Source organism: Liquorilactobacillus sp. (assembly GCF_047719775.1).
Classification (GTDB): Bacteria; Bacillota; Bacilli; order Lactobacillales; family Lactobacillaceae; genus Liquorilactobacillus.
In genome coordinates, this window is record NZ_JBDNTS010000015.1 from 1 (window position 1) to 57671 (window position 57671).

Annotated in this window: 57 protein-coding genes and 2 pseudogenes; 52 read left to right on the forward strand and 7 right to left on the reverse strand. The window is 35.3% G+C overall.

What is annotated here, in order from left to right; all coding sequences use genetic code 11:
* Positions 1-266: 266 nt before the first annotated feature.
* From ABF682_RS08570 to ABF682_RS08605, 8 genes are all read left to right on the forward strand, one after another.
* Positions 267-1688 carry a polysaccharide biosynthesis C-terminal domain-containing protein gene (locus tag ABF682_RS08570; RefSeq protein ID WP_415619537.1) on the forward strand — a complete coding sequence of 474 codons (1422 nt, stop codon included), beginning with the start codon at positions 267-269 and terminating at the stop codon, positions 1686-1688.
* A gap of 43 nt (positions 1689-1731) precedes the next feature.
* Positions 1732-2730: a beta-1,6-galactofuranosyltransferase gene (locus ABF682_RS08575; protein WP_415619538.1), complete on the forward strand. Its 999-nt coding sequence runs from the start codon at positions 1732-1734 to the stop codon at positions 2728-2730.
* Between the two features lie 174 nt (positions 2731-2904).
* Positions 2905-3774 carry a glucose-1-phosphate thymidylyltransferase RfbA gene (gene rfbA, locus ABF682_RS08580; protein WP_289978269.1) on the forward strand — a complete coding sequence of 290 codons (870 nt, stop codon included), beginning with the start codon at positions 2905-2907 and terminating at the stop codon, positions 3772-3774.
* A 2-nt stretch (positions 3775-3776) separates the two neighbouring features.
* On the forward strand, positions 3777-4358 hold the full coding sequence (rfbC, locus tag ABF682_RS08585; RefSeq protein WP_415619539.1) for a dTDP-4-dehydrorhamnose 3,5-epimerase: 582 nt from the start codon (positions 3777-3779) through the stop codon (positions 4356-4358).
* 11 nt (positions 4359-4369) lie between these two features.
* Positions 4370-5398 carry a dTDP-glucose 4,6-dehydratase gene (gene rfbB / locus ABF682_RS08590; protein ID WP_415619540.1) on the forward strand — a complete coding sequence of 343 codons (1029 nt, stop codon included), beginning with the start codon at positions 4370-4372 and terminating at the stop codon, positions 5396-5398.
* A gap of 57 nt (positions 5399-5455) precedes the next feature.
* The gene (locus tag ABF682_RS08595; protein ID WP_415619541.1) at positions 5456-6388 is read left to right on the forward strand and encodes a glycosyltransferase; all 933 of its coding nucleotides are present in this window, start codon (positions 5456-5458) and stop codon (positions 6386-6388) included.
* Between the two features lie 118 nt (positions 6389-6506).
* Positions 6507-7349 (forward strand): dTDP-4-dehydrorhamnose reductase, encoded by an 843-nt coding sequence (rfbD, locus tag ABF682_RS08600; protein WP_415619542.1) that lies wholly within the window; start codon positions 6507-6509, stop codon positions 7347-7349.
* Between the two features lie 160 nt (positions 7350-7509).
* Complete coding sequence (locus ABF682_RS08605) at positions 7510-8697, forward strand: MFS transporter (protein WP_289978282.1); 1188 nt, start codon at positions 7510-7512, stop codon at positions 8695-8697.
* Between the two features lie 202 nt (positions 8698-8899).
* Here the strand turns inward: ABF682_RS08605 and ABF682_RS08610 are convergent, their stop codons facing one another.
* Together ABF682_RS08610 and ABF682_RS08615 are read right to left on the reverse strand one after the other, a co-directional pair.
* A complete protein-coding gene (locus tag ABF682_RS08610; protein ID WP_415619543.1) occupies positions 8900-10138 on the reverse strand; it encodes a zinc-binding dehydrogenase in 1239 nt (412 codons plus the stop codon).
* A gap of 111 nt (positions 10139-10249) precedes the next feature.
* A complete protein-coding gene (locus ABF682_RS08615; protein ID WP_415619544.1) occupies positions 10250-11227 on the reverse strand; it encodes a sugar-binding transcriptional regulator in 978 nt (325 codons plus the stop codon).
* Between the two features lie 174 nt (positions 11228-11401).
* Here ABF682_RS08615 and ABF682_RS08620 point away from each other — a divergent pair, with 174 nt between their 5' ends.
* Genes ABF682_RS08620 through ABF682_RS08645 form a run of 6 tightly spaced genes read left to right on the forward strand, consistent with a single transcriptional unit; the run spans position 11402 to position 14964 of the window.
* A complete protein-coding gene (locus tag ABF682_RS08620; protein WP_415619545.1) occupies positions 11402-12199 on the forward strand; it encodes an SDR family oxidoreductase in 798 nt (265 codons plus the stop codon).
* 13 nt (positions 12200-12212) lie between these two features.
* Positions 12213-12629, forward strand: a complete 417-nt coding sequence (locus ABF682_RS08625; RefSeq protein WP_415619546.1) for a PTS sugar transporter subunit IIA — start codon at positions 12213-12215, stop codon at positions 12627-12629.
* Positions 12629-13120 (forward strand): mannose/fructose/sorbose PTS transporter subunit IIB, encoded by a 492-nt coding sequence (locus ABF682_RS08630; RefSeq protein ID WP_415619547.1) that lies wholly within the window; start codon positions 12629-12631, stop codon positions 13118-13120. Before ABF682_RS08625 ends, ABF682_RS08630 begins: the two co-directional genes overlap by 1 nt.
* Positions 13120-13941, forward strand: coding sequence for a PTS mannose/fructose/sorbose transporter subunit IIC (locus ABF682_RS08635; RefSeq protein WP_354669248.1), 822 nt, complete (start codon positions 13120-13122; stop codon positions 13939-13941). The genes ABF682_RS08630 and ABF682_RS08635 overlap by 1 nt, the downstream gene beginning before the upstream one ends.
* Before the next feature lie 7 nt (positions 13942-13948).
* Positions 13949-14785, forward strand: coding sequence for a PTS system mannose/fructose/sorbose family transporter subunit IID (locus tag ABF682_RS08640; protein ID WP_289978296.1), 837 nt, complete (start codon positions 13949-13951; stop codon positions 14783-14785).
* A gap of 23 nt (positions 14786-14808) precedes the next feature.
* Entirely contained in the window at positions 14809-14964 is a 156-nt protein-coding gene (locus ABF682_RS08645; RefSeq protein WP_415619548.1) for a hypothetical protein, read from the forward strand.
* A 91-nt stretch (positions 14965-15055) separates the two neighbouring features.
* Here the strand turns inward: ABF682_RS08645 and tnpA are convergent.
* Positions 15056-15490: pseudogene (gene tnpA / locus ABF682_RS08650) on the reverse strand (IS200/IS605 family transposase).
* A gap of 85 nt (positions 15491-15575) precedes the next feature.
* Between tnpA and ABF682_RS08655 the strand changes: the two are divergent.
* The 5 genes from ABF682_RS08655 (at position 15576) to pflA (ending at position 20472) form a co-directional block, all read left to right on the forward strand.
* Entirely contained in the window at positions 15576-15902 is a 327-nt protein-coding gene (locus ABF682_RS08655) for a helix-turn-helix domain-containing protein (RefSeq protein WP_415619549.1), read from the forward strand.
* A gap of 68 nt (positions 15903-15970) precedes the next feature.
* Positions 15971-16651: an RNA-guided endonuclease TnpB family protein gene (locus ABF682_RS08660; RefSeq protein WP_415619550.1), complete on the forward strand. Its 681-nt coding sequence runs from the start codon at positions 15971-15973 to the stop codon at positions 16649-16651.
* 103 nt (positions 16652-16754) lie between these two features.
* Positions 16755-16850, forward strand: a complete 96-nt coding sequence (locus ABF682_RS08665) for a zinc ribbon domain-containing protein (protein ID WP_354669247.1) — start codon at positions 16755-16757, stop codon at positions 16848-16850.
* Between the two features lie 446 nt (positions 16851-17296).
* A complete protein-coding gene (gene pflB / locus ABF682_RS08670) occupies positions 17297-19555 on the forward strand; it encodes a formate C-acetyltransferase (protein WP_289978300.1) in 2259 nt (752 codons plus the stop codon).
* Between the two features lie 119 nt (positions 19556-19674).
* Entirely contained in the window at positions 19675-20472 is a 798-nt protein-coding gene (gene pflA / locus ABF682_RS08675) for a pyruvate formate-lyase-activating protein (protein ID WP_415619551.1), read from the forward strand.
* 326 nt (positions 20473-20798) lie between these two features.
* On the opposite strand, the gene ABF682_RS08680 is transcribed toward pflA, so the two are convergent.
* Positions 20799-21392: a DJ-1/PfpI family protein gene (locus ABF682_RS08680; protein ID WP_415619552.1), complete on the reverse strand. Its 594-nt coding sequence runs from the start codon at positions 21390-21392 to the stop codon at positions 20799-20801.
* 626 nt (positions 21393-22018) lie between these two features.
* Here ABF682_RS08680 and agaB point away from each other — a divergent pair.
* The 6 genes from agaB (at position 22019) to ABF682_RS08710 (ending at position 26751) form a co-directional block, all read left to right on the forward strand.
* Complete coding sequence (agaB, locus tag ABF682_RS08685) at positions 22019-22501, forward strand: PTS galactosamine transporter subunit IIB (RefSeq protein ID WP_415619553.1); 483 nt, start codon at positions 22019-22021, stop codon at positions 22499-22501.
* The gene (gene agaC / locus ABF682_RS08690; RefSeq protein WP_289978307.1) at positions 22502-23311 is read left to right on the forward strand and encodes a PTS galactosamine transporter subunit IIC; all 810 of its coding nucleotides are present in this window, start codon (positions 22502-22504) and stop codon (positions 23309-23311) included.
* Positions 23301-24110 (forward strand): PTS galactosamine transporter subunit IID, encoded by an 810-nt coding sequence (gene agaD, locus ABF682_RS08695; protein ID WP_289978310.1) that lies wholly within the window; start codon positions 23301-23303, stop codon positions 24108-24110. The genes agaC and agaD overlap by 11 nt, the downstream gene beginning before the upstream one ends.
* A 2-nt stretch (positions 24111-24112) precedes the next feature.
* On the forward strand, positions 24113-24538 hold the full coding sequence (locus ABF682_RS08700) for a PTS sugar transporter subunit IIA (protein WP_289978314.1): 426 nt from the start codon (positions 24113-24115) through the stop codon (positions 24536-24538).
* Positions 24539-24811: 273 nt separating this feature from the next.
* Entirely contained in the window at positions 24812-25780 is a 969-nt protein-coding gene (locus ABF682_RS08705; RefSeq protein ID WP_289978317.1) for a LysR family transcriptional regulator, read from the forward strand.
* 44 nt (positions 25781-25824) lie between these two features.
* Complete coding sequence (locus tag ABF682_RS08710) at positions 25825-26751, forward strand: manganese-dependent inorganic pyrophosphatase (RefSeq protein ID WP_415619554.1); 927 nt, start codon at positions 25825-25827, stop codon at positions 26749-26751.
* A 69-nt stretch (positions 26752-26820) separates the two neighbouring features.
* Here ABF682_RS08710 and ABF682_RS08715 read toward each other — a convergent pair whose 3' ends face one another.
* A complete protein-coding gene (locus ABF682_RS08715; RefSeq protein ID WP_415619555.1) occupies positions 26821-27420 on the reverse strand; it encodes a TetR/AcrR family transcriptional regulator in 600 nt (199 codons plus the stop codon).
* A 155-nt stretch (positions 27421-27575) separates the two neighbouring features.
* Here ABF682_RS08715 and ABF682_RS08720 point away from each other — a divergent pair, with 155 nt between their 5' ends.
* The 27 genes and pseudogenes from ABF682_RS08720 to ABF682_RS08850 all read left to right on the forward strand — a co-directional run bounded on the left by ABF682_RS08720 (position 27576) and on the right by ABF682_RS08850 (position 56398).
* Positions 27576-28991, forward strand: a complete 1416-nt coding sequence (locus tag ABF682_RS08720; RefSeq protein ID WP_415619556.1) for a DHA2 family efflux MFS transporter permease subunit — start codon at positions 27576-27578, stop codon at positions 28989-28991.
* Positions 28992-29142: 151 nt separating this feature from the next.
* Complete coding sequence (locus ABF682_RS08725) at positions 29143-29904, forward strand: DeoR/GlpR family DNA-binding transcription regulator (RefSeq protein WP_289978328.1); 762 nt, start codon at positions 29143-29145, stop codon at positions 29902-29904.
* Positions 29905-30083: 179 nt separating this feature from the next.
* Entirely contained in the window at positions 30084-30413 is a 330-nt protein-coding gene (locus tag ABF682_RS08730; RefSeq protein ID WP_289978329.1) for an ASCH domain-containing protein, read from the forward strand.
* Positions 30414-30880: 467 nt separating this feature from the next.
* Positions 30881-31447, forward strand: coding sequence for a hypothetical protein (locus ABF682_RS08735; protein ID WP_415619557.1), 567 nt, complete (start codon positions 30881-30883; stop codon positions 31445-31447).
* Positions 31448-31599: 152 nt separating this feature from the next.
* The gene (locus ABF682_RS08740) at positions 31600-32910 is read left to right on the forward strand and encodes a glycosyltransferase family 2 protein (RefSeq protein ID WP_415619558.1); all 1311 of its coding nucleotides are present in this window, start codon (positions 31600-31602) and stop codon (positions 32908-32910) included.
* Between the two features lie 8 nt (positions 32911-32918).
* Positions 32919-34043 carry a glycosyl hydrolase family 8 gene (locus ABF682_RS08745; protein WP_415619559.1) on the forward strand — a complete coding sequence of 375 codons (1125 nt, stop codon included), beginning with the start codon at positions 32919-32921 and terminating at the stop codon, positions 34041-34043.
* A gap of 528 nt (positions 34044-34571) precedes the next feature.
* Positions 34572-36752, forward strand: coding sequence for a dynamin family protein (locus tag ABF682_RS08750; protein ID WP_415619560.1), 2181 nt, complete (start codon positions 34572-34574; stop codon positions 36750-36752).
* 64 nt (positions 36753-36816) lie between these two features.
* Positions 36817-37275, forward strand: coding sequence for a GNAT family N-acetyltransferase (locus ABF682_RS08755; RefSeq protein ID WP_289978331.1), 459 nt, complete (start codon positions 36817-36819; stop codon positions 37273-37275).
* A 454-nt stretch (positions 37276-37729) separates the two neighbouring features.
* Positions 37730-38419, forward strand: coding sequence for a response regulator transcription factor (locus tag ABF682_RS08760; RefSeq protein WP_289978334.1), 690 nt, complete (start codon positions 37730-37732; stop codon positions 38417-38419).
* A 31-nt stretch (positions 38420-38450) separates the two neighbouring features.
* Positions 38451-39818 carry a sensor histidine kinase gene (locus ABF682_RS08765; RefSeq protein ID WP_415619561.1) on the forward strand — a complete coding sequence of 456 codons (1368 nt, stop codon included), beginning with the start codon at positions 38451-38453 and terminating at the stop codon, positions 39816-39818.
* 221 nt (positions 39819-40039) lie between these two features.
* Entirely contained in the window at positions 40040-40603 is a 564-nt protein-coding gene (locus tag ABF682_RS08770; protein WP_415619562.1) for a hypothetical protein, read from the forward strand.
* A gap of 28 nt (positions 40604-40631) precedes the next feature.
* Entirely contained in the window at positions 40632-41573 is a 942-nt protein-coding gene (locus ABF682_RS08775; protein ID WP_415619563.1) for a glycosyltransferase family 2 protein, read from the forward strand.
* Positions 41574-41630: 57 nt separating this feature from the next.
* The gene (locus ABF682_RS08780; RefSeq protein WP_415619564.1) at positions 41631-42293 is read left to right on the forward strand and encodes a VTT domain-containing protein; all 663 of its coding nucleotides are present in this window, start codon (positions 41631-41633) and stop codon (positions 42291-42293) included.
* Positions 42280-42930, forward strand: a complete 651-nt coding sequence (locus ABF682_RS08785; RefSeq protein WP_415619565.1) for a phosphatase PAP2 family protein — start codon at positions 42280-42282, stop codon at positions 42928-42930. Before ABF682_RS08780 ends, ABF682_RS08785 begins: the two co-directional genes overlap by 14 nt.
* Positions 42931-43001: 71 nt before the next feature.
* On the forward strand, positions 43002-44981 hold the full coding sequence (locus ABF682_RS08790) for a hypothetical protein (RefSeq protein ID WP_415619566.1): 1980 nt from the start codon (positions 43002-43004) through the stop codon (positions 44979-44981).
* A gap of 206 nt (positions 44982-45187) precedes the next feature.
* Positions 45188-45727: a biotin transporter BioY gene (locus ABF682_RS08795; RefSeq protein ID WP_415619567.1), complete on the forward strand. Its 540-nt coding sequence runs from the start codon at positions 45188-45190 to the stop codon at positions 45725-45727.
* 92 nt (positions 45728-45819) lie between these two features.
* On the forward strand, positions 45820-46986 hold the full coding sequence (locus ABF682_RS08800) for a pyridoxal phosphate-dependent aminotransferase (RefSeq protein ID WP_289978345.1): 1167 nt from the start codon (positions 45820-45822) through the stop codon (positions 46984-46986).
* A gap of 265 nt (positions 46987-47251) precedes the next feature.
* Positions 47252-50872, forward strand: a complete 3621-nt coding sequence (locus ABF682_RS08805) for a lectin-like domain-containing protein (protein ID WP_415619568.1) — start codon at positions 47252-47254, stop codon at positions 50870-50872.
* A gap of 249 nt (positions 50873-51121) precedes the next feature.
* Positions 51122-51898, forward strand: coding sequence for a glutamate racemase (murI, locus tag ABF682_RS08810; protein ID WP_415619569.1), 777 nt, complete (start codon positions 51122-51124; stop codon positions 51896-51898).
* Between the two features lie 443 nt (positions 51899-52341).
* Positions 52342-52548, forward strand: a complete 207-nt coding sequence (locus ABF682_RS08815; protein ID WP_415619570.1) for a hypothetical protein — start codon at positions 52342-52344, stop codon at positions 52546-52548.
* 36 nt (positions 52549-52584) lie between these two features.
* The gene (locus tag ABF682_RS08820) at positions 52585-53136 is read left to right on the forward strand and encodes a helix-turn-helix domain-containing protein (RefSeq protein WP_415619571.1); all 552 of its coding nucleotides are present in this window, start codon (positions 52585-52587) and stop codon (positions 53134-53136) included.
* Positions 53136-53555, forward strand: coding sequence for a protein-export chaperone SecB (locus tag ABF682_RS08825; RefSeq protein WP_415619572.1), 420 nt, complete (start codon positions 53136-53138; stop codon positions 53553-53555). Before ABF682_RS08820 ends, ABF682_RS08825 begins: the two co-directional genes overlap by 1 nt.
* A 58-nt stretch (positions 53556-53613) precedes the next feature.
* Positions 53614-53910: a hypothetical protein gene (locus ABF682_RS08830; RefSeq protein ID WP_289978358.1), complete on the forward strand. Its 297-nt coding sequence runs from the start codon at positions 53614-53616 to the stop codon at positions 53908-53910.
* 521 nt (positions 53911-54431) lie between these two features.
* A pseudogene (locus tag ABF682_RS08835) lies at positions 54432-54799 on the forward strand (type II toxin-antitoxin system RelE/ParE family toxin).
* Complete coding sequence (locus tag ABF682_RS08840; RefSeq protein WP_415619573.1) at positions 54792-55079, forward strand: helix-turn-helix domain-containing protein; 288 nt, start codon at positions 54792-54794, stop codon at positions 55077-55079. Before ABF682_RS08835 ends, ABF682_RS08840 begins: the two are co-directional and overlap by 8 nt.
* A 469-nt stretch (positions 55080-55548) precedes the next feature.
* Positions 55549-55806 carry a helix-turn-helix domain-containing protein gene (locus tag ABF682_RS08845; RefSeq protein WP_415619586.1) on the forward strand — a complete coding sequence of 86 codons (258 nt, stop codon included), beginning with the start codon at positions 55549-55551 and terminating at the stop codon, positions 55804-55806.
* Positions 55807-56143: 337 nt separating this feature from the next.
* Positions 56144-56398, forward strand: a complete 255-nt coding sequence (locus ABF682_RS08850) for a HigA family addiction module antitoxin (protein WP_289978365.1) — start codon at positions 56144-56146, stop codon at positions 56396-56398.
* 97 nt (positions 56399-56495) lie between these two features.
* Here the strand turns inward: ABF682_RS08850 and ABF682_RS08855 are convergent, their stop codons facing one another.
* Positions 56496-56843: a type II toxin-antitoxin system PemK/MazF family toxin gene (locus ABF682_RS08855; RefSeq protein ID WP_415619574.1), complete on the reverse strand. Its 348-nt coding sequence runs from the start codon at positions 56841-56843 to the stop codon at positions 56496-56498.
* The gene (locus ABF682_RS08860; RefSeq protein WP_415619575.1) at positions 56843-57106 is read right to left on the reverse strand and encodes a type II toxin-antitoxin system PrlF family antitoxin; all 264 of its coding nucleotides are present in this window, start codon (positions 57104-57106) and stop codon (positions 56843-56845) included. The genes ABF682_RS08855 and ABF682_RS08860 overlap by 1 nt, the downstream gene beginning before the upstream one ends.
* Between the last annotated feature and the right edge of the window lie 565 nt (positions 57107-57671).

Sequence of the window (57671 nt, forward strand, 5' to 3'; positions counted from 1 at the left end):
ATTATACTAAATCAGAGTCTCTATTTAACTTGTACACTTTTTATTCTAGGCCCAATTATCGAAAAAATAAAGTATGAAGAATTTCTTTTGATTGTTCTCAATTTGTAACGCTTGTTTGAGGTTTGTGAAATAATCAGTTATAATTATTCTCGGTTTAGTTTTTAAGGACTATATAAAGTAATCGGTTAAAAAAAAATTTTGTTAAATTATAAGCAATGTATTCACATAATTAGAAATACATTGGTGAAAATATTAAGGAGCAAGTTATGAAAGTTATTCGCAACTACTTGTATAATGCTGGATACCAGCTATTACTAGTAATTTTACCCTTAGTTACAGCAACATATATTAGTCGAGTTTTAACTAAGACAGGTGTTGGGATTAATGCATATACCAATTCAATTATTACGTATTTTATTTTGTTTGGAAGTTTAGGAATTAATTTGTATGGTAATCGGCAAATTGCTTATCAGCGAGAGAATAAATTAGAAATGTCAAGAACTTTTTGGGAAATTACAATTTTACGTGTTGTGACGGTGGTCTTAGCATATCTTGCTTTTTTTATTTATCTTCCTTTTAGTAACTATCCAACACTAATGATTTTTCAATCAATTAATTTATTAGCAGTTGTTTTGGATATATCATGGCTTTATATGGGACTAGAAGATTTTAAAAAGACGGTTACGAGAAATACTTTAGTAAAAATTATTTCTCTAATAGCAATTTTTGCTTTTGTAAAAAATAAGAATGATTTAGGAATTTATATTATTATTCTTGGTTTAGGGGCTTTGCTGGGGAACTTGACACTTTGGCCTTTTCTCAAAGAAATTATTGTTAAAGTACCACTGAAAAAGTTGCATCCGCTGAAACATATTAGACCTTCTGTTATGCTTTTTGTTCCTCAGATTGCTGTTAGCGTTTACGTAGTCTTGAATAAGACAATGCTGGGTAAAATGACAAGTACAGTCAACTCAGGTTATTATAACAACGCAGATACAATTATTAAAACAGTTTTAGCTTTGGCAACAGCCACTGGAACTGTGATGTTGCCGCATGTTGCAAATGCTTTTGCGAATGGTCAGAAAGAAAAAATAAATCGAATGTTATACGATTCATTTGATTTCATTTCTTTTTTAACGTTTGCGATGATGTTTGGTCTCGCTGGTCTCTCATTACACTTAGGTCCTTATTTTTATGGAACTGGGTTTGGACCCGTAGGGGGGGCAATGTTATTAGAAACACCAGTAATTGTCCTAATTGGGTGGAGCAATGCAATTGGGACGCAATATTTGCTGCCAACGAATCATACGCGAGAATATACAACTTCAGTTATTGTGGGAGCTATTGTAAATATTATTTTGAATTTTCCTTTAATTTATTTTTGGGGATTGTCAGGAGCTATGATTGCAACTGTCTTTTCCGAAGTATGTGTAACGGGGTATCAATTATGGACAATCAGAAAGCTTGTTAGTTATCGCAAGTTATTTCAAAATGTAGGGAAATATCTGGTTGCTGGGATTGTAATGTTTATTCCCGTTTTTAAAATCAATAACACTGTACACACAAGCGTATTTTCAATTTTTGCAGAAGTTGTTTTGGGGTCAATTATCTATTTTGGTATGACTTTACTTTTGCAACCTACAATTGTGGACAAGGCGAAAGAAGTTTTTTGGAAAAAAAATAAATAGCAGTTAATTTTAAAAACTAGCTTTAATTTTGAGGAGAATTTTAATGGTGAATTATGTTGTTACTTCAAACGATCCTGGGAAAATGGGTGGTGGTAAAGCAAAAGAAGATATCATTAAGTATTTGAAACAAGAAAACTATGAATCATTCAAAGTCAATCCTTATCAGAAAAATAAATTGGCAAAGCTTTGGTATACTCATTTTCATTTAATGAATTTTTTTAAGAAGAATGATATTCATGATGTGATAATGCAGTATCCAATTCCCTCGCAATATATGGTCGGAAAATTTGTTCATCGCTTGAAATTGGAAAAAAAGGGAAGATTAATAATCTGGATTCATGATATTCAAAGTTTGCAAAATGGTCGTGATCAAGAGACTACCAGTTGGGAAATTGATTTGTTTAATCAGGCAAATATACTTGTTGTACATAATGAAAAAATGCGTATTTGGCTAGTCAATCAAAAAGTCACTGTGCCAATGATTGTATTAGGAATTTTTGATTATGATAATCCACAAGCTATTCAGAAATTGCATTCTTATGAGAAAACTATTTGTTTTGCTGGGGCACTTTTTAAGTCAACTTTTCTGACCAAAGTAAAGACAAAAAATAAACTTTACACTTTTGGACCTGATATGCCAAAGCAACATTCGAAAAATATCATTTACGGGGGTCAATACTCCCCAGAAGAATTATCAAGGCACTTGACACAAAATTTTGGTTTAATTTGGGATGGACCTGAAGTTACAACTTGTGCAGGTACCTATGGGCACTATCTATTATTTAATAACCCTCATAAAACCTCGTTGTATATTAGCTCAGGAATACCAATAATTATTTGGAAGCAGGCAGCTTTAGCCGATTTTGTTATTAATAACAAAATTGGAATTACTATTAATAATTTATCTGAGTTGGATAATGCTCTTGATAAAGTTACTCCTTATGATTACCAGTTAATGAAGGCTAATGTTGATGAGATAGCCAAAAAAATACGTGCAGGATATTATACAAAACAAGTTGTTGAGAAAATTAAAGAAATTTAATTTTTAGATATAATTATGACTTTTTTATATTGATATTTGATTGAATATGCATCTAACTTTGATTTGCAAGAAAGTTGCATAGGTGGAACTACTAAGATGTACTTTAAAATTTTAGTTTATGTTACAATCTATACTGGAAATTAAAAAATAATATTTATTTTTTGGAGGACAGACATGAAGGGAATAATATTAGCCGGTGGGTCAGGTACACGCTTATATCCATTGACACGTGCGACATCAAAACAATTGATGCCAATTTATGATAAGCCGATGATCTACTATCCAATGTCAACATTGATGTTAGCGGGAATTAAGGATATCTTGATTATCTCAACGCCACAAGATGAGTCGAGATTCGAAGAATTATTTGGAGACGGACATGAAATTGGGCTACATATTGAGTATAAAGTTCAGCCAAAGCCGGAAGGATTAGCGCAGGCTTTCATTTTAGGAGCGGATTTTATCGGTGACGATAGTGTTTGCCTTGTTTTGGGAGATAATATCTATTATGGTGGCGGTCTCTCTAAGATGCTGCAGCGTGCTGCTGAAAAGGAACACGGCGCAACGGTCTTTGGTTATCATGTAAATGATCCAGAGCGTTTTGGTGTGGTTGACTTCGATAAGGACATGAATGCTTTATCAATTGAGGAAAAGCCGACACATCCGAAGTCACATTATGCGGTCACGGGTTTGTATTTCTATGACAATGATGTCGTCGAAATTGCGAAGAATATTAAACCGTCACCACGCGGAGAGCTGGAAATCACTGATGTCAATAAAGAATATCTTTCACGTGGAGCGCTGTCAGTTGAATTGATGGGTCGCGGTTTTGCCTGGTTAGACACAGGAACACATGAATCATTACTTGAGGCATCATCATTTATTGCAACGATTGAGAAGCGGCAAAATCAAAAGGTCGCATGCTTAGAAGAAATTGCATATCGCATGGGTTACATCAATAAAGAACAGCTAGCGGTATTGGCCCAACCATTGAAGAAGAATCAATATGGTCAATATTTACTAAGATTAGTAAGTGAGGGTTAAAGATGGGAAAGCTTAAGATTACAGAAACAAAGTTACAAGATGTCAAAATAGTTGAACCAGCGGTGTTTGGTGATAACCGAGGATTCTTTACTGAAAGTTATTCAGATGAAGACTTCAAAGCTGCAGGGATAGACTTCAACTTTATTCAAGATAATCACTCATTGTCAAGTCAAGCTGGTGTCTTGCGTGGTTTGCATTTTCAACGTGGTAAAGCTGCTCAAACGAAGTTAATACGGGTTGTCACAGGTGCGGTACTTGATGTGATTGTTGATGTTCGCAAGGGCAGTCCAACTTATGGCGAATCGGAAGGTTATATTCTTTCGGAGAGTAATCATCGTCAGTTACTTGTGCCTCGTGGCTTTGCACATGGTTTTGTGACTTTGACGAATAACGTTAATTTCTTATACAAGTGTGATAACTATTATAATGCACAAGCAGATGGTGGAATTGCTTTTGACGATCCAACCTTGGCAATTAACTGGCCAATTGATCTTGAAAATGCCATTCTCTCAGAAAAAGATAAGAAACACCCAACATTCAAGGAATTTGAAGCAAATAATCCGTTTGTCTACGGCGAGATATAGGGGGATTGGTCATGAAAAATATTATTGTGACAGGTGGAGCAGGTTTTATTGGTTCTAACTTTGTACATTACGTTGTTGATAACCATCCAGATATACATGTGATAGTTTTAGATAAGCTGACGTATGCAGGCAATCGGGAAAATCTGGCTGGATTACCAGCTGAGCGTGTTGAATTAGTTGTGGGAGATATCGTAGATGCACCATTGGTTAACTCATTGGTTCAAAAAGCAGATGCAGTGGTGCATTATGCAGCTGAATCGCATAACGATAATTCGTTGAAGGATCCCACACCATTTATTCAGACCAATTTGATTGGAACATATACATTGATTGAAGCTTGTCGTAAGTATCATGTCCGTTACCATCATGTTTCAACGGATGAAGTCTATGGTGATCTTCCGTTACGTGCAGACTTACCAGGTCATGGAGAAGGTATTGGTGAGAAGTTCACACCAGAGATGCCATATCGGCCATCAAGTCCTTATTCCTCAACTAAAGCAGGCTCAGATTTATTGGTCAGAGCTTGGGTCAGATCATTTGGATTACAAGCAACGATCTCAAATTGCTCGAATAACTACGGCCCATATCAGTACATTGAGAAATTCATCCCGCGCCAGATTACTAATGTTTTGAGTGGAATCAAGCCCAAATTATATGGAACTGGCAAGAATGTCCGTGACTGGATTCATACGAATGACCATTCATCGGCAGTCTGGACAATCCTGACAAAAGGGAAAATCGGTGAGACTTATCTGATTGGTGCAGATGGTGAACAAGATAATAAGGCTGTCATGGAAATGATTCTTGAATTGATGGGGCACGCAAAAGATGACTATGAACACGTAGCAGATCGTCCTGGGCATGATTTGCGTTACGCGATTGATTCAACAAAATTACGGACAGAATTAGGATGGAAGCCACAGTTCACAGATTTTCGTGAAGGATTAGCCGAGACAATCAAGTGGTACACGGAGAATGAAGATTGGTGGAAGTCAGTGAAGGCAAAAGTTGAAGAAAACTACGCAAAGAATGGGCAATAAATAATTTTTAAAACCAGATATGCATATAAATTTGTTGCTTAATTGGGGATGAATTGTTTGATAAAAAAAATGGGGATTATTTTATTAAATTATTTGAATTACGAGGATACTATTGAGTGTCTTAATTCGCTTAAGGCACAAACTGTTAAAAATATCTCGATTGTGATTGTTGATAATGGATCGAATAATAGCTCAGTTAGGAAAATAAAAAAAGAAATCGGTAATTCTGACAATATTTTTTTAATACAAAGTGACAAGAACTTAGGCTTTGCTAGGGGAAATAATCTAGGAATTAATTTTTTGAAAAACAAATTATATATCGATAATATTTTGTTATGTAATAATGATTTAGTATTTTCGGATTCTACATTTTTGGACAAGCTCCAAAGGCAATCTATTGCAGCAGATGTCGGGGCTGTGGGAACTTCAATTATAGGGAAGCTTTTTAAAAATCAAAATCCTGCTTTTTGGGATTTTTCAAAAAAAAGTATTATTTCAGAAATACAAAGTTTAGAACCTCAAGAGCCAAGCTTTAAACAAAAAGTAAAGAATGAATTACTTAAAAGCTCGTTCTTTTTTTCATTAAAAAATTTCAAAATAAAGTATCAGGAAAACTTGTTAATTAAAAAAAATGAGAAGGATAATTTGCTTACTTCATGTGAAAGCAAACAAATTTTGAGTAAGAAAAATTTGCTTCATGGATCTGCAATTCTACTGACATCAAATTATTTTCGGGTTTTCCCATATTTATATCCAAAAACATTTCTTTATGGAGAGGAAATGGTTCTGAAAATATTGTTTGAAAAAGCAAAACTAAAAATGCTATTTATACCAGATATTTCTATTGACCATAAAGAAGATAAATCTTCTGATTTAAGTTTTGAGGGAAAAAATGAAGAGTTAGGACATCTTTACAGAAAGCAAAGCGATGAGTTAATTTTGGAATTGTTCGACAAAGAATTAAAGGATATTCAAGCAGAGTTCTATTAGATAATTCAGAAACTAATTAATGATTTATTTTTTAAAAATACTTGGAGCTTTTATTGCCTAATTTTTGAATTTGATTATGTTGTGTTATGTACTTTAAAATAAGTAAGAAGGTGACAAAGTGATACTAGTTACAGGTGGAAGTGGACAACTTGGTTCGGAATTACGGCACTTGTTTGATGAAAAGAAAGTCGAGTATCTTGCACCGAGTTCGAAAGAATTGAATATTACTGATGAGCAGAGTGTCTTGCAATATGTTCAGAAACTTAGGCCTACAGTAATTTATCATTGTGCGGCTTATACAGCGGTAGATGCCGCTGAAGATGAGGGCAAAGAATTAAATTACTTGGTTAATAAAATTGGTACTGAAAATATTGCTAAGGCGGCTGCAAAGGTTGCGGCGACTATTATATACATTAGTACCGATTATGTTTTTGATGGTAATTTAACTGCTGGAGAATATAAGGTTGACGCACAAACTAACCCGCTGAATGAGTATGGTAAGGCAAAACTTGCCGGTGAGAAAGCAATTCAAAATTTTGCAAGCAAATACTATATTATCAGAACATCATGGGTGTTTGGTAAATATGGTAAGAATTTTGTTTTTACGATGCAGCGACTTGCAAAGCTGCATCCAAAGATAACAGTTGTAGCTGACCAATTTGGAAGACCTACTTGGACGAGAACACTTGCAGAATTTATGACGTATACAGTTGAAAATCACGCTGATTACGGGGTTTATCACCTCTCAAACGATAATGCCTGCACGTGGTATGATTTTGCAAGTGAAATCTTAAAGAATGACAAAGTTGAAGTGGAGCCACTAACAAGTGTACAATTTCCACAAAAGGCAACGAGACCTGCTCATTCGATTATGGATTTGAGCAAGGCAAAAGCTACAGGATTTGAAATTCCAACATGGCAAGAAGCACTTGCTAGAATGCTACAAAGTGTTGATAAATAAAAAGATTCAAAAAGAGTGACTTAGCGCTCCTTTTTGGTAGGTGAATAAAAAATGCATGACTGGTTAGCAAAGAAAAAGTATATCACATATGTTGTAACACTCTAATGAATATAAAAAAGAGAAGGTTTTAATAATCTTCTAAATCATTGGAGTGTAAAAATTGAAAATTAAATATCATAAAAATATCAAATATAGTTACTATTACAGCTTTTTTTCTTTCTTTGGAGTAACCGGACTTTGGGTAATTTATCTGCAACATGCAGGGCTGACATTGTTTGAAGTCGGATTATGTGAAAGTATTTTTCACATTGGAAGTTTTTTGTTCGAAGTGCCAAGTGGACTACTAGCTGATCGCTTTTCTTACAAAACAGTCCTAATTGCAGGTAGGCTCATGTCAATTCTATCAGCTGTGATAATGCTACTTGCACAATCATTTTGGCTTTTTGCATTTAGTTTTATATTAAGTGCATTTTCGTATAACCTGCAATCAGGAACGATTGATGCGATGATGTATGATTCACTAATTGAGAGCAAGCAAACTTCGGATTTTCCAAAGATTATTAGTAAAACAGAGATTATTTTTGAAGTTGCAGATACAATAGGTGTTGTTATCGCAGGGTTCCTTGTACATTGGCATTTTGAACTAACCTATGTAATTGCGATTTTGGTTGGATTCTTGGCACTTATTTCAGTGTTGTTTTTGAAAGAGCCACTGAAAACTGCACAGATTCAAATCGATACTGAGAAAGAAGCAGAACTGACAATTAGTGAATTGATTAGGTCTTCGTGGCGCATTTTGAAGAAAGAGAAGTTCTTGCGTAACTTGATGATCTATCAGGCTATGATTGATTTGATTTGTACAAGTTACTATTATTACTACCAATCTGTTATGAAGAGTAATAATTTTTCTGGAGTCATGATTTCTGGAATTATGGTCATTTCTTCAGTTATAGCTGTACTCGCTATTAGTGTAACGCCAAGGATTACAAATCGTTTTAGCCAGCTTAATATTCTACGTTTTCTAATAGTACCAATCCTTGGGTTGATTCCATTAATCTTTTTTAGAAATGGGATAATTATGCTTTTATTATTCATGCTCCTCAAGGCATTAAGTGCGATCGTTGGTCCATTGTTTAGTAATTACTATAACAAATTAATTGAGTCAAAACAGAGAGCAACGTTGTTGAGTGTTGCAAGTGTAATTTTTTCAGCGTTTATGATCGTTCTATTTCCAGTTGTTGGATGGATGATTGATCAGGTTGGTTTTGCAATTGCATTTGGAATTATAGGAATTGTAATGGGTGTACTAGTGTGTAGTAAGAATATTATCCAGGCAATAAATAAATAACAAATATAAAAATGAAACGAGAAGTTATAGATGCGTATATCAGCGCATTATAGCTCCTCGTTTTTTTATTTTAAATTTACAATCGGACGGAGAAGTTTAATTTAATGGAAAATATTTTTCTAAAATAAATACTGGGATTGGACAAAGTTTGACTTTTGATCCAGTTCCCAGTAAAAAAAGATATTGTTTGTTTTATAGCATTTTAGATGGAAATGTCAGGCATATTTGAAAGAATCCATTGTTCTGCTTCTGGAGACCAAATTCCACCATGTTTAACTAAAATTTTACCAAGTTCAGAATTTGCATCAACTTTGGCCAGTTCAATTCTGTCGAATTTTTTTCCGGGATAGGTAAGCTTTTTCCCGCCGCCAATATCTGGCTGTGCCAAAGTTGTCTCAGCAGCAGAGTCGAGTCCTAAAACATGTGTGATTACTTTTGCAACATCTAATTTTCCACTGGCTATTATTTGAGCAGCCTTTGCTTCATTTTCTGCATTTCCTCCAGATGTTCCTGTAACATGTGTGAAGTTATAGTGAACATCATAAAAATTCAGTGTTGCATTAAAGTCCTTGTTCATCGGGCCAGCAAATTGATTCAAGCAACCGTCTGGAGCCAATAATTTGCCTGCTAGAGTAACAATTGGAGAGACGCTGATCATTGAGAAGACATCATCGTAGCCAGCCCCATTAACTGCTGAAGATAATAACTCTTGTTGTTCACTGATAGATAAATTGTTTACGTTCAAAAAAATCATTTCGACTTCATCTGAAGGGTACAAGTGTTTAGCACGATCTAATTTTTCTTGATTAATATCAGTTATTACTAAAGTTTTTGGCTTGATATCTGAATGAATTGCATAATCGATAGCAAGTAGCCCCATTGGACCGGTGCCACCAAGCATCAACATATTTCCACGTTCTTTAATTCCCATTTTGTGGTTGTAAGTATGTGGAATCAAATGGAATTGTGCATCAAATGCAGCAATTACACAACTTAAAGGTTCACACAAGGAGCCTTCATAGTATGCTTGTCCATGGAAAGTAATCAGGCAATTCAAATCCATTACTTCTTTAGGAATTACGACAACGGTTGCATCCCCGCCAATATATGGATATGAATATCCTGGAACAAAGGGAGTATCATCGCGTGCTAGGTTTGGCTGGACAACATAGTCTTCACCTGCACTGAATTTCTGCTGTAAATTTTTACCGACCTTCAATAATTTGCCAGAAAATTCATGGCCAATCAAAACTGGGTTCTTAGCAAGGTTATTCGGAGTCTTTTTGTGATTTTCCCCCTCCTTGACTAATTTCCATGAAGACATACACATAGTATCACTTACGACCGTTGCCAAGATTTCATCTTCAGTGATAGCCGGTAATTCGAATTCTTCAATCCTTAAATCTTCTTTTCCGTATAATCTAAGTCCAATGCTTTTCATATTTGTATTCCACCCTTCATTTTTGTGAAATAAAGAAGTTATTATAATATGGCTTCCAACAAAATCATGATATCACTAAATTTCAGGGCTATTATTAAATAATATTAAAACTCACGTTTGTGATAAAACTATTTTTTTAATTATTTTTGCGACCTCGTCAGTTGTTACAAGATAGTCAAGCAGCTGTGCATTCAAACAACCAATTAGAGCCTCAACTTTTTTCTCTCCAGCAGCTATGCCCACAACATTTTTTATCTTTCGTAATTTTGACAAACTCGCCCCAACAAGGTTTGGATAAATTTCCTGGCACTCATCACCATTGATTGAAAAGGATTGTGAGAGAACATCTCCCACCATTGATTTTTGATATATTTTTCCAGAACCATTTCTTTTGTAGAATTCGCGCCAATTATAGTTATCTGTCATTTTTGCACTACCTATCCCAACCAATGCAATGTCAACTTTATCCCACATCTGAACTGAATTACGATTTGTTGCTGTTGCTAAAATCTCTCTCATTGCTGATTCTGAATTAATAAAAACAGGAGAATCTAAGTAAAACATGTTGGAGTGTGGAATTTTTTCGCACATCTGATGTACTAAATGGTTTGCCTGACATGAAATATCAAGTTGTCCCATGGGGCTTCCAATCAGAGGGACAACTGAGACATTTGAAATTTGTTTTTCAAGTGAAAAATTCGAAACAGTGTTTTTTAATGTTTCACCCCAGGAAAGTCCGATAACACTACCGTTTTTGATTAGTTCATTTATAAGATTATTTGCAGATATTGATACGCTCTCTAGGTCGTCGTTATACGAACTGTTTTTTTCTGTGGATGAGACAATGGCTTTTTTTAAATGAAAGTTTTGGCATAGAAAGTCTTCCAATTCGACTGTTTCCCTTTCTAACGGATTATTAATTGTAACTTTTACGATACCCATATCTTTAGCTCTCTTTAGTAGTCGGCTTATTTCTGTCCTATGAATATGCAAAAGATCGGAAATATTTTTTTGTGAAAGTCCTTGGTTGTAGTACAGATTAGAGATTCTGAGCAACCGTTCGATTTGTTTTTTATCTGAATATGTCATTATAAATCACTCCTTTTGAACATTTTATCACAAATGTGAGTAATTTAAAAAAGCGTTTACATATTTTAGGGGCGGTCTTAAGATATTGGTTGTAAAGGAATTAGAAAATTATTATGACTTCCAACAAGTCAAAAAACAGTTTTTTCACAAATGATAGAAGGAGGATTTAATATTATGGATTGGTTGAATTTGAAAGATAAAGTTTATATTGTAACTGGAGGATCATCTGGGATTGGGAAAGCAATAGTGAAAGAATTACTCAATGATGGAGCAAAAGTGGTGAATGCAGATTTAAAAAAAATGGATTATGTGCATGATAATCTTCATTTTATAAAAACTGATGTGACATCTTTGGCACAGATAGAAAATACAGTTAAAGAAACACTGGATACTTTTAAAGACATCGATGGTGTCATTAATAACGCAGGAATAAATTTACCAAAACTCTTGGTGGATTTGGACGATCCTAAGGGAGAATATGAGTTAAATGAAGAGACATTCAATAAGATTTTTTCAATTAATGTAAAAAGTGTTTTACTCATGTCGCAAGCGGTCGCACGAGTACTAGCCAAGAAAAAAAGTGGAGTGATAATTAACATGTCCTCTGAAGCAAGCTTGGAAGGCTCCCAAGGGCAAGGTATTTATGCAGGAACAAAAGCGGCGATAAATGGGTTAAGCCGTTCATGGGCAAAGGAACTTGGAAAATACAATGTTCGAGTTGTTGGGGTCGCCCCAGGAATTATGGAGGCAACAGGTCTGCGCACTGAAGGTTATGAAAAAGCATTGGCATATACACGCGGAATTACTGTTGAAAAATTGAGAGAAGGCTATCAAAGTACAAGTACAACACCACTGGGTCGAAGTGGAAAATTGAGTGAAGTTGCAACCTTTGTAGCGTTCTTACTGTCTGACAAGGCAAGTTATATCACTGGTGTAACAGTCAACGTAGCCGGTGGAAAATCAAGAGGGTAGAAGGAGGAAGACCATGAAAGTTATTTTAATTGGTCATTATAATACAGCAATTAGTATGCAAAAAGCTGTTGAGATGATAGTTGGAGAAACTGAAGATTTTTATCCAATAACTTTTTTACCAAATGAAGGTCTAGATAGTTTGAAAGCTAAAATTGATGATTTATTGGAAAAGTTTGATAAGAATGAAGAAATTTTAGCAATTGCTGATCTCTATTCGGGTACACCATATAACGCAGTCGCAACAAGGTCTCTGGAAAACAAAATTACTGATGTTATTTCAGGGATGTCACTTCCAATATGTCTAGAAGTTGCAATGAATAAAAAGACAATGAGCGTAAAGGAGCTGGTAAATCTGATTTTACAAAATAGTAAAGACTACACAAGGGTATTGAGTAAGTCTTTAACAGAACAAGATGAGGAGGAATTCTAATGATAATAACATTGGCGAGGATAGATGATCGACTTATTCATGGACAAGTGACAACGGTATGGTCAAAAAAGTCAAAAGCTGACAGGATTATTATCGTTGATGCAGATGTGTATCAAGATGACATTCGTAAGACTTTATTAAAGCAAGCGTGTCCACCAGGGATGAAAGTCAATATTGTAAACGTCGCAAAAGCAATAGCAGTTTACAACAATCCTAAATATGCAGATGAAAAAGTATTCTATCTATTCACAAAACCGAGCGAAGTTTTGAACTTGGTTAAAGGAGGAGTTTCTTTAAATAATTTGAATATTGGTGGAATGCAGTTTAGAGAAGGGAAAACGCAAGTCACTAAATCTATTTCTGTTGATAGTGCAGATGTTGCGGCATTCAAAGAACTGAATAGTCTGGGTGTGCATTTAGATTTGCAGGTCGTTGAATCAGATCCGCATACAAATTTCATGGACAAAATTGCAGAAAAATTTAAGGAGTGATATTTATGTCTGTTATACAAATCATATTGGTCTTTATATGGTCATCTATTACGGGAGCAGGCAGTGTTTTGGATGAATTTCAAACACACAGACCCTTAATAGCTTGTAGTGTCATGGGAATTATTTTAGGTGATCCAGCAAAGGGCTTAATCCTAGGTGGGACACTTGAACTGATTGCATTAGGCTGGATGAATATCGGAGCAGCACAGTCCCCAGATTCAGCACTTGCCAGTACAATTGCTACTATTTTAGTAATTATCGGCGGGCAAGATATTCAAAAGGGGATTGCAATTGCATTGCCCGTAGCTGCCGCAGGTCAAGTATTAACTGTTTTTGCCAGAACAATTACCGTTATTTTTCAACATGCAGCCGTTAAGATGGCTGAAGAGGCAAAGTTTAATAAGATCATTGCACTGCATTTCTCTGCATTATTTGTTCAGGCTTTAAGGGTATCAATTCCAACCACTATAGTTGCAATATTTGTGAGCCCAGACATGGTAAAAACGATGTTGAATGCTTTACCGGCAGTTGTTACCGGCGGTTTGACCGTTGCGGGTGGCTTCATTGTGGTTGTAGGTTATGCAATGATTCTTAACATGATGAGTGTAAAATATCTGATGCCATTCTTCTATTTAGGTTTTGTTTTAGGAGGATACTTGAAGCTGAGTCTATTAGCATTTGGTGTTGTTGGGCTGGTATTTGCAATAATTTATGTCCAATTGAATCCAAAGTTTTCACTGCCAAATTTAAAAAACAATGCGAATGGAAGTAAGAATCTTAACCAAGAATCTGAATTAGCAGATGATGAGTTGGAGGACTAGGAAGGGGATGACTACGGTGAAAGATGAAAAAACAGACTTAACAAAAAAAGATATCATGCAAACGTTTATTTTTGAGAATTTTCAACAAGCATCTTTTAATTATGAGACAATTCATGGTCTGGCATTTTGTGTTGACATGATTCCAACAATCAGGAGAGTTTATAAGACAAAGGATGAACAGGTCAAGGCACTCAAGCGACATTTAGTATTCTTCAATACAACACCAGCGGTATGCGGACCTATCGTTGGTGTGACAATGGCTTTAGAAAAAGGAAAAGCAAGTGGAGAAGATATTGACGAAAGTACGATTCAAAGTTTGAAAGTCGGGTTAATGGGACCCTTAGCAGGTGTAGGAGATCCATTAATGTGGGGAACTCTACGACCTATTTTAGCAGCGTTGGGTGCGTCTTTAGCGCTATCGGGTTCGTGGTTTGGTCCATTAATCTTCTTTTTGGCATTTAATGGTGTCAGGCTTTCATTGAAGTGGTATGGGCTTCAAATTGGATTGAATCGTGGATTAGGGCTAGTAAAAGATATTTCAGGAAACTTGTTACCAAAATTAACTGAGGGTGCATCTGTTCTTGGCCTATTCATTATGGGAGTCTTGGTAAATAAATGGACGACTATCAATATTCCATTAGTAATTTCAAAAACGACAGTAGCTGGAAAAACAACGATCACAACATTGCAAAATATATTAGATGAACTCTGTCCTGGTTTGCCAGCGCTAGGATTAACAGTTTTAATGATGTATTTATTAAGAAAAAAGGTAAATCCAATTATTTTGATTTTTGCATTATTTGCAGTTGGAATTATTGGATACGGTTTTGGAATCTTAAAATGAATTTAGTTTAGGATGTGATTAACATGAATAGTAATTTTTTAGTTTTTATAGTTGGAATTCTTTTGACTTTAGCTGGTGTTTTAGCGTATTTTAAGGAAAACAAAAGTAAAAGAAATAATAATCATATGAAATATGTATATATCGTTGCAGGAATTCTAATTTTGATGACCTTATTGTGATTGGTGTTTATGTTCTAGTTATCATCCCAACTTATATAGATTTTATAGGGTCGGTAACTAAGAAAATTTATGCTTTTAAGCGTAAGATGAATTAGGGCTTTGACCGACCAGAATTGTATTCTGTTAATTGATTCTCAATATATTTAGCAACTACTTCTTTTGAAACATTTCCTAAAGTACTCATAAAATAGCTATGCGACCATAGATGTCCTTCCCAAAGCTATTCTTTTGTTTCTGGAAACTGTTTAAACCACTCTCTAGCTGAAGTTGTTCCTTTAAAAGACTTAACAATGGAACTGGGTGTCTGTTTTGGAGAAAAACTTAACATCATATGAACATGGTCAGGCATAACCTCAATATATTCAATTTCAGTATTGTTATTGTTTGCTATTGTGTACAAGATGTCTTTCATAACACTTCTAGCTTGTTCATTGGTAAAAATACTCTTTTTGTATTTAGTAACAAACACTAAATGAAAATTAAAGTCATAAACATTGGTTCGATTGTAACATGCGTATAGCTCCAATCACTTAATAACAGCAATAAATATATCGGACTTTAAATTAACATATGTTATGCTGAGTAAATCATAAGAACGGAGGTGAATCTGAATGTATCAAGGACTTAAACTACGGATATATCCTAATTTAGAACAACAAAAACAAATAGTTGAGAACTTTGGAGCGACTAGATTTGTTTGGAATCAGATGTTGGAGATGCAAAGTAAGTACTATAAAAACAATAAAGATTCTAAGTTCTTAAATGGTTTTGCAATGAACTTCTTATTAAGGCAATTAAAAAAAGAATATTCATGGTTAAAACAATCTGAAAGCACTTCACTGCAAGACACTTGTGAAACTCTAGCTGTAGCTTTCCAAAGATTTTTTAAAAAGCTTGGGGGATATCCTAAATTTAAGTCGCGAAAGTTCCCAAAGTAAAGTTTTAAGTCTAAATATATAAATAACAATGTTATAATTATTATTTGAAACTGCCTAAATTAGGTATTATGAAGTACAGAGGAAAGTTCACTGATGACAAAATCAAGTCGACTACTATCCAGTTAAGTCCAACGGGGAAGTTCTACTGTGTTTTACTAATTGAGTGTGAAAACCAAACACAATTTGGTAAGACAAGTCAAGCTGTCGGTTTGGATATGGGGATAGCCGATTTAATAAGCACATCAGATGCTGTTAAATATCCGACAATTAGGTTTGATCAGATTCTTGCTAAGAAGAAACGCTACTGGGAAAGACGACTAGCTAGAAGAAGACTATTAGCACAAAAAGAAATAGCTTGGGATAAACACAACAAAGTCGTTGAACCTAGAGAACTAGCCAACTTTAAGAACTATACCAAGGCTAAACAGATGGTAGCTAAATATAGTGAAAAGATAGCTAACCAGAGGAAAGATTATCTTCATAAGCTTACCGTCAAGTTAGTTAAAGACTATGACAAAATAGTGATTGAAGGTTTGAAAACTAATAATATGATTAAGAATCACAAACTAGCTAGAGCAATCGCTAATCAATCTTGGAGAATGCTTAGATTAATGCTGGAATATAAATGTAATTGGTATGGCAAAATACTTAGTGTGGTTAATCCATACAAGACTGGTCAAGTCTGCTTTAATTGTGGATATGATGATGGTAAGAGAGTGAGACATAAGTTGGGAAAATTTGAGTACTAACTCGAAATTGCGAACATAGCGAGTACTTTGCTATGAGTGATTCGAAGTTAGACGGAGAATTTTGACTTATGGAACACGTTTACACGGAATAAATAGAGAGCTTTTGATCCCAACCACTTGGACTTGTCCTCAATGCCATACACAGCTAGATAGAGATGTAAATGCAAGTAAAAATATATTAAAACTTGGTTTGGGCTAAACCATAGTAAATAGAGTAAACCGCTGTCGAATACTGAAATGTATGAGATAAGTTATGCTTGTTCCTAGAAGCTCGGTACTTTAGTGCCGATGTAAGTCACAAAATACATTTATTCATAACAAATAGAGGGCTGGCAAAACATAGTGACCCCCCCAAAAAAACTTTTATAGTGTACCCTATAATCTGGACTAATATCTAAGTTATGGGGTATTTTATTACAATTAATTTTTAGAACAGTGGGTGTCTGATATATAATCATATGTGTAATAGAACACAATTTAAAAAAATGTTTTACACCACCTAATAGCTGTTCTAAAACCTTAATAATAAAATGTTTTTTGTAATTTGTGAAAACTATTGCTTAGAAAGTGAAAAGGTGCTATTATTCAAATGTAGAAAGCGTTTGCATTATAACTGTATTTGACTTCATAAGGAGGCATTTGATAATGAAACAACTTGAGAAGAGAGTAGAACCAAAGGCATGGGAAGGATTTAATGGTGGAAATTGGCAGTCAGAGACTGATATTCGTGATTTTATCCAGCAAAACTTTAAACAATACAATGGTGATGAGTCATTTCTTGAAGATGCAACACCTGCAACAAAGGCACTTAATGATCGTTTAGTTGCTTTAAAGCTTGAAGAACGCGCTGCTGGCGGGGTGCTTGATGCAGATACAAAGGTCGTTTCGACAATTACTTCGCATGGCCCAGGTTACCTTGATAAAAACCTTGAGAAAATTGTGGGACTCCAGACAGATAAACCGATGAAGAAAGCGTTGATGCCTTATGGTGGGATTCGTATGGCAAAAGATGCACTTGAGTCTTATGGCTTAAAGCTTGATCCAGAGATGGAACATTTCTTTACTGAATTATCAAAGACACATAATCAAGGTGTTTTTGATGCCTATACTCCAGATGTTAAGAGAGCACGTCATTACAAGATTGTAACAGGTCTTCCTGACGCATATGGGCGTGGCAGAATAGTTGGTGATTTTCCTAGAATTGCACTTTATGGAATTGATTACTTAGTTGCATCTAAACTAGATGACTTGGACAACTATGGTGATGGTGAAATGACAGATAGTGTCATCCAAATGAGAGAAGAAATCTCAGAACAGATTCGAGCACTCAACCAGATTAAGGATATGGCAGCATCATATGGCTACGATATTTCTGAACCTGCAACGACAGCTCAAGAGGCAATCCAGTGGCTTTATTTTGGTTATTTAGCGGCTATTAAACAACAAAATGGTGCAGCAATGTCAATCGGTAGAGTTGATACTTTCATTGATATTTTTGTTGAACGTGATATTGAACGCGGTATTTTGAATGAAAAAGAAGCACAGGAGTTAATTGACCAATTCACAATGAAGCTACGAATGGTTTCCTTTATTCGTACACCTGAATATAATTCATTATTCTCTGGTAACCCAATCTGGGCAACGTTATCATTAGCAGGGATGGGAATTGACGGTGAACATCATGTTACAAAGACGGCCTTTAGATTCCTCAATACTTTGAAGAACATGGGCGCTGCTCCTGAACCTAATATTACGTTGTTATGGTCACAAAAATTACCGGATACATTCAAACATTATTCAGCTGAAGTTTCGGTTGAGAGTTCAACCATTCAATATGAGAATGATGATTTAATGCGTAAACAATGGGGCACTGACTACTACGCAATTGCTTGTTGTGTATCAGCACAACCTGTGGCAAATGGAATTCAATATTTTGGAGCACGTGCAAACCTTGCTAAAACAGTTCTTTACACAATTAATGGTGGTAAAGATGAGATTGGTAAGGCACAGGTTGGGCCTGCCTACGAGCCAATTTCATCTGAATATATTGAATATGATGAATTTATGAAAAAATTTGATTCAATGCTTGATTGGTTAGCTGATGTTTATGTCAATGCATTAAATACAATTCATTACATGCATGATAAGTACTACTATGAATCAGCTCAACTTGCACTCAAAGATACAAATCTAGATCGGACTTTTGCAACTGGTATCTCTGGCTTATCTGTTGCAGCAGATTCAATCTCGGCAATCAAGTATGGTCATGTGAAAGTTATTCGTGATGAAGATGGAATTGCAGTTGATTTTAAAGCAGACAATGATTTTCCACGTTATGGCAATAATGACGATCGTGCTGATGAAATTGCAGTTTGGCTGGTTAAATCACTTTACACGAAGATGAATAAGCATCACCTATATCGTGGCTCAAAGTTGTCAACTTCTGTTTTGACAATCACATCAAATGTTGTTTATGGCAAGAATACAGGGACAACACCTGATGGACGTCAAAAGGGTGATCCGTTTGCTCCTGGTGCTAATCCAGCATATGGGGCAGAAGAAAGTGGAGCATTAGCTTCATTATTGTCAGTAGCTAAGCTTCCTTATCAATATGCAACAGATGGCATTTCAAATACCTTTGCTGTAACACCAACAACGTTAGGTCATGATGAAGAGCTGCAGAAAGATGCTTTAGTTAATATGATTAATGGATATATGAAGAACAACGGACATCATTTGAATATCAATGTCTTCAAACGTGAGACATTACTTGATGCTCAAGCTCATCCTGAGGAGTATCCAACATTGACAATTCGTGTTTCTGGTTACTGTGTATACTTTGCAGATTTAACTAAAGAACAACAAGATGATGTTATTTCAAGAACTTTCCATCAAAGTATGTAATGCAAGTAGTGAAAGCTTTTAAATAGACAAATTCAGCACTTGAATGTGATGAGATCAAAAGGATTGGGCGGGTGCCACAATCCTTTTGTCTTTCTAGGCAGTAAGAGGAGGTAAGATAGATGGTACAAAGGCAAATGCATGAACGCAAAGTTCCAATGCGTGATGGTAAAATAATTGGGTATGTACACTCAACTGAAAGCTTTGGTGCAGTTGATGGGCCAGGTATTCGCTTTGTTGTCTTTATGCAGGGATGTAATATGCGTTGTCAATTCTGCCATAATCCTGATACATGGCGTAAGAATGTTGGGAGTGAGATGACAACAGATGAAATCCTTAAGATGGCACTTCCATATCGGCAATTTTGGGGTGAAAAGGGTGGAATTACACTTAGTGGCGGCGAAATAATGCTTCAGACAGAATTCGCTTTGGAACTATTTACTAAATGCAAGAAGTTGGGTATTAACACTTGTCTAGATACGTGTGGACAACCATTTACTAGGCGCCAGCCATGGTTTGACAACTTCAATGAGTTAATGAAAGTTACGGATATCTTATTGATGGATATCAAGCATATCAATTCTGACGAACATCGTAAACTTACAGGATTTAGGAATGAGAATATCTTAGATATGTGTCAATACTTATCAGAGATTGATAAACCGGTTTGGATACGTCATGTTCTGATTCCTGAGAGAACCGATTATGATAATTATTTAGCACAGTTGGGCGATTATATTAAAACGCTACACAATGTTAAAAAAGTGGAGGTACTCCCATATCATACGATGGGGGTCCATAAGTACAAGGAGATGGGTATTAAGTATGACCTTGATGGTATTGAACCCCCAACACCAGAACGTGTAAAAAATGCTGAGAAGCTGTTACATGTTGCAGATTATCAAGGATATTTGGAGTAAAAGTACAAGTTTGAGCCGATTTTAATGTAATTGTTTATGGTCAATCGAAAAAGATGAGAGTATGACATAAGCGAAGTACCTCCAAAACTTGGATATGCAAATCAAGTTTTGGAGGTACTTTTTTGATATACAGTTATACCTACAATTTTAAGCTAAAAGTAGTTAAAGAATATTTAAATAGTGAAAATTTATTATGAAATATAAAATATCGAGGACTTTGTTATGAATAATTCAAAGTTAGACGGAGAATTTTTATTTTGTATGATTAGCAAAGAAAATATAATTTAGATAAAATAGCATTCGGTAAATTAATAGTAAGCATGAACTCATGCAAACGAATCATTATCATTATTTTTAACGCGAATATATTCAATCTGTTTAGCAATGTTATCTGCAAAATCTTCATTGACGATATTTGACAAGAATGCCAGTGACATGTCAATGCCAGCGGATACACCTGAAGAAGAATAAAGATGGTCATCAATGATCCAACGAGCATTTTTAATCCAATTAACTTGAGTATTAATGCTTTTTACCCAGTTAAAAGCTAATTTGTTTGAAGTTGCTTTTTTATGATTCATGAAATGCGTAGCCGCTAGTAAAGCAGAGCCTGTACAAACAGTTAGACAATATGTGGCTTCTACTGCCAATGATTCAAGATTTTTAAGAAAATCAGTATCAGTTACTAAGGTTCTTGTAGCTGGTCCACCTGGAATTAGTAATACACCTTTTTTATTGATGTCAGATACTGACTTAACATCTAAGTGGATTTGATTGTAACTCTTGATTTTTTGAGATTCATCAAGTGTAAATAAAGTTACCCGAAATCCATGTGCATGCAAGAATACTTCCATCGGTCCAAAAACATCAAGAGGTTCGAAGTTGTTGAAAAGTAAAATATTGATATCTATTGTGAGCACCTCCAAGTTAATATTGTTAGTGAAAAATAATTTGAGTGAAGAAGTATTAGGAAAAATTAAAATGAATATATGTATTTTAAAGCTAGCTTTATTAGAGTTTCGATGTAAAGCGCTCTTCAATAGTGACTTATTCGAATTTTAACATAGAGTATTAATAAATCAATAAATATTAGTATTTCTCGACTTACATCTAAGTAAGATGAAGCAAAGGACATACTATATTGAGCTTTGAGGGCATGCCTGAAAAGCTAAATCATAAATTCTATTTTGATATAGTTTCATAACTGATTGATTTTTTACAAGAAATATTCTATAAATTAAAGTTGTTCATCTAGTTTTGAATTATTAAAAAACTATATTTGAAATTCTTTGAAAATGTTTGTAAAGAAAATATTTATGGGTAATTAGGGAAATAAAATAAGTTTTAGTGCAATAAATGTTATTTATATAACTTATTGGTCTACACCACTTTACATATAGCTAAGCAATGTTACAATTTCTTACATCTAATATAAGTAACTCACCTATGTATTTAGCTGAATATTTACTATTTCAGTAAAACGAGATACTATTAAAGTTGGTTTGCATAGATGATAGGCTAATCAGATAAAAAGGGGGAATTTTAAATGGGGACACCAAATATTATTTTAACTAGAATTGATAATCGTTTAGTACATGGACAAGTCGGTGTTGTTTGGACTTCTTCAATTGGTGCCAACCTTTTGTTGGTAGCAAATGATGCTGCGGCAAAGAGTGAATTGCAGCAAGAATTAATGTCAGCAACAGCAGAAACTTCAGGTGTAGGTATTCGTTTTTGGTCATTGGAGAAAACAGCCACTACAATTGAAAAAGCTAGTCCAAGACAAAAAATCTTCTTGATTGTTAAAACTCCGCAAGATGCACTGAACTTAGTGCAAGGTGGGGTTCCAATTGCCGATTTAAACGTTGGTAATATGCATTACAGTGAAGGTAAGGTACAGCTTACAAAGAAGGTTTATGTTGATCAGAATGACAAGGATTCATTTAGCAAGTTGGTTGATTTAGGGGTAAATGTTTATATTCAGGATGTTCCAGAGGAGAGAAAAATTGCAATTAAGGATGTGATTTAAATGGCAATTACTTTAACACAGGGGATATTGATAGCAATTTTTGCTATTATCGCCGGAATTGATTTTTGGTTAGAGGGTTTTTACATATTTAGACCTATGATCGTATGTACAGTTACAGGATTTCTGATAGGAGACCTGAAACTAGGTATAATTGCTGGAGGATTAACTGAACTTGCATTTGCGGGGTTAACTCCAGTTGGGGGGACTCAGCCGCCAAATCCTATCATGGCAGGAATAATGACTGTTGTTATCGCACATACTACAGGACACAGCCCAGCAACGGCGATTGGCTTGTCGTTGCCATTCAGTATTTTAATGCAATATATAATTTTACTTTGTTATTCAATTTTTTCTGTTTTTACGAAGAAGGCTGATGAGTATGTTGCAAAAGGAGAGTTTCGTAAATTTGGAATGATTGTGCTCTTGCCAACTGTATTAGTAGCATTAGCATATAGTGTCTTCTCATTCTTAAGTGTGTATGGAGCACAGGGATTAATGAAGACATTGGTTAACTCAATGCCCACTTGGTTAAGTCACGGATTTACAATTGCTGGGGGTATCTTGCCGGCCGTAGGTTTTGGTTTGTTGCTCAAGAGCATGTTGAAAGCAAAATATGTTCCATATCTATTATTAGGCTTTACTGCTGCATGTTTCATTAAATTCGGAAACTTAATGCCTGTTGCAATCATTGGTGCTTCTCTTGCTTGGATAGAATATGGCAGAGAGAAAAAAGAGCAAGATGTAAACAAGAAATTCAAGAACATGGAAAAGTCGCTTGAAGATGTTGGAGGTGAAGAAGATGGAATCTGAGAAGAAGGAAAGAAATAAACTCAGTAAAAGAGATATCACTAAACTGGGACTGTTATCATTATTTAACCAGTCAGGAATGAATTATCAGCGAATGCAAGCTGATGGTTGGACTTTTGCGATGATTCCATCATTAAAGAAAGTATACGGTGCGGATAAAAAAGGACTCATTGAAGCGGTAAAAGCTAATTTACAGTTCATAAATACTAATAATTATGCTGCTCCTTTGTTGATGGGACTTGAAGCTTCACTGGAAGAAAATGGTGAAGAACGCTCAACAATTGATGGTTTACGTGTGGCCTTGTTTGGCCCAATTGCTGGAATTGGTGATGCGATTACTTGGTATACGATTTTACCAATTGTTGCTGGTGTAACGGCTTCTTTTGCAAAACAAGGCAGTATTCTTGGCCCATTAGTCTTTTTCATAGTATATGTTGCGATGTTTTTGGCAAGAATTCCAATCGCTCATTTAGGTTATTCAGCGGGTACTAAGGCTATCTCCAAGATACATGAGAATTCCGCGATTGTTGCACATGCTGCCAGTGTTCTCGGATGTACGGTTATTGGAGGCTTGATTGCAACTTATGTTCAAATTGATGTAGTTACCAAAATACAGGTAACATCCTCCCACTCAATTTCGATACAAAAGGAATTCTTCGATAATATTTTTCCAAATATTCTTCCATTAGCCTATACATTTTTACTATATTGGCTGTTGAAAAAGAAGAATGTTAATCCTGTTACATTGATAATTTTAACATTTTTCTTAGCAATTCTATTTTCATGGATGGGAGTTCTTTAAAGATGCAAATTATTGTAACAGGACATGGTAATTTTGGAACTGGAATTGAATCAACAGTTAAGTTGCTTGCAGGTTCAATTCCCAATGTCAGGTATGTTGATTTTTCTGCTGATATGAATGAAGAAAAACTTGCTGCTCAATTTGAAGAATTTCTGAAAAAAGATTCTAAAGCAGTTTTCTTCTGTGATTTAATTGGTGGTACCCCGTATAAACAAGCAGTATATAAGAAAGAAAAATATGAAGTTGCGGTCGTTGCAGGATGTAATGTGGGGTCATTGTTGGAAGTCGGGTTGCAAACCGATTTAACCCAAGCCAGTGATGTACATGAGATTGCACAGAATTTAATTGTGGCTGCAAGAACTGGAATTCAGGAATTTGGTGTCAGAGAGACTCAAACATTGGATGAAGCTGATGAGGATGGCATTTAGAAGTAGCAAAGTGCATTGTTTTGCATAATACAAGATTTAAATATAAGGACTGAGTCAAAAGTTATCTTCGGCTCAGTCCTTTGGTCTAATTATTTGTAGACAAACATAAGACGAAAATAATTCTCTATAAAAATATTTAATTTAAAATTGACTTTTTATTGTAAGTACCCCGAATTTTGTTTATTATTAATATAGAAATTAAATATGAAGCGTATGGATTATCAGACTACAGCGAATAATATTTAACGATTAATAATGGAGGGGAACTAATGTATGAAGACAAAACAAGAGAACATTTTTTCTTCAAAGACGCTCAGCTATTTTCTGCAGTTAGCTGAAACAATGAGCTATACACAAGCTGCGCAGATTTTAGGAATTACTCAACCTGCATTAACGCAACAAATAAAAAAGCTAGAAAGAACAGTTGGAGCACCATTATTTTATTCCGTTGGTAAAAAACTGCACTTGTCAGATGCAGGGTATACAATGTTAGATGCGACCCATCAAATTTATGAAACATTGAACCGTGCAGCTGATGAGATTCAGCAATCAACCAGTGCTGTTCAGGGGGATATCAGTGTCGGAATTCTAGCTTCAGTGGAAGATCATGTTTTTACTCAATTCGCAATTGAATATTATAAGCAGCATAGTGATGTAAAAATTATTTATCATATGTTGACTCGCAAAGAGATTTGGGAACTTCTTGAGAGTAATAGTATTGATCTAGCAGTAATGTATCTGCCGGATGATAGTATTAAGAATTGGAAACCTTATGAATCGAAGAAGATTATCGAAGAAAATTTAATTTTTTTGCATAGTGAAAACGAGTTTTCAAAGAAACGGCATATCAAATTACACGATACATTGAATCGTGATTGGGTTACATACCCTCCAAAGTATTATCTGAATGGGACGCTACTTGAGACATATAAGAATGCATTGGTTGATAAACCGCACAGTGTTGCTCATTTTGCAACTCCAGAACAAATCTTTGAGTTTGCACAAGCAACAGGTGTTAACACAGCGTTACCGACATCATTTGTGATTTCGCATCAAAATGAAAATGAGAAGAAATTAAGTGAGGCTCATTTTGATCCAGAAATTACTTTTGATTTATCGTTTGTTTTTCGCAAGGACAAAGATCAAATTCCACGAATTGCGAGTTTTCTAGCAAGTTTTGATGATTTTTTGAGCCAAAAAAATTATATTTCACGCTTGACAGAAATAAGCAATCAAGGTTAAATCAGATTAGAGAATTAAATTAAGTAAGAATGGAGATTTTTTTGATGAAAGAACTTGTTTTTGGCCACAAAAGTCCAGATACAGATGCAATCGTTGCTGCTAAAGCTTTTGCATACCTGCAAAATCAACTTGACTCAGATATAGATGCAGAAGCTGTTGCATTGGGAACACCTAATGAAGAAACAAAATTTGTGTTAGCACATTTTGCTACAGAGGCACCACGCGTGGTAACAGAGGCTAGCAAAGAAGTTGATGCTGTAATGCTTGTTGACCATAATGAGGCCCAACAAAGTATTGCCGATATTAAAGATGTAACAGTCACACATGTTGTTGACCATCATCGCATTGCTAACTTTGAAACAGCTGCTCCACTATATTATTATGCTGAACCAGTTGGCTGCACAAGCACAATTATTTTAAAGTTATTCAAGCAAAATAATGTGAAAATACCTGCCAAATTAGCTGGGTTGATGCTGTCTGCGATTATTTCAGATACCTTATTATTCAAGTCACCCACAACTACACCAGCTGATGAAGCAGCGGTTAAGGAATTGGCTAAGATTGCGGATGTTGATTATGAGACATATGGCCTAGAAATGCTAAAGGCGGGGACTAACCTAGGCAGTAAGTCTGAGAAAGAATTAATCGACGCAGATGCTAAGTCATTTGAAATGGGCGGTAAGACTGTTCGCATCGACCAAATAAATACTGTTGATCTGACCGAAGTTTTTGCACGCGAAGCTGCTTTGCGTAGTGCAATTGAGGAAGAAAGCAAAGCCGAAGGATATGATTTGTTCTTACTGATGGTTACAAATATCCTCAATAGCGATACACGTTTACTCGTTGTTGGTGAACCAAAGGATGTTGTTGAAAATGCTTTTGCCGTTAAGTTGGTAGATGACAAGGTAGATCTTCCAGGTGTTGTTTCACGTAAGAAACAAGTTGTGCCTCCACTGGAAAAGGCATTTTAATTAATTGTTAAAGTCTAATAAATTAAATGAGAGTGAGATATAAGGCGGGAAATTTTCCCGTCCTATGTCTCACTCCTTTTTTGGCTGTTTCTGTTGTGCCATGATTGCTGGAATAACGGTCTCATCAATCATCTGCTTAACCCAAGCATGGGTTAATTCATCTGGATTTAGCATTGCTTGGTACATTAATAAATTAAATGGGAGCAATTTCACATAATCACTGACATTTTTTTTGATTTCACCATCAAGCTGTGCCTGCTTTAACAAGCGGCCCATGATAAATAAATTATCTTTTTTAATTTTACTTGCAAGATTCTTGGCATAGGGCATGTCATTACCCAGTTCAGTCATATAAGCACGGATAAATTTTGGGGACGAATGAAAGTGACCAATAGCTCTGACCAGATTAGCACGCATAGAACTATTTGAAAAGTCAATATTTGAAAAAGATGATATATCGTCCGAAAAATGTTGTTCAGCGTCGTAAAGCATCATAAAGGGATTCTCCCAACGCCGATATAAAACTGCACGAGTTGTCCCAGCAAGAATAGCCACTCTAGAAAAGGTTAAATTTGAATATCCTTCATTGTTTAAAATTTCTATTGTAGAGTGAAAAATTGCATTCATTAGTTCTTTATTTGTTTTTCTAGATCGATTTTTTTTAGTCATTTTTAATCATCCTAAGTTAAAAGATATTATTATTATTATATCATTTTTAGATGCAACATGTATTTAAATGTTGACAAAATTATGAAGAAGAACTATTATCATTTTTGTAATATAGATACACAGTGTATCTAAAAAATAAAATAGGAGTTCTAAAAATGAACGATAATAACAAATTAGTGCCCATTCCTAAAGATTTAATTGTAATTGCATGGGTATTGGTTTTAGGATCGATTGCACCGATGCTTGATTCTACAATGATAAATATTGCAATAAATAAATTAAGTCAAGATTTCCAAGCAAAATTAAATTTTGTTCAATGGACGATAACTGGTTTTATGTTAGCGATGGGAGCAAGCATTCCATTTTCAGGATGGATTGCGAATAAGTATTCTATGAAAAAAGTTTATGTATATGCTGAAATTTTTTTTGGTGTTGCTTCATTATTTGCTGCTTTTTCTTGGAACATACAAGTATTAATAGGCTTTAGATTACTGCAGGGTTTGGCAGCTGGAATAATAATGACGCTCTTTATCTCCGTGTTGGTTGACTTAGTCGGAAATGATCGAGTAGGAACGATAATGTCAATTGTTGGTATTCCAATGACATTAGGTCCAATGGTTGGCCCCATATTTGGCGGAATGATAATTGAGACGGCATCTTGGCGCTGGCTCTTCTTGATAAATGTTCCAATTTCATTTATAGCCAGCATTTTATTGATTATGAAGGTTCCAGATGTTGAACCTAAAAATAAAGATGCAAAAATCGATTTTCTTGGAATCATTTATTTGATTTTAATGTCAAGTTCAATTGTCTATGGAGTGGTGCAGGCAAGCGAACAGGGGAGTTTTGATAGTCTGCGAACAATTAGCTTTATGGTTTTTGGTAGTTTAATGTTATTAACATATTTAATCCACGCATTAACACGAAAAGAAGATGCAGTTATACCACTGCGACTATTTAAAAAGCATAATTTTTCCGGTGCAATGCTAGGAATATTATTTACTAGTTTTATTACAAGTGGTCCCATGTTATTGTTGCCATTGTTTTTTCAAAACGTTCGCGGAGAAAGTGCAATGGTAACAGCTATTTCTTTAATTCCACAGAGTCTGGGAATGCTACTTTCTCGCGGTATTGTAGGTAAAATGATAGATAATATTGGCGCAAAATGGGTGGCAATTATTGGTGTAGTACTATCGGTTATTACTACACTACCGTTTGTCTATATTAATAATAAAACTGTGTATATACTGATTGCCATTCTACTTTTTGTTCGTGGTGTTGGAGGTGCAGCGGCAAGTAATGCGATTGAAGCAGATGTATTTGTTGGAATTGAACAAAAGGATTCCGCAGTTGCTTCAATGAGTTCAAATTTATTTCAACAAATTGGTAATGGTTTTAGTTCAGCTGTCTTGGCAACAGTTGTAGCTAGTTATCTTAATCAATATGCAAATACAACTACTGGAATAGTAATAGCAGCCTATCAACATGGATTTTTGTGGGCTACCTTTATTGCCTCACTGACGCTTATTCCTTCAATGATTTTGACAAATAAAACAAGAATTAGAAGATAAATTTGGATATAATGCGTATTTTATAAGGACAGAGTAAGGTGTGGCGTTTTTTTCTCACAACAAGTATTTTTTATAAGTGTTTGTCTTGATATCCTTAATAGAGTATAATTAACTTTAGATTTTTAAAAGTTAATAGATTCGAGGAATGTTGATGAGCCAAGAAAAAAGAACTGAACTAATCAAGAGATTACTAGATGAGAGACAGGAGCTAACAACCAAAGACATAATGGCTGAATTTGGAGTGTCTCAAGATACTGCTCGGCGTGACATCGTGCTGTTAGCAGAGCGAGGCGAGGTCAAGCGGACACACGGAGGAATCTTACCACTTGATTTTGGGAATAAGGTACCTAATTTTCAAAATCGCCTTTCACGATTTACTGAACAAAAGACCAAAATTGCACTTGAAGCATTGAATTATTTTCACGCGCATCGTGTTTATTTTGTTGATGCATCAACAATTTTATTGAAGACATGTCAGAGCTTGAATCTGCCGATGACAATCATCACACATTCATTGGATAATTGTATGGCACTTGCTGAAGAAGGTAAGGTAAATGTTAAAGTTCTAAGTGGAACACTGGATCACCAAAACCGTTTCTTTCATTCAAGTGCAGCCATCACTGAATTAGAGAATGTTGCACTAGATACTGCTTTTATCGCCGCTTCGGGAATTGATGAACATGGAATCTATTTGCTCAATCAGGAGGATGCTGAGATTGTGGGGAAAGCTGTTGAGCGAGCTCGCAGGGTTATTTTGGTAGCGGAGCATCAGAAGTTCATCAACAATTCTTACTTTCGGATTTGTTCTCCTGAGAAGATTTCGATGTTTATCACTGACCGTGAATTGACTGCGGCAGAGAGGTCAATCTTTCCTGAATCAACTAAAATTCAACTTGCTGGTGAAATTAACTAAAGTGCCTTTTGCATAATTGCTTAGAGGCAGGACTTGCAAAATTTATGAAAATATAATAGTATTTTAATTATATAGTTAACATATTTTTATTTTTGTTAACTGCGCAATATCTTATTTTGCAGAATGATAGCTTTTGTAACTTGTTTCGAGCAACTAGTGTTTGCAGGAGGTTGATTATAGTGGATATCAGATTAGGCGATGAATTATTTGATAAGATTTCAGACGGTACTAAGACGGTTGAAGTCTTTCTCAACGACGAACAGATGAAGCATTTTGGTGTAGGTGACACACTTGCCATCCACCGAGAAAGCAACAACGAAGATGTGATATTGACGAGTGCGTGGAGTATCAAGAAATGCCGAACAATGACAGAACTCTACCAACGATATACTCCAGAGGCTGTAGGAATGGCACCGAAAGAATTATCTGGAGTGTACGATTCTGAAACTGTGAAAAAACAAGGACTGCTGGCAGTTAAGATGAAAGTCTTGAAGCCAAATTATGAATAACTAAATATGAATTAGAATAAATATGAGGAAGAACGTTTCGTTTTGGGCGATTCGTTTTTTTGTATACCTTTAAAAGATTTATTAAATCAAGCTACTTAATTTTAAAAATTATTAAATTATTTTTTTGTTTAAAATATAATTTTCTCTTGAAATATATTTTTAAAGTAGTATGTATAAGATGTATTTTGTGCATTTACTATATTTAAATTGACATTTTAAGAATAAAGTATTTCAAGATTAGGAGAATTCTGATGAAATTTTTTTCTAGATTTATAAGAATAGAATTTGCTATATTTATATTGGTTCTAACAGTAATTCTATTATTATATTTTGTACAGAATAGTTACAGTAGTGACTATTTTGTTACTTGCATTTTAATATTATTAGGACTATTGACTTCAATTGTTTTGCCAAGTTTATTGGTAACATGGGCTGCATTATTTAGTTTATTATTAGGCGGTTTTATAATGATTTTCGGCCTAGTTTATGTACCAAATATTGAACGGTTATTTTTGGTATCTATATTTCCTGTATATTGTGCTTTAGGTATTTGGATTAAATATTTAGTTGGCGTTCGTGGATCAGCTCTTTCAGCAAAAGATAGTATTACTACCTATATTAGTCATGTGAATTCAGTTACTAAGTTAAAAAATCGTAAGAATGCAGAGAACTATTTTATGAAATATGTAAAATTCATTAAAGATTCAACTAAGAAAAAGCTCGATATTGAAATGGATGTTACGTGCATTGAATGGGCTCACAGTAAACAATTTAAGATTATCAGTGATTATGAGTACAGGGAAGTTTTAAAGTACATATCAGATACACTAAAGAAAATTAGAACTCCAGATGAATCAATATTTTTTATTGATGATGCAACATTTTTAATCCTATCTTCGAAATTAACGGAGCAGTTACGACAGGATTTAACTGCGCTTACTAAACAAGAACTAGATAAGATTAACTCTTATGAAAAGCTGGAGAAAAAGATGAAACGTGATCTTGAAACTGATATTGTTGTTGAGTATCAATAAGAAAGGAGTAATCATGAATCTTACATCAATTTTTTTTGTTACAGCGATAGGGATAACTTTAATTTTCTTTTTTTTGACAATAATTCTTTTTATTTCTTACTTAATAATCCTTCAGAGAGTTAATCAAAATTTTAAGGTGGTGAATAAAAAAAATGATTAGTCAAGTATTAATGATTATTACGCTCTTTTCTATTTGGATTTCAATACTAATGTCAATGATAGTACTTTTTTCAGCAGTACATTTTTGGATGAAAAACAGTAAGAGAAATGTTGTGATAAAAAAATTACAGAGGTATCCTCTTATTACAGTTGTTGTGCCAGCACATAATGAAGAAATCGTAATTGCTCAAACGGTTAAATCAATCTTAGATATGAATTATCCAGAGGAGAAAATGGAACTTTTATTATATGCAGATAATTGTAGCGATAACACATATCAGGAAATGAATAGAGTCAAGCGCATTCCACAGTATTTAGGTAGAAATATCAAAATTATCGATAGAGAAGGAACTGGGGGGAAAGCTGGGGTTCTGAACGATTCTTTGAAGGTTGCAAACGGTGAATTTATTGGTGTTTACGATGCAGATGCTATGCCAGAAAAGAATGCTCTTTATTTTTTAGTGGATAAAATGTTAGAAGATGAACAACATCATGTTGCAACTTTTGGTAGAAATAAGACAAGAAATGCTAATCAAAATTTTTTAACGAAATGTATAAATCAAGAGATTGTTGTTACTCAGAGAATTCAACATATAGGATTATGGCATCTATTTAAGATTGGAAGAATTCCTGGAACAAATTTTATTATAAATACTGAATTTGTAAAGAAAATTGGAGGTTGGCGCAATGGTGCTTTAACAGAGGATACCGATATTTCCTTTAAAATAATGCAAGGTGGCTCCTTAATTGCATTAGCATATAATTCAGAGGCTTTTCAGCAGGAACCTGAAACATTGAGTTCATATTACTTACAACGAAAGAGATGGGCAAAAGGCAATTATGAAGTTGTTATAGCCAATTTTAAACATCTGTTTGACAGAAGTAGTTGGCGTGTAAAATTAGAAACATTTTATTACAGTTGTACTTTTTTTTGGTTTAATATTGCCATTGCTTTTTCAGATGTTATTTTTTTGGCAAATATAATAACACTTTTCTTTATGCAATTTATTTCTAACTTATCACTACCATTTACCTTTTCTACAAGCAATATATATATTACGCAGCTTTTGTTGTTTAATTGGATGATTATGATTTTTCTATATTTATTACAAATTGGTATTGCAACAGCTTCTCAATTTGGTCAGACAACAACAAAACAGATATGGTTAGCTTTAGCCTCATATTTTACCTATACACAGTTATTTTTAGTTGTTTCAATTTCTGCAATTTCTTCAGTATTTATGGACAAAATACTTAGAAGAAAAGGTAATAAATGGATTAAAACAAAAAGATTCAACGATTAGGAGAAATCATGAAAAAAACTGTTTTTATCTATACATTTTTTACAATGGTAATAATAACTGTTAGTATTATCTTATTAATAATTAGGCAAAATAGTCCAAGAGAATTACAAATCTCAATATACAATCAATGGAATGATTCATTTGTTCGTAAAATAGCGAGAGGAAAAAAGTCTTATATTAACACAAAAAATACGAAAAATACTAACATTGTTCTTTCAGAGGCACAGGGTTATGGAATGTTGATTGCAACAGAAGAATCATATGGCGATTCTAAGACTGCACAAAAGACTTTTGATAGATTAGATAATTATTATTTGAGTAATAGGTATGCAAAAACAAATTTAATGTCTTGGAAACAAATTATATCAAAGAATACCAATCACATAAAAAAATATCGTAACAACGCAACTGATGGTGATTTATATATTGCCTATTCATTAATAAAAGCTGCCAAGAGATGGCCACAGAAGGCTTTTTACTATAAAAAGCAAGCAAAATTGCTTTTAAGAGATATACTTAAATGTAATTATAATAGTACAACTGGCTCTCTCATGGTTGGCAATTGGGCAAGCGGAACAAAGTATGCAAATTTATTACGTACTTCTGATGTGTTACCAGGACAATTTGAGCAATTTTATCGCTTTACAGGAGATAAAAGTTGGTTACGCATAAAGAATAATATGTTGTCTAGCTTAGTAAAATTAAGTAAGGAGCACAAAACAGGACTAATTCCTGATATGGCCTGGATAAAAAAAGATGGCAGTGTTGTTAATGTTGGCAATAAAAGCAATTTTGGCAAATACAATTACTGTTATTATTACAATGCATGCAGATTACCTTATAATTTATCGCAGAGTGATGATACTAAGAGCAAGCAGGTTTTACATAAGATGATGAAATTTTTTATGTCAAGAGAATATATTGCTGGGGGTTATACATTGAGTGGACATCAATTATCAAATTTTCAGTCTGCAAGTTTTGGTGCTCCCATTTTTTATGCCGCCAAGAATTCACAGAAGTACAATAAACTAATTCAAATGGAAAAATATATTTTTATGCAGAAACTTGAAACTGATAACTACTATCAATCTGTATTAGTAACTTTAGCTAGTGAGAAATTTGAAAAAAATTAATAATTTTAATTCTTAATAAGTTGAATAATTGATAAGATAATGGTCTGAATTGAAAATAATACACATCAAAATGGAAAAATTTGTGTTTCAAATATCTTGGAATGCAACCTTTTTTGTAGGGTTAAGTATTTCATTGAAATTAGTTATCTGATAAATATAGAATGCTGTATTATCTTCGATATGGTTATTTCATAATAATGTGTGATGATTAAAAATAATTTTAAATATAAACTTATCGAAATTACTAATTTTTCTTGAAAATAGATCGACATAAGATTTTAATTCAGAATTAATTTTATTCACCATGCTAATGGTTAGTGTAATTTTGTCCTTGTTAGCTGCAAAACAATGAGATGCCTTACGCATGTTTCATGTAGACTTTTTCAGCTCTAAAAATTTTTAAATTAACATATTATTTAGAACTTAGTGAATCTGTTCTTGCTTCCTACTTTAATTTTAATATTCCTAAGCCGATTTATCTTATAACGGAGTTGCAATTGGATTCGGATACACTTGGGGGATTAAGTCATGGATGGAGAATTTGATTTAAACTACTTTAGAGAAGAAATTATAAAAATGAACAGACAAGAATTTGCCAATCTAATGGAGATAGAAATGGTAACGCTTAAGATGTGGGAAGAAGATCCTGATAGTCTCACGATGAGAATCTATAAGGAGATCGCTGTTAAAACTAATTATACATTGGAACAGCTATTCAGTTTAAAAAATCAAATTTTTTTACCATGGGAACTAGATGATGAAATTATTGAGGAAAGGGAAGAATTACTAAAGAAGATACTTGAAAACGAACAATCTTTCGCAAGTTCACTGCTGGAGATTGAGCAGACAAAACTCGGTGAAGATGCTGAAATCAACGTAGCAGAAGTCAAAGACTATTTTGAAGAAGTAAAAAAAATTGGACCATTATGCCGCAATAAACTCAACAAACCATTAGTTGCTTTTGTAGGCTCATCTGATGCAGGGAAAAGTTCACTAATAAATGTCATATTAGGGACAGATTTAATGCCAACTGCATTTCAACCGATGACTGCTGCAATCAATTATGTATATCATGTTTTAGATAAACCGAATAATATCGAAGGTGAAAATAATACAATTGTAATTCGGGCTGACCATAAGCTAGTGGTGAACATCTCGAATTTGGCGGATATAATTGAAGCTGATGAACACGTTATTGCAATTGGTAAAACAAATTTGATTCGGGAATACGGTCTTAATAAATACAATGAAGAAGACAGTGAAGAAAATAAAGGGGAGCTTACTTATATTTTTACCTTTGTAGATGCACCAATATTAAGAGGACTTGCGTTCATTGATACTCCTGGAATCAGTGCAAACGAGAAAGACAATCAAACTGCATTTAAAGCTTATCAGTATGCAGATGTTACGCTTTATTTGTCACAGCTGGCCAGTTTTTTACGTGAAGAGGATCAGGGGTTTATTAAACAAATTATGGATTCTTCATCTAGAGAGTTTGATCAGAATGGGAGAGTTCCCTTTAATAACTTATTATTTGTGGGAAGTCACGCAGATTCTGTTGGAAATAATGACATAAGTGAAATCTTCAAGCGTGCTGTTGCAAGGTTTCTAAATGTACAGACGAGCACATATTTTACCAAGTTTGGTCCAACCTATAGTCAGCAAGCATTTCGCAGTCGCTTTTACTCATCTGATATTAAGAATCCACAGCTTTCACAGCCATTCAAACAAGCATTCATAGATATGATGGAGAATGTTTTGCGAGTCAAAGTAAAACAAAGCATGTTGTTGCAAAAGAATGTAATAGAAGAGATGATTGCTGCAGGGAAGCGCATCGAAGAACGCCTAACAACACGAATTAATTCTCCAGCAACAACGGAAAGTCTTAAGAAGTATAAGTTTCAACAAATAGAAGAGGAATTATTAAGATTATCTAACACTAAAAAGGAAGTTTCTATCAGAGACTTCCATAATGCATATGCGAAGATTTTTACAATCAATGCTATAGAAGAATTAATTAAGAAGAAGGAATTCAAGAATAAGCAAGACGATAAAAAGCAACTTGTGGTTTTGTTGCAGAACATGGTAGATGAGAAGCTGCAAGCAATATTGAGGGAAAACTCATCTGATTTTTCCAGTAAGATGGATGGATCAATAAAAAAGTTCAATGATTTTTTTTATTCTGAGAATTTTGACTTCACTAACCTGTTCATTAAATCTTCAACAGGTGTGGCGGCTAGCCTTGGAGTTTACGGAGCTTTTTCTGTATTATTTGGCAGCTTGGGAAATCTTGGAGGATATATTCTCGTTACGCAAATCGCAAGCCTTTTGAGCTCAGTTGGCTTATATGGTGGAACTGTGTCAGGTGCAGCAACAGCAATCTCAGCCATTGGAGGTCCACTTACATTAGCGCTTGCAGTGCTTGTCTTCTCTGGTCTTGTAGCTTTCAATATTTTCGGAGATGGTTGGATGAGAAAATATGCAAAACAGTTGATTAAGCAATTTGAGCGCTTGAGTGTTGAACAGAAGTATAGTTTGGAGATTGCAAAGTATTGGGATGATACTGCGAAGATCACGGCGGAAGCAATCAAAAAAGTTGAAGAGGATTATGTACAACATCAAAGAGAGACAGCACAAACAATTCAAGCGGAGATGCCATTTTTGAGCAGTCTACTGGAACTAATAGAATCATATAGAATTGACTTTTGACTATACACATGTCATAATTCGCCTATTATTATAATTACGCATTATATTTTGTTGAGGGGGATTCATGGACTTAAAAAAAATGGATCTAAAGAACTATGAAAAGTACATCATTGGGAACCTTAAGGTATATGCAGCCGAAAAGGTAAAGGCAGGAACATGGAAAGCTGAAGAAGCTCTGGACTTGGCACAAAAAGAAAATAAGCAGTTACTTCCTGAAGGATTAGAAACAAAGGGAAGTTATTTCTACACTCTTAGTATTGACGAACGGATTATTGGATACTTATGGTTTGCTAAAAATCAAATGAATCAGAGTGACGCCTTTATTTATGACTTTGCAATTGAACCAGAGTTTCAAAACAAAGGATTTGGGACGCAAGCACTGGAACAGATCTTTATAGAGGCTAAGAAATTAGGCTTTGAGAAGATTAGTCTGCATGTTTTCGGTAGTAATCAGAGAGCGATTCATGTGTATCATAAACTCGGCTTTTTTAATACTGATATTAATATGAGTCACAATCTGTAAATCACAGGAAGTGAATCAAAAGCTGACTTTTGAATACCAAAGAAAAGTCAAATATCATTAAAAAAATGGATTAATGTTTTCTGTATTCAGCAGACATTAATCTATTTTTTTGGTAATTTTTCGCAACAATTAATTAACAAAATAAAATTGTTAACTAAAACTGAAAGCGGTCTTACCATTGTGTCTTATGAGCCATATTTACACCTCTATCTATATTCTCAACAAGCTAATTAATTCTTTTTCTAAATAATGAGTCAAAACCACTTATAATTCATGAAAGCAATCTGAGAAATTCTCATAAAAAAGCAGGTAGCAGCTGATATAATGAAATTGGGTAAAAGAGTGTGACATAAGATGTTGAAATTTGAGTGAATAGATTAAGTTTGAAATTTTTGTATTAAAATAGATTGACGCGAATTCTCTAAATATCAGAATTTGCTTTGGAGGGAATATGATGAGTAAAACAATTTTATTAGTAGAAGATGAACTCGGATTGGTTGCTTCTTTAAAAAAAGAATTGCAATTTGAGAATTATCAAGTTCTGACTGCTTCTGATGGTGTCGCAGCTTTGAGCGTTTTTGATAAGAATCAACAGACAATTGATTTAATCATTTTAGATTGGATGTTGCCTAAGTTAGATGGTTTAGGAGTACTTAGGCGAATTCGGCGGGATTATGGTATTCCAGTTATCATGTTAACTGCTCGTGATTATACCGGAGATAAAGTGGCAGGTTTGACTGGCGGAGCAGATGATTATATTACTAAACCATTCGATATTGAAGAATTGCTTGCTAGAATCACGGCTGTTTTGCGGCGACCAAGACAAATATTGGACAACTACCAAGTCTATCAACTCGATGATTTAGTTCTTGATACTGGGAAACGTCGGATTACACGTGGGGACCATAGCATTCAATTGACGCAACGAGAGTATCGGTTGTTAGTGGAGATGTTTAAGGTTGTTGGTAAGGTGTTTACGCGTAATGAACTGCTTGACTTGGTTTGGGGCAGTGACTTTGAGGGTGAACCTAACATTGTGGATGTGTATATTCGCTATTTACGAAATAAAATTGATGAATTCCCTAATTCAAAAAAACTAATTCATACTGTTAGAGGTGTTGGCTATTCACTGACAGACAACTAACGGGAAGTGATGCTAGGTGAAGGTAAAGAAGATGAAAATAAAGATTAAGAAAGAACAAAATAGCGACTCAATTATGCTGCGAAGTTTCTTATTACTGATCACAGCAATAATTATCAGTTTTAGTATTATTACAACGGTTGCTGTCGGACATCAGCTGCTGGAAACTAGCCGCACGACTTCAAACAATATTATTAAGAGTCTGGAGCGGACAGTGATTGATGGCGATCATGACTGGAAACAGTGGCGTTTCAACAGTACTTTGAATACCAGCACGAGTTACGTGCATGTTAGGAATATCCGCCAAGATGCCAAGACGAAAAACTACTATTCACCTGATGCTAAGAATCTATTGAAAATCAAGCCCCAGAAACTTTTTTTAATTCATGGGCTCTATTATCGTCCTAAGATCGGTTTCCTGCTTTATAATACGGGGCATGCCAAGGGAATTCATTATAGTTTATGGATAAAATTGGATTCGCAATTGAAGATTTTGGAAAGAGTTATTATCATAACTGCAATCATTTTAGTTTTAACACTCCTGACGCTGCCGTTATATATCAGGCTGATTGCCCAACGATTAACAGGTCCATTGAGTCAGTTAACTAAAAGTGCGGAAGCGATTTCTGTTAAAAAGATTCAGACGACGGACAAGCTACCTATTCCGGCAACACCAACAGAAGTCAAGCAGCTGGCTACCAGTTTTAATCGTCTGCTGACAAACTTATATGATAAAACGGAAAAAGAAAAAATTTTTGTTTCGAACGCCGCCCATGAATTACGAACGCCGATTGCAACTATCCAAAGTCACGTTCAATTAATTCAAAGACATGGGCATGACCATCCGGAAATAGTTCAGGATTCCTTGGATTATATATACCAGGAAGCCGAACAAATGACAAAACTAATCGAAGAGTTACTGACCCTTTCGCGAGCAGACAAAATGACGCTGACACTGCAAAAATATGATATCAGTCAGTCCTTACAGAAGCTTGCCAAGGAAATGAATTTACTTTTTCCACAGCAAATAATTACTGATATTCCAACTATGATAGTTATTACAGGGCATCAAAAAAGCATTGAACAGATTCTGATTATCCTGTTGAATAATGCCAGTAAATATTCACCGCAGGATTCAGTAATTGGACTGACTCTTGAAAGAAGTTCCAACGGATTAATTATTAAGGTTGCTGATCAGGGAAGAGGAATTGCCGCGCAAGATAAGGAACATATTTTTGAAAGATTTTATCGTGCAGATGACATTCGCGGTTCAATTACTGGAACAGGGTTGGGGTTGGCAATTGCCCAACAACTAGCTCTTTTAAATCATGCCACTTTGAGAGTTACGAATAATCAAACACGAGGCACTATTTTTTCTTTAGAATTTAAAATTAGTTTCTGAAATAATTTAATTTTAGCCCTTAGCGCTGCTAGTCATTCAGCTAAGAGCTTTTTTGTTTCTAAAAAAATCTCATAATCTTCTCAGTGAGCGTTACTTTTAACGATAACTAAAAGTTGCTAAACTTGAAATTGTTCAAGTGAGAGGGGCTAAGAAGGGGGAGATAAGCGCTGTTTTTAATTAAAAAAAAGTTCAGTTGGTTAATAACTGGTGCTATCTCTTTAATGTTATACATTATTTTACTGCTGCTGGTTTATTTAAAAGCACCATATTTCAGGTCCATAGATATGAGCTTGCAACAATTTATGCTGACTGTGAGATCAAGTGGGCAAAATCAAATTTATCCCATTGTTTCGTTTTTCAGCAACATTGTAAGCACCTCTGTATTAATAATTATCATTGCAGTTGCTATCTGGCAGTATTTTCAACGAATAATAAATGCTGTCTGGGTAATATTTGTCCATTTTAGCAGCGTAATGTTAACGCTGTTAATTAATTGGCTTTCACAGGGGCTGCATCTTAAATACCCTGGGTTGGTATTAATTAATGATCATATTCTGGCAACAGTCATTATTATCTTAATTGTTCTAACAATTATTCTCCCGATACTTGTTGATCAAGAAGTTCAGTTATTAACAATCTTGCTAGCTTTTCTGTGGCTGGGGTTGGTAATTACCGCACAGCTGTATAGTGGAGGAAGCTCTTTTACTGGAATGCTGGCAAGTTCGTTAGTAGCACTGGTTTGGTGGGAAATCATGCGGATAATTTATTTTGCCTGTGACTTTTAAATTTTTACATTGAAGAAGAGGATTAAATATGGAGAAATTAACAATTGTTGTACCAGCTTTTAATGAAGAAGAAGTATTGAATAATACATTGCAAAGGTTATTAAAGATTGAAAGCAAACTAATTCAAGCTCAAATTCTCGACTATTCTTCTGACATTTTGGTTGTCGATGATGGCTCGGCTGATCAAACTTGGAAAATTATCAAGCATTATCATGAGAAAAATAAAAGTATTAAAGGAATTAGGTTAAGCAGAAACTTCGGTCATCAAAATGCATTAATTGCAGGGTTTCAAGCGGTTGTCGCTTCAGCTGATTTGGTAGTAACCATTGATGCGGATTTGCAGGATGATCCAGAATCAATTAATGAAATGATCAATTGCTTTGCTGGTGGAGCTGAGATCGTCTATGGAGTCAGAAACGATCGAACCACAGATACTTGGTTCAAGCGTAATTCCGCAGCCCTGTTTTATAAATTATTAAATATACTTGGAGTTAAGCTGATTCCTAATCATGCCGATTTTAGATTGATGTCGCAGCGGGCGGTTAAAACCTTTTTGCAGTATAAAGAACGTAATTTATTTATCCGCGGAGTAATTCCATTATTAGGTTTTAGCACGGCTAAAGTCTACTACAAGAGGACTCCGCGATTAGCAGGAAAATCAAAATATCCATTCAAGAAAATGCTGGCTTTTGCTTGGAACGGAATTACGTCATTTTCAATCATCCCTGTGAGATTCATCTTAGCACTAGGCATTTTCACTAGTTCTCTGGGAGTCGTGATGTTCTTTTATTCAATTATAACTAAATGGGTGGGATTAACTGTTCATGGGTGGTCCTCCTTAATGGTTTCCATCTGGGTTTTAGGCGGTCTGCAGATGATTAGTCTAGGAATAATTGGTGAGTATATTGGGAAGATAATGACCGAAGTAAAGCAACGTCCACGATATACCATTCAAAGTTATCTAAAATAAGGCAGTTCCAATGTTTTTAAATAGCATAGTTCTCAAGAAAAAGGGGTTTCGTTGTTAATGATAAATCTAAATAGCTTTATAGTCAGCATTGCTGGTCAAGGTACTTGGATAATATATGTCGTATTATTTTTAATAATTTTTTGTGAGACGGGATTAGTAATTATGCCATTCTTACCCGGTGATTCTTTATTATTTTTGTGCGGGTCAATGGCAGCTTTATCCAATTCATTTTTTAACATCCAAGCGTTGATAATTTTATTATCAGTGGCGGCCATTTTAGGTGATAGCTTGAATTTTGAAGTTGGAAAGTATTTTGCAAGATCTTTTACGCAACCTAAATGGGCAAAATGGATTAATGCTGCTTATCTGAAAAAAGCAAACAGCTTCTTTAAAAACTATGGTGCCAGTGCAGTTTTTCTAGGTCGCTTCGCTCCCATAATCAGAACATTGATTCCGTTTACTGCTGGAATTGGCAAAATGCCATATCATAAATTTGCCTTCTTTAATATGTGCGGCGGTATTGTATGGGTTAGTTTTGTTCTTTTAAGCGGGTACTTCTTCGGGAATATTCCACTAGTAAAAAATCATTTTGAGCTACTAATGATAGTAATTATCTTAATTTCGTTACTCCCAATTGTTTTATTTAAATTCAAGAAAAGTCAGCATTCTACTACTCGCAGTAAAGACTCGAAAAGAAGTGATTTGGATGAGAAAAAATAAATTTTTAACAATAGTTGGCGGAGTAACGGCATTATTGTTTATTTCCTTGACGATTAGTATTAAAACTTCGGCGATTTGGCTGCAGACACTTGATACAGCAGTTCAAAATCTGATAGTACCTACTGTAAATCCCGTTGCTACAAAGTATATCAGCTTAATTGCCATTCTAGGCAGTCCGTTTGTTGCTATTTGCTGGACAATACTAATTGCTTTTCTACTGTGGCGAAAGGAACGCAATTTGATTAATGCAGGGTGGCTGCTGATTACACAGTTCAGCGGCTGTACAGTTGCTTTAATGATAAAAGAATTGGTTCATCGTTTTAGGCCGGCAGATCAAGTTATCAAAAATGGCGGTTTTAGCTTTCCAAGTGGTCATACTTTTGCAACAGCAATTGTTGTTTTAGCAGTCCTTTATTTCATTGTTCCTTGGCTGCAAGATCGAGAACTACAATTCGTTGTTTCCTTATTATCAATCGGCTGGGTGATTCTAATTGGTTTTACACGATTATATTTAAGAGCACATTTCTTTAGCGATGTTTGCGGTAGTTTGCTGCTAGCCATTACTTGGTGGGAAGTCATGAAGTTATTTTATTTTAGACTTTGGCAAAAGTTCTTTCATACAAATAGGGGAAATTGATAAAAGGCAAAGATTTTTTCGAACATAAGAAATGACATCCTTTACTCAATTAATTAAGGCAGGAAACGCATATGAAGTATTTTAAACAATTTTTTATAATTTCTTTGGGTATATCCCTGATAATCGGAATTATTTCAAATTTATTTTATCCGCAAAATCTTAGCGAAACATTAATTGTCAGTGCATTATCGCTAGGGATTGGTTTTTGTTTGCCAAAATTCGCTTGCTGGGCGAATTCACTCTCAAAAAGCAGGGTTTCAAAAATAATTTACCTGATAATGGGTTTGATTTTAGTCGTACAATTGCTGATCCTCATCTTTTTCCCAGTGACCGTCTACCATGATCCGTTTCGTGTGCTTCATGAGGCTGAATTACTAAGCCGCAATCACCCTGATTGGGATAATTCAACATATTTTTGGCGTTATTCCAATAATGTTCCCTTGGCTTATTTCTTATCCTTGTGGCTAAGGCTGACTAATGTATTCCAGATATCAACTAATGCTGCATTACACATATTGTCTTTGCTTTTTTTGGATGGATTCATTATTTCAAGCCTGAAAACTTGTCTGAATTTTGTTAAAAGTCATACGCAGGTGTTAGCATTAGCTCTTTTTTTCCTATTAGGTCCATTCGCCTATACGTATTACCTGCAAGTCTTCTATTCTGATCTGCCAATCTTACTGATACTGTTATTGACCTTTAACTTGTTGGTACGCTGGCCCAAGAGCAAAAAGACTCAATTCATTAGTACAATTTTTTTATTTCTAATAATCGTTTGTGGTCAGCTGATTAAAGCTAATCTGATTATTTTTTCAATTGCAATTCTGATTTTAATTGTTGATTTATTTATGTATAAAAAACAGGTTTTGAGAAAAATGATTGTGCCACTTGCCGTGATCTTATTTGCTTTTGCGGCAACATTTCCAGCTAGTCAGGCAGTTAGTGCTGCTGCAGGTTTCAAATCCAACAACCGTTATCAATTTCCGGTGACCCATTGGATCTGGATGAGTTACAATCCTGCCAGCCATGGTACATATAACGGCAGTGATGTGGGAAAAATGATTAGTTTGCCATCTAAGTCTTCCCGACAAGCATATATTGCCAAGGCTTTGCCGGAACGTTTAAGTCGCCTAGGAATTAATGGGATATTACGGCAGTGGGCTGCAAAAGTTGGAATTTTGTTAAGTGTTAATGATATTCAGAGTGCTTATACCGGTGGCTTCATTCAAGTACCGCGAGTCTATGCCAAGTGGCAGTCAAAAGTGCATGTTTTAAGTCAGGCGATTATGCGCAGCGGCTTCATCTGGATTTATTTGATTGCTTTGAGCAAATGTTTAGAATTGCTTAAACGGCAGACAGAGCTCGATTCTATTCGTGAACTGGCTATCATTTTGGCAAGCGGTTATATTTTTTTTCACATGTTGCTGTGGGAATCAGAGAGCCGCTATGGACAAGTTCTTTTGCCTTTGCTGTTAATCATCAATACCCTGCCCATAAGAGAAGCAAAGGTTCAAGAAATTCAAAAAAAGCAGGTTCGATTGTTTAGTTCTTTGCATACTAAAGCTGGCCCACTTATTGTTTGTCTGATTGTGATTTTGAGCAATCTTATTAATTGGCATGAACCTGCAGGACAGATCATCGCTGCACAAAGAAGTCAGCTTTCCTTGCAGTATCATACGAAGGAGACTTGGGTAGCGCCTGGGAAGTTTGTTGCTCAACAAATGGTCATCAAGCACGAAGTTACGCTATTTTCAGTGGCAGTTCCGCAGGGCTCAAAATTATCTGGAGAATTGATCAATTATCGGACGAAGCGGCATTATTTGCTAAAACATGGGTTAAAAGCAGGCAGTTCATCATTAAGCTACCATGGTAAAATCACAGCGGGGTCCTATCAAATATTTTTAGTGAACAAGGATAGTCAGATGCAGCCCATCGAAATTGTTCAGACTGTTAATTATCAACTCGCGCCATACCCAGTCAAGATGAATGTACGGACTATCAGATTTGCATCATTAGTCTATAAGGCAACTTATAGCAATGGAAAAAGTTGAAATGGCTTATTTTTTGAATTTGATGAACTAGAATTATGATAAAGATAGTAAAATATTTAGCGAATGGTTTAAGTTTAATAAATCTGTAGCTATATGTGATTGACAGTTCTAAGTCTTCTTTTATTGTTAACCTTATTAAAATAATGGTTGACAGTTAACTTTTGAATATTTACAATGAGGATATCAAAGTGAGAAGAGGGTAATTTATGAAGAGTCAAAAGCTTCATCTTTTAGTATTATCAGGAATCTTGTTAGCAGCAATGATCGTTTGTTCACAGATTACAATTCCGCTGCCAATCGTACCGCTTACAATGCAGACATTTGCAGTTGGGTTGATTGCAAGCCTGTTGCCAGTTACAGATAGTTTTACTGTATTATGTATCTATCTAATAATGGGTGCAATCGGGTTACCGGTTTTCGCCGAATTTTCTAGTGGATTAGCTGTTTTAACAGGACCAACTGCGGGCTATCTTTATTCATTTCCAATATATTGTTTGATAACGGGATTGATTCTGAAGTACTGGGGAAAGAATTATTTGTCACTGTTCAGCGCAAATCTAATTGGAATGCTTGCTAGTCTTTTAATTGGTTCTTTGTGGATGCTTCCAAATCTGCATCTTAGTCTGCATGCGGCACTGATGACAGGAATGATTCCATTCATTATTCCAGGAATTATTAAGGTACTGTTAGCTGTAGTAATTGCACAGCGACTGCAAGGAATAGTCCAAAGACAATTGATAGGGTAGTTTAGCGATTCAATTATCTGAAGCAAAATACTTTTCTATTGTGCTATAATGTTCCTTAAGTTTGAGATTTATTTACAATAAGGAGCATTCAGATGGTAAATAGTAAATTTAATGAGAAAATCGAGCAAATAGGTATTTCAGATATTAGACAATTTGATACAGACACAAGTGATATTCCCGGCATCATCAAGCTGACACTTGGAGAACCTGATTTTAATACACCGGAACATATCAAGAAAGCTGCCATTAAGGCAATTGAAGATAATCAGTCGCATTATTCTCCTAATGCAGGGATTCCAGCTCTGCGTGAGGCAGTTGCATCGTACTACGACGAGAAATTCGACTTGAATTATTCGGCACAGCAAGTTGTAACAACTGTAGGAGCAACAGAAGCAATTGCAGCTAGCCTGCAAACCATTATAAATTCGGGAGATACTGTAATTATCCCGACACCAATTTTTCCCATCTACATTCCAATTACAAAAGTTAATGAAGGCAATGTAATCATGGTTGATACAAGTGATGACGGTTTTGTCTTAACTGCTGAAAAATTGGAGCAGGTGATTGATGAACATCCGCTGGCTCGTGTCAAAGCGGTTGTATTGAACTATCCAAGCAATCCAACGGGAGTGACTTACTCGCGTAAACAAGTTGAAGAGTTGGCAGAAGTTATTCGCAACCGTAATCTTTGGGTAATCAGTGATGAAATCTATGCTGAATTGACGTATACCAAAAAGCATTTTTCTATTGCGCGTGCTATTCCAGACAGGACAATCTTGATTACGGGCCTGTCGAAATCACATGCGATGACTGGTTGGCGGATAGGATATATCCTAGGACCACAAGATTTTATTGACCAAGTTGTGAAATCACATCAGAACTTTGTTACAGCTGCTACGACGATTTCGCAATTTGCAGCCCTTGAAGCAATGACTAATGGTAAAAGTGATAGCAAATTAATGGTAAAAGAATATGGAAAAAGACGCGATTTTATGATGAAGGAGTTAGCAGAAGTTGGATTCAAGATAGCGAGTCCTGATGGGGCATTCTATATCTTTGCTAAGATTCCTGCTAATTGCCCACAAGATTCATGGACCTTTGTGCGTGCCTTGGCGAATGAAGCACATGTTGCAATTATTCCTGGTGTATCATTTGGACCTGGTGGGGATGGTTATGTGCGTATCAGCTATGCAGCAAGTCTTGAAAAATTGAAAGAAGCAGCAAAGCGTATTAAGACATATGTGAAGAATAGAAAGTAAATAAAAAGGCATAATGACAAAAGCAATTTGATTTTGTTGTTATGCTTTTTTTGTGCAAAAAACAGTAATTAAAATTTAGACACTAGATATCAAATGGTTGTCAAGAAACTATTTTATGAGATTGTATTAAAATTGCATCTTTTGTGAATCTCTTTTATTCTCCGTTTTTTAAATAAAACTAAAAATAAGAAACAAATTATAAAAATTTGTAACTTATAATCAAACTAATGTAACGGTTTGTTTTAAAAAAACAGGAGGGGTTAAAATGGATTCAAAAAAGATACATTACAAGATGTATAAAGCCGGCAAAAACTGGCTATTTGCAAGTATCGTTGTAGTTAGTTTTGGTTTGGGCAGCAGTATGGCAGTAACGAAGGCAAATGCTGACAGCACTTCTTCGACAAGTACAGCCACCAGCGACAGTACCTCCGCCGTAAGTACAAGCGAGTCGTCTGCAAGTAGCGCCACAGCAAGTACAAGCAGTGAAGCAACAAAGGCAGCTGCAACATCTGAAGACACAAGTAGTACGACAGCAAGTACAAGCAGTGAAACAACAAAGGCAGCTGCAACATCTGAAGACACAAGCAGTACGGCAGCAAGTACAAGCAGTGAAGCAACAAAGGCAGCTGCAACATCTGAAGACACAAGTAGCGCTGCAGCAAGTACAAGCAGTGAAACAACAAAGACAGCAGCAACATCTGAAGACACAAGTAGCACCGCAAGCACAAGCAGCACACAAGATTCAACTGCAGCAACTACAAACGGTGAAAGTTCAAGTAGCAGTGCGGCAGCAAGTACATCGTCTGAAAGTGCAGTAAATACAGCGACAACTGACAATAGTTCAACTAGTACGGATAATGATTCAAATAGTGTACAAGTTTCTTATACGACATTGCTTAGCCAGTTAAATGCTGATGCAACTTTGAGTAGTGCTAATAACAGCTTTGTAAATGTTACCGCAGCAAATTTTCTAGATTATTTTACCCTTAACGGGTCAGCAACATATGATGAATCTACAGGTATTGTGACACTTACTACTAATGATAATAATTTAGTGGGGAATTTTTCACTTAAAAGCAAGATAGACATGAATACAAGCTTTACCCTTACTGGAAGTGTGAACCTTGGTTCTAATCCTAATGGAGCAGATGGAATTGGTTTCGCATTCCATAATGGAAACACAAGTGATGTTGGGAATGCAGGGGGTAACCTCGGAATTGGTGGCTTGCAAAATGCAATTGGGTTCAAATTAGATACATGGAGTAATGGTTATCAAGCACCTGATGAGAATGTTTCGGGTGCACAAGTTCCATCCACTGATTCTAATGGCTTTGGCTGGAATGGTGATTCAATAAGTGCTCCTTATGGTACATTTGTTACTACAAGCGACAAACAGATTGAAACAAAAGATGGCACAGAAGTTCAAAGATGGTGGGCTGAAGATGTAGCTGGATCTGCGCAATCATTAAGTAAGACTGATATTGATGGGCAATTCCATAACTTTGTTGTAAGCTATGATGGCAGTACACGACTTTTAACTATTAAATATACACAAACAGACGGGACAATTTTAACATGGAGTACTACAGTGGATTCTTCATATCAGGCAATGGCTTTGATTATCAGTGCTTCAACTGGTGGAGCCAAGAACTTGCAGCAATTCAAGATTACCAGCTTTGATTTCCAAGAAGCCGCTACAGTTGATGTGAAGTATGTTGATCAACAGGGTAATGTGCTGACAACTGGTGAAGTGACTTATCCAAGTGGACCATATGTGAATGGAACTTACACTACAGAGCAAAAAGAAATTCAGAATTATAAGTTCGTTGGGATGGGTAATAGTATGACTGCCAGTGGGAACTTGACTGAAAATGGCAGCAATGGAACTGTCATTTACGTCTACGCTCCTGACTATCAAGCAACTTCAAAAACAGTTAATGAGACAATTAACTATGTCGACCAAAACGGAAAGACGGTAGCGGCTTCATCTACGTCGGCAGTAACCTTTGTCACGGTAACTAACCCAGTTGATGGCAGTATAACCTACTATTATAAGAGCGGAGCGGTTGCTACACCGACAATTGGCAACGATGGAGTTCCAGAAGGTGATGGCTGGACGCAGACAGACAGTGCAAGCTTTGCAGAAGTTGCCAATCCAACGGTTGCTGGCTATAAGGTAATCAGTAACGATGCCCCAGCTAGTGATTTGACAAAAGTTGCAGCACAACAAGTAACAAATGACAGCACAGACCTGAACTATACAGTTGTTTACGCTCCTGACTACCAAGCAACATCAAAGACTATTAACGAAACTATTAACTATGTTGATCAGAATGGAAAGTCAGTTGCGGATTCATACAAAGCAACACCAGTGACATTTGTCACGGTAACTAATCCAGCTGATGGCAGTGTGACCTACTATTATAAGAGTGGAGCAGTTGCTACTCCAACAATTAGCAACGATGGAGTTCCAGAAGGTGATGGCTGGACAAAGGCAGATAGTGCAGACTTTACGGAAGTTGCCAATCCAACGATTGCTGGCTATAAGGTAATCAGCAACGATGCCCCAGCTAGTGATTTGACAAAAGTTGCAGCACAAGAAGTAACAAATGACAGCACAGACTTGAACTATACAGTTGTTTACGCTCCTGACTATCAAGCAACATCAAAGACTATTAATGAAACTATTAACTATGTCGACCAAAATGGGAAGTCAGTTGCGGATTCATACAAAGCAACACCAGTGACATTTGTCACGGTAACTAATCCAGCTGATGGCAGTGTGACCTACTATTATAAGAGTGGAGCAGTTGCTACTCCAACAATTAGCAACGATGGAGTTCCAGAAGGTGATGGCTGGACAAAGGCAGATAGTGCAGACTTTACGGAAGTTGCCAATCCAACGGTTGCTGGCTATAAGGTAATCAGTAACGATGCCCCAGCTAGTGATTTGACAAAAGTTGCAGCACAACAAGTAACAAATGACAGCACAGACTTGAACTATACAGTGGTCTATGCTGCAAATAAGGAAGCTGCTAAGGTCACATATATTGACGATACAACTGGTAAGACCTTAAGTGCTAAAGATCTTTCTGGATCATTCGGCACAACAGATGACTATCGGACAGCAGATACGATTAAGGATTATGAGAATCAAGGGTATGTTTTAGTCAGTGATGGTTACCCAACTAACGGGGTCGTTTATGACCAAGACGGTGTGGTTAAGAGTTATGAAATTCATTTGACACACGGCACTACTGAGAATACTGAAAGTAGTAAAGTAAATGAAACAATTCATTATGTTTATAGCGATGGAAGTAAAGCAGCAGATGATTATAATGCAACTGCACTTGAGTTTACAAGAACAGTTACAACGGATAAAGTAACTGGTGAAAAGACTTACGGGGCTTGGACAGCTAAAGACGGTTCGAGTTTTACAGCGGTAACGTCACCAACAATCGCCGGTTACACACCAGATCAAGCTGCAATTGCTCAAATTGATGGAATTACTGGAGATTCAAAGGATATTGAAAAAACAGTTGTTTACACAAAAAATGCTGATCCAGTTGTGCCTACAACACCAGTGACTCCTGCAACACCGACAACGCCAGCAACACCGACAACACCAAGTAATAATGGTGGCAACAACAATACAAGTAATAATACTACGTTGACTAGTAGTGCATCAGCGACAACAACAACACTGAGCAATGTTACGACGAAGCAAACTTCATCTAAGATAACTGGAGCTTCTGCGTCAAGTCTGCCACAGACTGGTGACGAACAAAGCAGCAAGGTATCTGTCATAGGTACAATTCTAATTGTTTTGGCAAGTATTGGTACATTATTCGGTTTGGGAAAACGGAATAAGAAAGAGTCAAAATAGGTAGCTGCCTGAAAAATTAAAAGACAATCTAAAAAGAATGACAAAAAATCGGAATGAAAGACTTCCGGTTTTTTGTATGCAATTGATGATGTTTAAAAAAGTATATAGGCACCAGACAAAAGTTTTGGAGGGAAGATTATTCTTAGCTTGGTCCTTAGAAAATATCGCAAATCATAATGATAGTTTAGTGAATGTTCTTGATTATGATAGTATAATAGCAAGTATATCGATATAAAGGAAGTATGGCTAATGTATGAAATAATGAAAGACTGTCCCATTGGAGTCTTTGATTCTGGTGTTGGCGGTATCAGCGTTCTCCGTGATTTACATCGCCTTATGCCCCAGGAAGATTATCACTTTTTTGGAGACTCGGATAATGCACCATATGGCATCAAAACTACAGATGAGGTCAAGAAGTTGAGTTTTGATATTGTCGATCATTTTGTTGAGCAGGAAGTTAAAGCCATCGTGGTTGCATGCAATACTGCTACAAGTGCAGCGGTTGGGGATATTCGGCAAGCTCATCCGAACCTCACAGTAATCGGACTTGAGCCAGCTATTAAACCAGCAGTGTTAAGAAAGCCTAATTCGCAGATTCTAGTGATGGCGACACCGCTGACATTGAGAGAACAGAAGTTCCAAGAATTATTGAAACAATATGAGAATCTCGCAGACCTAGTGCTGGTTCCGGCACCAGATCTCGTTGAATATATTGAACAAGGCGATCTGAATTCACCAGCTGTGATGAATTATCTGACAGAATTGTTAGCGCCATATAAGGAAACGGCAGACTCAATCGTATTGGGCTGCACGCATTTTCCATTCGTGAAGTCTGCCATCCAAGAGGTGATGGGTGACAAGCAATTCATTATTGATGGCGGGCCAGGAGCAGCCAGAGAACTGCAAAGAATTTTGCGTGACAAGGAATTGTTACAGCCTCTGAATCATCAGGGGAGAGTTACCTTCGCTAATAGCGAGATAGGAACAGGCAAGATTGAGCTGAGTGAAAGATTGTTCAATGCGTAAAGGCATGATCTGGTTACAAATGTAGTAAATATTTTTGCGATTTTTGATTAATATGTCTTGAGATATGAATTTGCAAAACGTATATATGGATATAGAAGCAGAAGTAAAAAGTATATTGAGCGTAATTAGAAAAGCAAGAAATACATTTTAAAATTTAGCTTTTAAGATAAAACAAAGCATGAAAATGGAAAAGTAGCGCCAATATGTTTTAGTGAATACATTCTATAGTGCATAACAAAATGAAAAGTATATAAAATCAGAAATTTTTGCTAAAAAAGGTTATTGATAGTCTTAATGCGTATATAAAATTAGGCTTCGAGTTTAGAAGTTATAATTGTCAAATAGATAATGCAACTAAATTTATTAATATACTGTTAAGTAAAGCACATCCGTATCTCACGAGATACAGATGTGCTATTATATATAAAGATGATGTAGTCTGAATGTGTAATTCATTGACTTGGCAAAATTATATTTCAGGACCAATAGCGGATAACCATCAGCCACCTGTTCCTGGCAATATCTGGATTTTTGGGTTAGATATAGATAATCTATCTTGCTATTTAAAATTTCAGGATAAGCCAAGTGGGACTGTTCTGTGGATTTCATTACACGAAGCAGAACACCCATTGTACTTTCCATATAGATAACTAGCTAAAGTTAGTAGAAAAAGAGAGGGTATTGCAATGAAAAAAATAAAAAAATTCTATAACCCCGAATTGGAGACTACAGAAAATTATACCGAAGTTTGGAAACCAGAAGTCATAGAAGTTAAAGATGAGGCTGATTTATTAGTGTTAAATCACTATTGGCAGGATAAACATGGTGACTTGTGGGGAGATTTCGATGATCCAATGGAAAATGTTAGAAGAGGATTTGACGCCTATAGAAAACGTAAAGGTTACATGACTCCTGATGACATTAGAAATTTGCGTAATCAATTAAACATGTCAGTAAGAGACTTTGCTAATGCTATTGGAATTGGATTCTCGTCATTAACACAGATTGAAAACAATCAACGTGTGCAGGTGAGATATCAAGACATTTTATTCAGACTTGTTAAGGAAAATTATGAATATCAGAAGAAAATACCTGATATTTTGCAAGAACTTCCTGAGCAACCATTACTTAACAAGCTTGACTCATCTTCATATATCTCTGACGATATTTCGTATACTACCTCGCCGATATACAAAGATAATCTGTTCTTTTACAATAAGTTAGGAGATGTAGCATAGTGAGTGCTTTACAATTTTTGGGATATAAGGTTATGCAAATGAAATATGAGCGAAATACAGAATTTGAATCTGTAAAAGAACCTATTTCTTTAGAACCCAAGATGACAACAAAAATCAATTTAGAAGATAATAATATTAATATCACATTATCAGTTGTTGTTGGTTCTCTAGAGCATAAAAATATTCCATTCCAAGTTAGCTGTTCTATAATAGGAACCTTTGTTTATAAAACCGATGAAGACACCACAAAGATTGATTTGGACACTTTAATACGTAATAACGCAGTCGCTATTCTTTATCCATATGTCCGTGCTATTATCGCCACATTGACAACGACATCTAATGAATTTCCTGGTTATAATATGCCAACTATTAATGTTAGTAAGGTTCTAGCTCAACAAGATAAAAAGAGAGTGTGATGTAAGTGAAGTGCCTTACAAAACTTGGACATGAAAATTAAGTTTTGGAGGTGCTTTTTTGACGCCAAATAATAAGATTAATTGTAGTTTGATTACTTTTGGTTTTACTAAACTAAATGGGGTAAATACATATTCTCCTGAAAAAATGACTGCGAACCAGTTAACCGATTTTTTTGGAAGAATAACAAACATTATTAATGATGAAACTACTCCTAAGAAAAAGCAATGGGTTTTAGAGAAAGCGGGATTTACCATGAGTTTACGTGATATGTTAATTGCAGATAATCCTACAGCAAAAGAAGTACTTAAGTATCAAAATAGTTGCTGCTTATTCAAAACTTATTTTGAAAAGTAGGTTTAAGAATAACATGGATCAATCAGAAATGTCCGAATATCTGGGAATATCTAATGACCCTTATAGATAGTATGAAGGTGGTTCTTTGGATATGAGTGAATTAAAGTATAAAGAAATTATTAATTTAATCACTTGAATGGGCAAGTCAAACAAGAAAAAGTTAAGAATGCTAACTTGTTACGGGTATTGAAGAATAGGGGTACGCAACAGTTGTTTATTGGGGAAGCCAGCCCCAATAAACAACTGACACAAGCTAAGCAATCTTTAGAACGACATAATCAAAAAACGGATAATTACCGACATGAGCACATGGTAGATTATTGACGGACACGTTAATGAACTTACTGTATGACAATCAGCAGGAGCAGACACAAGCAAAAAAAACAAGCGGATCTAGCATATGAATTAAAGAGAAAGCAACGGCAACACCATAAAAAAGGGCGACATTATGGGACGTTACATAGATAAAGAAATCCTGACTTATCTTTTGAATTAAATTCAATATATGACATAATTAACTTATGAAAACACCAAAGTTTAAGAGCTATCAACGATTAAACGGTCATGATGAATTTGTGGAGTTTTATCAACAATTGTCGGTCAAAGATCGTAAAAAATTAATTGCATTAATCCAAGCAATTGAACAACAAGGACTATTAACAGCTGCATGGAGTGGATCAAGAAATTAGACAGTAATCTATACGAGATTAGGTCCAAAATTGCTTCAAATATTCAAAGAGGCTTGTATTTTCATGCCGAAGAAGAGCAATACATTATTACGCATGGTTTTACTAAGAAGACCCAGAAAACACCAGTACGTGAAATCAAGCACGCTAAGGAAATTCGAGCAGAATACTATCAACGAAAGGAAGATGAAAAGAATGGCTAATAAAACTTATTTAACAGATATTGATGATATTTTTACCCAAGATTTAAAAGATCCAACCTTTGCCAATGATGTCAAAGCAGAACTAAATAAATTGAATAGTGCTGTGGCAGTACGCAATGAACGTGAAGCTTATGGTTGGACACAGCATGATTTAGCAGAAAGGTCAGGTTTACCACAATCAACAATTGCGAGAGTGGAAAATGGTGCTAACACAAGCATGGATACCATTTCAAAGATTGCGAATGCGTTTGGCAAGTCACTGCAAATTAGTTTCGCTTAGTCTGTATGATGATTAATATTTTAAATGGCATTTAAAGAGGCATTCATGGATAAACGAATGTCTTTTTTAATACTTAGTGTGTAATTGAAAATTAAGACAATAACTTTAGAGTATCAACAAGCTTAAAAAAGAAATTTTAACTGAGTTTGTTAAAGAAAGCTAAAAAGGATGTTTATGTAATAACTGTTGAAAAATTAGCATATGTGTTTCAAGTTTCATAAGATGAATTTGGCAGTTTATGGAACATTAGACTTATTCTAAAAATGAATATGGTGAGTTTGTGACACCAAGCCAAGACTGTGTTGATATGTATTATTTTTTGGTTAACGATGTGGAGCTCTTTCCTGCAAGGTACTCGGTAACTATTTTAGTACGAAACTCGAAATTGAATCTAGACATAGTGAACCCCCAAGGTTGAACACGCAATTACGCTATTGGAAGATTGGTTAGCAAGAAAGGGTGAATAATGATGAGATTAGCAGATTTAAAAACAAGTTTCTCTTCAATTCCGCTAGATGAAAAGTTTATTATTGATACTATGGCTGAATTATATGCCGAACGGATTAGAAATAACGTGTCACAGCAAGAACTAGCAGAACGAATTGGTATGAAGCAGCCACAAGTAGCTAAACTCGAAATGTTAGAATCTGTACCAACTCTAAAAACTTTGAACCGGTATGCTAAAGGGTTAGGATTAAAATTAAAAGTGGATTTAGTTCGTGTTTAAAATTTTAAAATGAAAAGTCGCTTTCGAAATTTTTAGAAGTGATGTGAACTCCTAAAGTTGGAACATAATTTTGGGGGTGTTTACTTTTATTTGTGGCGTTTCCGGTTTTAGCTAGTCCGTAAACCACGTTGTTATCAGCGCAACCGCAAGTGGGGCAAAGAAAGAAGTAAACAATTTTTACACCTCCCAACCGTTGTAGACTGGATAGGTAACGGTTTCAATATACCTTATTAAATATTTTGCCGTATATCATTTATTTTCGGCTTAACCCAGTATAAAAAAACAACGTGGCTTGTGTAAAAAGTATTATATTATTATCCAAAAATGTGTCCACTTTATGGAGCCTTTGAACTTCTCAGCCTATGCATTGGCAAAGAAGATCAATGTACCAACGTCTAGAATACAAGATATTTTACATGATCGGCGACAAATCACTGTTGATACATCTGTTAGATTAGGCAGGTTTTTTGGAGTTTCTGACCGCTATTTTTTAAACTTACAAAATGATATAGATATTCGTAATGCCGAAGAAGAAAAAGGGAATGAGTATAGTCAGATTCGACAATATCAATTTAATAGCCATGAATCATGATTTTAGATTCGGGGTCCATAATTAAAAATCCCCCCATCTATGATGTAGATGTTGGGGACTATTTTGCTGTTTTTATTAATAAATTGACATCTGTTTTTCAGAAAAATTGTTGGACTTTTGTACTAATTGAACTAATTTCTTGCTGAGATAAAGTGCCCACAACTTCTCCATCTGATTGTTTTGTTGGATCGACGGCACGGACATGTTGTAATAACGCTGTTCCGTGGACTTCTCCCTTGTCTACTCCAATAAATAAAGGTGATTCAACATACTTTTCTAAGGTGCGATATTTATCAGACGTACTGATTGGTACAACCAGTATCGTATTAAAATAGCGATTATAGTGATCGTTGCTTACAACTAAACACGGTCGCTTTTTCTTAGTTTCAGTGCCTTTAGCTGGATCCAAATTAATCCACAAAATAGCGCCTTGTTTTAATTTCATTAATCAAAATCTTCACTTTCTACGTCTTTACCCCAATCAATTTCTGTTGTACTGAGATTTCCGAACTTTTTTTCTTGTTCATCAACAAGTTGCCATAGATCAGGTTTGCTGCGTACAATCATTACCTTACCATTTGGCTCAATTTGCCACTCAATCGTATCAGCAGATTGAACTTTTAACAGCTCACGTACTGTTTTAGGAACTGTAATCTGATTTTTACTTGTGATTTTCGAACTAACTTTAGTTACGTTACTTGCACTCACAATATCATCTCCTTACTTTTTCCTTACATAAATAATAACATAACTATTTTTATATCTCAAGAAAAGGAGAAAAAATTATGCAATAAATTGTCTTACATATTAAAGACTCAAACATCCTGCAACGAATTCAAAAATGTTTGTTAGAAGATTTTCAGGTTGGTAAAGCTACTTTTTCAGCAGTCTCTAGTTATTAGGTTGATCGTTTTTATTTTCTGCGTCTATCTGTAATATAGCAATCATTGGACTTTTGTTTTAACGTTTGGCTAGTATTAGATATCCCTTGTATAATTGAAAATTGTAGAAAAATTAAGGCAATTAAAAACAGAATATTCACGGTTAAAACAAGCTGAGAGTACTTCGCAGCAAGACACTTGTGAAACTCTAGCTGTAGCTTTCCAAAGATTTTTTAAAAAACTTGGTGGATATCCTAAATTTAAGTCGCGAAAGTTTCCAAAGCAAAATCCTTAGTGTGGTTAATCCATACGCAGCTAGATAGAGATATAAATACAAGCAAAAATATATTAAAACTTGGTTTGGGCTAAACTTTAGTAAATAGAGTAAACCG

Coding starts and splice junctions, on each gene's coding strand:
- ABF682_RS08570 (WP_415619537.1), top strand. CDS start 267: ATGAAAGTTATTCGCAACTACTTGTATAATGCTGGATACCAGCTATTA.
- ABF682_RS08575 (WP_415619538.1), top strand. CDS start 1,732: ATGGTGAATTATGTTGTTACTTCAAACGATCCTGGGAAAATGGGTGGT.
- rfbA (WP_289978269.1), top strand. CDS start 2,905: ATGAAGGGAATAATATTAGCCGGTGGGTCAGGTACACGCTTATATCCA.
- rfbC (WP_415619539.1), top strand. CDS start 3,777: ATGGGAAAGCTTAAGATTACAGAAACAAAGTTACAAGATGTCAAAATA.
- rfbB (WP_415619540.1), top strand. CDS start 4,370: ATGAAAAATATTATTGTGACAGGTGGAGCAGGTTTTATTGGTTCTAAC.
- ABF682_RS08610 (WP_415619543.1), bottom strand. CDS start 10,138: ATGAAAAGCATTGGACTTAGATTATACGGAAAAGAAGATTTAAGGATT.
- ABF682_RS08615 (WP_415619544.1), bottom strand. CDS start 11,227: ATGACATATTCAGATAAAAAACAAATCGAACGGTTGCTCAGAATCTCT.
- ABF682_RS08620 (WP_415619545.1), top strand. CDS start 11,402: ATGGATTGGTTGAATTTGAAAGATAAAGTTTATATTGTAACTGGAGGA.
- ABF682_RS08625 (WP_415619546.1), top strand. CDS start 12,213: ATGAAAGTTATTTTAATTGGTCATTATAATACAGCAATTAGTATGCAA.
- ABF682_RS08630 (WP_415619547.1), top strand. CDS start 12,629: ATGATAATAACATTGGCGAGGATAGATGATCGACTTATTCATGGACAA.
- ABF682_RS08640 (WP_289978296.1), top strand. CDS start 13,949: ATGACTACGGTGAAAGATGAAAAAACAGACTTAACAAAAAAAGATATC.
- ABF682_RS08645 (WP_415619548.1), top strand. CDS start 14,809: ATGAATAGTAATTTTTTAGTTTTTATAGTTGGAATTCTTTTGACTTTA.
- ABF682_RS08655 (WP_415619549.1), top strand. CDS start 15,576: ATGTATCAAGGACTTAAACTACGGATATATCCTAATTTAGAACAACAA.
- ABF682_RS08660 (WP_415619550.1), top strand. CDS start 15,971: ATGAAGTACAGAGGAAAGTTCACTGATGACAAAATCAAGTCGACTACT.
- pflB (WP_289978300.1), top strand. CDS start 17,297: ATGAAACAACTTGAGAAGAGAGTAGAACCAAAGGCATGGGAAGGATTT.
- pflA (WP_415619551.1), top strand. CDS start 19,675: ATGGTACAAAGGCAAATGCATGAACGCAAAGTTCCAATGCGTGATGGT.
- agaB (WP_415619553.1), top strand. CDS start 22,019: ATGGGGACACCAAATATTATTTTAACTAGAATTGATAATCGTTTAGTA.
- agaC (WP_289978307.1), top strand. CDS start 22,502: ATGGCAATTACTTTAACACAGGGGATATTGATAGCAATTTTTGCTATT.
- agaD (WP_289978310.1), top strand. CDS start 23,301: ATGGAATCTGAGAAGAAGGAAAGAAATAAACTCAGTAAAAGAGATATC.
- ABF682_RS08700 (WP_289978314.1), top strand. CDS start 24,113: ATGCAAATTATTGTAACAGGACATGGTAATTTTGGAACTGGAATTGAA.
- ABF682_RS08705 (WP_289978317.1), top strand. CDS start 24,812: ATGAAGACAAAACAAGAGAACATTTTTTCTTCAAAGACGCTCAGCTAT.
- ABF682_RS08710 (WP_415619554.1), top strand. CDS start 25,825: ATGAAAGAACTTGTTTTTGGCCACAAAAGTCCAGATACAGATGCAATC.
- ABF682_RS08715 (WP_415619555.1), bottom strand. CDS start 27,420: ATGACTAAAAAAAATCGATCTAGAAAAACAAATAAAGAACTAATGAAT.
- ABF682_RS08720 (WP_415619556.1), top strand. CDS start 27,576: ATGAACGATAATAACAAATTAGTGCCCATTCCTAAAGATTTAATTGTA.
- ABF682_RS08725 (WP_289978328.1), top strand. CDS start 29,143: ATGAGCCAAGAAAAAAGAACTGAACTAATCAAGAGATTACTAGATGAG.
- ABF682_RS08735 (WP_415619557.1), top strand. CDS start 30,881: ATGATTTTCGGCCTAGTTTATGTACCAAATATTGAACGGTTATTTTTG.
- ABF682_RS08740 (WP_415619558.1), top strand. CDS start 31,600: ATGATTAGTCAAGTATTAATGATTATTACGCTCTTTTCTATTTGGATT.
- ABF682_RS08745 (WP_415619559.1), top strand. CDS start 32,919: ATGAAAAAAACTGTTTTTATCTATACATTTTTTACAATGGTAATAATA.
- ABF682_RS08750 (WP_415619560.1), top strand. CDS start 34,572: ATGGATGGAGAATTTGATTTAAACTACTTTAGAGAAGAAATTATAAAA.
- ABF682_RS08755 (WP_289978331.1), top strand. CDS start 36,817: ATGGACTTAAAAAAAATGGATCTAAAGAACTATGAAAAGTACATCATT.
- ABF682_RS08760 (WP_289978334.1), top strand. CDS start 37,730: ATGAGTAAAACAATTTTATTAGTAGAAGATGAACTCGGATTGGTTGCT.
- ABF682_RS08765 (WP_415619561.1), top strand. CDS start 38,451: ATGAAAATAAAGATTAAGAAAGAACAAAATAGCGACTCAATTATGCTG.
- ABF682_RS08770 (WP_415619562.1), top strand. CDS start 40,040: ATGTTATACATTATTTTACTGCTGCTGGTTTATTTAAAAGCACCATAT.
- ABF682_RS08775 (WP_415619563.1), top strand. CDS start 40,632: ATGGAGAAATTAACAATTGTTGTACCAGCTTTTAATGAAGAAGAAGTA.
- ABF682_RS08780 (WP_415619564.1), top strand. CDS start 41,631: ATGATAAATCTAAATAGCTTTATAGTCAGCATTGCTGGTCAAGGTACT.
- ABF682_RS08785 (WP_415619565.1), top strand. CDS start 42,280: ATGAGAAAAAATAAATTTTTAACAATAGTTGGCGGAGTAACGGCATTA.
- ABF682_RS08790 (WP_415619566.1), top strand. CDS start 43,002: ATGAAGTATTTTAAACAATTTTTTATAATTTCTTTGGGTATATCCCTG.
- ABF682_RS08795 (WP_415619567.1), top strand. CDS start 45,188: ATGAAGAGTCAAAAGCTTCATCTTTTAGTATTATCAGGAATCTTGTTA.
- ABF682_RS08800 (WP_289978345.1), top strand. CDS start 45,820: ATGGTAAATAGTAAATTTAATGAGAAAATCGAGCAAATAGGTATTTCA.
- ABF682_RS08805 (WP_415619568.1), top strand. CDS start 47,252: ATGGATTCAAAAAAGATACATTACAAGATGTATAAAGCCGGCAAAAAC.
- murI (WP_415619569.1), top strand. CDS start 51,122: ATGTATGAAATAATGAAAGACTGTCCCATTGGAGTCTTTGATTCTGGT.
- ABF682_RS08815 (WP_415619570.1), top strand. CDS start 52,342: ATGTGTAATTCATTGACTTGGCAAAATTATATTTCAGGACCAATAGCG.
- ABF682_RS08820 (WP_415619571.1), top strand. CDS start 52,585: ATGAAAAAAATAAAAAAATTCTATAACCCCGAATTGGAGACTACAGAA.
- ABF682_RS08840 (WP_415619573.1), top strand. CDS start 54,792: ATGGCTAATAAAACTTATTTAACAGATATTGATGATATTTTTACCCAA.
- ABF682_RS08845 (WP_415619586.1), top strand. CDS start 55,549: ATGAGATTAGCAGATTTAAAAACAAGTTTCTCTTCAATTCCGCTAGAT.
- ABF682_RS08850 (WP_289978365.1), top strand. CDS start 56,144: ATGGAGCCTTTGAACTTCTCAGCCTATGCATTGGCAAAGAAGATCAAT.
- ABF682_RS08855 (WP_415619574.1), bottom strand. CDS start 56,843: ATGAAATTAAAACAAGGCGCTATTTTGTGGATTAATTTGGATCCAGCT.